This window comes from Enterobacter sp. 04-C-12-SI-ECC, assembly GCF_047530715.1.
GTDB classification, from domain to species: Bacteria; Pseudomonadota; Gammaproteobacteria; order Enterobacterales; family Enterobacteriaceae; genus Enterobacter; species Enterobacter bugandensis.
In genome coordinates this window covers 1-57671 of record NZ_JBLKDI010000007.1, presented here as the reverse complement: position 1 = coordinate 57671, position 57671 = coordinate 1, and the positions used below count along the sequence as shown (strand labels likewise).

Genomic DNA, 57671 nt, shown 5'->3' with positions numbered 1-57671 from the left:
GGGTCCGAAATGAAGATGGAAACATACAGGATTATCGCCTCCTCTGGTCAGGCGATATTTCAGGGCAAACAGCAGAACTATGTCATGCTGACTGGCCTATCCATTAATTTCCATCTCCATTACCTCGATGCGCTGAAAAAGAACCTGATTGCGATTGCCGTCGTGATAAGCCTGTTGATTGTTCTGATCATTCGAATCGCTGTCCGTCAGGGGCACCTGCCCCTTCGTAATGTCAGCAATGCCATTAAAAACATCACCTCCGAGAATCTTGATGCGCGACTGGAACCGACACGCGTTCCCATTGAGCTGGAGCAACTGGTTATCTCGTTCAATCATATGATTGGAAAGATTGAGGATGTCTTTACCCGCCAGGCCAATTTCTCTGCCGATATCGCGCATGAGATCAGAACGCCCATCACCAATCTGGTGACGCAGACTGAAATCGCACTGAGTCAGGATCGAACACAGAGGGAACTTGAGGATGTCCTCTATTCCAGTCTTGAAGAGTATAACCGGATGACCAAAATGGTCAGCGATATGCTGTTCCTGGCACAGGCAGATAATAATCAGCTGATACCTGACAGGGTCATGTTTGACCTCAGAGCGGAAGTCATGAAAGTCTTCGAGTTTTTCGAAGCCTGGGCCGAAGAACGCAATATCACGCTCAAATTTAACGGGATGCCCTGCCTGGTTGAGGGAGATCCACAAATGTTCAGAAGGGCGATCAATAATCTGTTATCCAATGCCCTGCGTTATACCCCGGAGGGACAGGCAATCACCGTCTCAATAAGAGAGCAGGAGAGCTTTTTTGACCTTGTGATTGAAAATCCGGGGAAACCAATCCCTGAAGAGCATTTATCAAGGTTGTTTGACCGTTTTTATCGGGTGGATCCGTCCAGACAACGAAAAGGAGAAGGCAGCGGCATCGGCCTTGCGATTGTGAAGTCAATCGTGGAAGCACATCACGGAAGAGTGCAGGTGGAATCGGACGTACACTCAACGCGTTTTATCTTATCCGTGCCCAGACTGGAGAAAATGATTCCGGACACCCAGTGCTGGGAATAAAGATTTAAATGACAAAGATGTCATTAGCCTGTCATGCAGCAAACAGAAGCCATTCGATATAATTAGTGCAACTTATCAGGAAGGCTGGATTGCTTTATCAATATCCGGCGTCAGTGGACGCCAGGAAATGAATATCCAGTCCCCTCCCGGAGAAATAAACACTTCCGAACCTGTTTCAGTTATGGAACTGAAAACACCGGTTGTACTCCCCCGGACATCACTAATTAAGAAATGGAGAGTTATCATGAAAAATATCGTATTAGCATCCTTGCTGGGCTTTGGCTTAATTTCTTCGGCCTGGGCCACTGAAACCGTGAATATCCATGAGCGGGTCAACAATGCACAGGCACCTGCTCACCAGATGCAGTCTGCTGCGGCTCCTGTCGGGATCCAGGGGACTGCACCTCGTATGGCCGGTATGGACCAGCATGAACAGGCCATTATTGCTCATGAAACCATGACGAACGGGTCGGCGGATGCGCACCAGAAAATGGTGGAAAGTCATCAGAGGATGATGGGAAGTCAGACCGTTTCCCCTACCGGGCCGTCGAAGTCATTAGCGGCAATGAATGAGCATGAAAGAGCTGCAGTTGCCCATGAATTTATGAATAACGGTCAGTCTGGCCCACATCAGGCCATGGCCGAAGCGCATCGTCGCATGCTCAGTGCAGGCTGACGGCGAGGGAAGTATCTGTGCTGTCCTTATTTCCTTGATAGATTTTTCCGTAACCGGATATATGGCAACATCTTTGCCCCCTACAGGGGGCATTTTTATCAGATTCTGCTACAGTTAACGGGCATCAACGCTAAAAGGATATTTTTTATGAAAGCCAGAAACACTTTATTTGCAGTATTAATGTTATCCCTGCCAGCGATTTCAGCAGAACATTCAGAAATGAAAATGACTGATATGTCTACCTCGGCTTCGTCACAGGAATATATGGCTGGCATGAAAGACATGCATGACAAAATGATGGCTGCCGTAAATGAGTCCGATCCCGACAAGGCTTTTGCGAAAGGCATGGTAGCGCACCATGAAGGGGCAATAGCAATGGCTGAGACCGAGCTCAAATACGGAAAAGATCCGAAAATGAGAAAGCTCGCGCAGGACATCATTAAAGCTCAAAAAGGTGAAATTGAGCAGATGAATAAATGGCTTGATAGTCAAAAGTAAACATTGTAGAAATGTCACGACAAGCGTGATTTTACATCGTTCCTGGGCGCGGGAGTCGGTTAATATTTATATAATTCAAACCCGATTAATTTCGGGTTTTTACTACTCTGTACTCCGGTCCTTTGTTGAGGACCGGAATATATGCACCTGAGATGCTTATTTAATACATTATCTCGTCATGGATACAATGTCGCTCAGGATCTCAACCAGCTCGCTTCTCTCCTGCGTTCCGTCATGATAGGTTGATCTTGAGATGATTCTTTCTGATGTCATCTGAGGCCAGAATTTATCTAGTACATTATCGGGTTTCATTCCCACAGCCCGGCCGATTATTTTTTTAGCGTCACAGGTGTCCGTAAACGTGACGGCTACACCAGTAATTTCCTCGATAAGATCCGGGCACAGATAGTTTTCTATCTCACGTTTGCGCGTAGCGAAAAATACCTTACCGGCCTCCTCTACTTCTTTTTTACGCTTCTGGATGGACAGAACCTGTGCAGGGTCTCCCCCAATATCGGAGTCCAGAAATACGCACCAGGGAAGCCCCAGATCTTTGGCCAGATTCAATGTAACCCAGTGTTTGACGCTACCACACCCTCCTATGAGGACTGGCACTATTTTCACGTCCTCCAGAGAGGCTGGCAGCGCACCTGACTGTTTTAATGAACTGGCCGCATGCCTCAGGAAAGTAACATCCGACTTTCCCTCTACCAGAACAATCCCCTGCGCCCTTTCCATACCGGTCTCTGGCAGCACCCCCAGGCTTTCAGTGGCTTCCTTCAGCACTGCGTCATCCGGCATTTTTACTACGGGTTCACCCGCCTCATTTCGGGTAACATAACGTACGCCTTCGACAGGGATTAATCCGGCCAGCGCCGGGACATGGGTGGTGACGATAATCTGACGGTGCGGCTGGCCTGCCAGTGCCAGTAACGCTTTCATCAGCATCATCTGATAGTTCGGATGCTGTGACGTTTCAGGCTCCTCTATGGCATAAATCACATTTCTGGGCGTCCCCGCGACATTCTTTTCAGCCTCAGCCCGAAAAAAATTCAACAGGATAAGCCTCCTTATCCCGCTGCCGCGCTTATTGATGGGGATGCCATTTTCCCCGTCCAGGGTGAAATTGAAGGTCCACTTGGGTTTCTCCTTAAATCGTGGAGTCAGTTCACTGGCGAGTTCGGGGGCCATTTCACGTAATTTATCCAGCGTTCTCTGTGCGACATCCAGGACGCTGTCCTGAATCTCATTTTCCAGCGCTGTAATTTTGTCCTGCAGCGCAGCCTGAGCGTCTTTTACGGCCTGCTGTAAGGGGTTTTTAGCTTCGGAATCCCCGTCGCTGCTTTCCCTGTCGGCTTTGAAAATCGCATACGTGGGCAGCAAATCGAGGATCTTACCCCATAATGATTTTGTGTCGGTTCCGAACTCTTTATCGACATCCAGCATAATTTCCGAACAGGTATAGGGGGCTGCGGCTTCCCTGATGGCCTGACGCCATAACGATGCAGTGCGTTTATCCGCCACATTTTTTTCAACTTCTTTTCCCACCGCCTTGAGCTCAGAAATTTTCATGCCCAGTAAATTTCTCAGGGGCTCCTCATCCGGGTGGATGCAGCGGATGCAGGTCTGCTCCGGTTTTCCTGAGGTCGTTGCTTTAAACGTTTTGACGATTTCAAAATTGCCGTCCTCATTCAGCAGATGTTCTGAGGCGAGCGTGGTCTGCACCCTGTCGTCGATCATGATAAAATCGGGCAGGTCATCAAATTCACAGGCTATTTCAAAACGGCCGTCCCCTTCTCTTAGGCTGAAACAGTTCATGTCATTCTTGTCAGCCTTCATTCCTTCTGTTTCAAAAAAAATAGCCAGCGCTTCCAGAAGCGTTGATTTCCCAAAGTCATTACGACCGACAATACCCGTCATGCTTTCATCAATAATGATTTCAGTAGAGTTTCTGTAGCCTCTGAAGTTTTTCAGTTTTAATTTTCTGAGCCGCATATGAAGTCCTGTGTGTAAGAAAGCGTTTTGCTGCAACCTGAATACAAAATATATTTTCAAATGCCTGCCAACAAGCAGGGATAACCGTTATTCAGAATATCTTAACGACATTTCGGGATTATGATCTGGTCGCGCTTTCAGAACTTTACTGCCCCTCAAAACACCGGAAACTAACTTGTGGTTGGTTACATGGCAAAGTTAAAACTCCAGAATCATGGGTAATGATTTCAATGCTTATTATATTTTTTGGAATTGACTCATGAGCTTTATAATTTAAATGATAATAATAACCATTCTTTTATGCGTAATATTTGCTACTGACACTGATGAATTTAAAAGAAGATAGATTTTCATTTACGGATTATTTCCTAAATTCATCGATAATGTGATCGACATAAAATTTTCACTGAAGAATGAAGAGATAATTTAAGGCCGAGCGAAATAGCTCAAAATGGTGTATTTAACATAACAGAAGAAATGAAAGGCTCTATCGCAACCTGATACTTCAGGCCGCTAAGGGGTTAATCTTGTTGAAGAAAAATTAGACCGGGAAGCGCCAGGCGTCACCATTTCTCCCGCCTGGCTGGAAGTGAAGAATAATTGTGCATAGCTCCGTATTCGGGCTTTGCATCTGACAATGGTTCCCTGGATGAAAGTACGATCTCCACTCCAAGGACGCTGAACACCCTAAACAAACGCTCAAAACCCGCACTTGCAGGGTTGGCCTCTAGTCGGGCATAAGTTTGCTGTGTTATACCCAAACGTTCAGAAACATCTTTTTGCGTCAGTCCATTGGCTTTGCGAAAGCCGATTAAAACAGGACGTAACTGATTCAAAGTCTTCAAAGCGTATTGAGTGTTCATAAGTGACCTTCCGTATCGACGAGTTAACAAGCATAACGCAGGGATTTACAGCATATAGGCTGTAATGCTCATTAACAGACTATAGGCTGTAATACGAATCCTGCCAAGATGCGGCATCTTTCAAATACAAGGCCGTATTGGGTAAGCAGTACACCGTTATATAGCACCCCTTGCCCCTTTGCTGGAGAGGGACCCACGTGATCGCAGGTCTTTTAGACGTTGTTGCTAACCGGCATCATACACAGGTGGTAACCCCCAGGGAAACTCTATGAGTGATAATTTATTCCTGCCCCAGTCAAAATATAAAACCTTATCTAACTAGCTTTCTTAGTATTTTATAAATGAAGTGAAATTAGCGAAGAAGTTTTACATTGTAAAGTGAGCAAAAATATTTACCATTCAACTGGCAAAATTTACAATCTGCAGCCCTTAGCCTGAGAAAATGCACATTAACAGAATAATCATCAAGTCCGATAGAGGCATAACTTACGTCCTCAAAAATATCAGAAATAAATGAGTTGAAATTACAAAAATTAACTTCACTTAACATCTTGAACACCGCAGAAATATATCTATCATGCATTATCTTGACTTCGATAACCTTAGATAAACTTGAATGCGACTTACATTTGAAGAGATCAAAGAGAAAGTAAATCAGCATATTTTTATTGTCCGAAATCCATTTTAAAATTTTATTACGTGCACATGGTAATATATACACTGGATTTTTGAAAGGGTTTGAAACGTCAACCACAAGGGAACAATAACCATGAGGATTTATTCCACTTATAATTAAGTCACTAAGTCCTTTCACTGCATTCAAATAGTTATCAAAACAAACCTCATATAAACTGGTACTATGAACTGCACATTTAGATTCAAACAACCATCTATGACGCAGATAACCAATGCCTTTAGAGTGTATATCTTCAACAATACATTTGTGACAGTAACGAATGTTTGAGATGTTTACCAATGGATATGAATTAGTTATGTGAAAATTTTTCCGACAGGCATCTTCAACAGCGTTAAAATACCCGTAAACACCAGAAGATAACGACACTATATTGGAAGTTAGTATATAACCATTTCTAGTGGCAAGAATGTCATATATATCCTGCAAGCTATGCAATTTGTACATATCAATCAGTTCGAAACGAGGAAAGGCATCGTACCTTAGTGCGCCATGCTTTGATATTATGTTCCTGCAATTGGATAAGTTATACATTATCTGTGAACGCAGAAGAAAACTGTGCCACAATTCATTTTCGTAAACCATATAACTCCCTCTTATTTAATTAGTTCCATTTTTCTGAGAAGTATCATTGTCATTGGTAGTTTATCTCTGTATTTCAAAAGCCAGCCATGCCCTCCCAGTAAAGCATCTAGACTTGTAAGTGACATCGAGTACTGCCCCTGAGATAAAACATCATTTATTAATGATGATGAGATAATATCTCTCTCGCTCCAGTCTACTCTTTTATTTTTATAGCATCGTATTGTTTTAGGAAGACAGGAATTAAGCCAGTCACATTCATGTTTATTTAGCCAATAGAAACTTGCATAACAACTTTCTTTGACTAACTTTCGTGTTATAGAAACGGATTGATTATGTATAAATCTTAATATTTTCTGCTTATGACGCCGTCTTAAAGAATCTTTTTTACATTTTTTACGCCATGAGCATAAACCGTAACAAGATGAAATTACAGAGGATACAGCTCCTTCCGATAATGAGTTTTTCTCAGCTATGGATGCCAGACTAAACCCCCTTACAGCCATAGACTTGATAAGCAATTCAGTGAATATATTAATTTTTGTGTTTCGCTTAAACGCCCTCAGGTATTTTTTATAAATAAGTGTTTTAATGTAACATCTGCTGCGACTAAATTCCTTCCCAAGGTTGCTAACACTAGTATTATTTTCAACTATATGAAAACTGTATTTCTTATGACTTTTAAAGATTTCTTTCTTTTTATTAGTACGACTTCCTGCATACGTTGGCCAGCAAGTATTTAACAAACAATAACAAAGCAAAAGATGCTTTGTGGGATGCTGACAACATTTGTCTTTGAGTATAGGCTCCCAGTAATGATAATCAGTTAGGGATGTTGGTATAAGTCCCGATGAACCCTCCCCAAATAACTGGCACTTAGCATAAACATGTGCGTAGAATACATTTTTCTTTAAATTTCCATCCAATGATAATAAATTCAACTTTTTAAGTACATCCATGTAATTGGGGTGTGTAATATCTTTTCTTCTGATTATATTTAGGGACTCATAACAAAACTTAGCAAAATCGAAGTCTATCTCATTGCTAAGTTGTTCTGTATACGAAACAGGAGGCATCAGTCCAATACGTATGTGCGGTGAAGAAGGGACATGGATGCTTTCAAGCGCTACCGGATGCCGATGGCAGGTTGTAACCCCATGAAGCTGATGCGCCAGATGCCAATAAGTAACACCATAATGAAAAGTATCTTCACGAGCGCAAACCGGGCAAAACTTCAATAGTGTGCGCTGCCCTAGTGAAAAATTACTAAGGCGGCACAATCGATTAAGCCTGGCAGGGGTCGTGTTGAAATCCATAATTTCATTACGACTGATTGGTAGTGCCCAGGCAAAAAGAGGGAGTAAAGTCTGTTCATGCCAGAGCTGATCTGCCCTTTCGGATGTATGAAGAGAAATAGCCTTTAATCCTGAATTGAGAATTGGATGGACGTTCATATCAGGTTTGTTGAAAATGATCGTTAACAGAGAAGATGGGGACATACCGTACACGGTAGTTGTCCGACAAAACCGGCTGAACAAGGATTCATCAGGCAAAACAGGCAACATTCTCATTTCCCACACCTCTCTTTGACCGTTACGAACTGTTACCTCATTACAATTTATTAAGTGGATCTATATTTATAAGCCCGCAACGCTGAAGAGCATCGTAGGTATTTTTCTTTTCAGCTGTTCTGTTGATAACAAGATCGTGGTCAAGAGACAGTATTTTCTCGTCGAAATTGCGCAAAACCTCGTCTATTTTTCCTACGAATTCCTTGTGCTGTGGCCTGTCTATATCCCCAGGGATCAAAGACTTTAGGGACTTCTCTGCCATGATTTTAGCCGAAGCATCACCCTCATTAGATGCAGAGAGCCATTTAGCTTCCTCATCTTCAGTCGCGGCCCCCGGGAGTGGAGTATCCTTATATTCCTCCGTATGACTCACGAGTACCGGTACAGAGGCCGACAAGACTGCGCCAGTGATGATTTCATTGCCGCTACCGATAACCTTTAATTGTGCCCCCCGATAAATCATCTGAGCCAATCCAATATTGCCTTTAGATAAAATGAATAATTTTTCGTTTAACTCATCATTTAATGGAGTTTCAACATTTGTCCATTGTAATGGCCATAAATAATGAATAAACGATTGCCAGTCTTGTGAATCGTATCTAACATTCTTAATTTTCATGTAACCACCAGACTCTGCCCGCCTGGCAATTCTCATTTTCTTTGTCAGCGTCTCGTCAAAAGGATGATTTCCACAAAAAACCATAGATACCCCCATGGAATCTACAATTTCATGTAAAAAATCAATCAACTTACTCTCACCCCCGGTTCTTGAAAATTTAAGCCTCTGCATTTCATCAATAACAAGGATACCCAAAAATGATGATTTAATTCTTTGTGCAATCTGGCGAGCCAGAGCACCATTTCTAATCTCAGGTGTAGTTCGTTCAATACCAATTGCATCATCTAATTTTTGTAAAATCTCTTCACAAAGGTCTCTCACACTTGAATTGTATGGACAATTAATCTTTACCCATACAATTTGCTTACTGAAGCCGGGAAAAACTCCTTTATAGCTGCTGTGTTCTATAATCTGAGGGAAATGATCCATGACTTGCTCAATCATGGTAGTTTTTCCAGAACCACTCATTCCAACTATCGTAATAGTTTCAGCCTGGGATTTAAAATATCCACTTTCTGGCTCAATATCAGGACGCTCATTTCCATAGTAATGAAGATATTGAATTGTTCCGCTTTTTAAAGGATTACGAGCTGCATAGCTTTCCCTAAGTGCCCGTAAGATCATCTTATAAGCCTGGATAAGATTGGTTTGAGGGCAACGGAATTTCTTTATACGTTCGACATACTGCTCTCTAACATTCGCCGGGGCAGTCCAGCGGATTTTTTCGTCAATTTCGGGGAAATAACTCATTTCCAGAAGTACTTCATCTTCCGTAAGCGCTTCAGGAAGTGCTTCAATTAAGGGATTGCCACGATACTCAGGTAACTCCTGTTCTTTATATATCGCTGAAACGCGCCGTATAAGATTCATTATTCTGCGTCCTCAGTCTTCTTCTTACCTTTTAACCATCTTTGTTTCTCCTCCCGGCCAGGCAAAAGCAGAACATTACTGGATGAAGGAAGTAGGGGTTCAGATCTTCCATTAGCAACATGAGTTCGCCCTAATGAATCAAGTTCATTTTTCCTGTTCTTTTTAATATCTTTATCATGTACCCGGCGAGATTCGTATATTTCATTTAATCTTTCGTTACCTTTCCTGTTAAATTCATCTTTATTATTGATATTGCTGAGCGAATCCAGAGTAAATAAATTAATTTCTTTTTGAGTATCTACCCAATCAGCCATTACATCTGTATCAAGATGAGCTTTCCCTTTAAATACATCTCTTTTCTTAAGTAGGTAATGTTTTTTGAAAATGCTATTTTTGTCAAATCTTACATATATATAATCTACGCAATTGTCATCTATTCTTGCTTCACAAGTGGTTCTTCCAAATACTCTGACACCTGATGCAATTTCAGGATCACATTCATAAAAAAGATTATTGTACTGAATCCCACCGGCGGTAATGTTAGCGTTCACAGGGATTAACAATCGTGCGATCACTTCGTCGGCCCCAACGGCTCTTGCGCTGAATCTCCCGTGCTTTAAGCTTATCATCCAACTATTTTTTGGTGATATTACGAGATCATTTTCAATCAGTAAGGGATTGATATAAGCCAGTTCCTCATACGTTCTCTGATTATGTGCAAGTATCTCCCGAATCAGTAAAGACGTGACCTCCTGAATCGTTAAACAAGCCCTGGATTGCGGTGTTGGCTCTCCTTTAACAATCTTTCCCCTTCGTGTTGTTCCAATAAGCCTATGAATAACCTCATCATTCAGAATGCCGAAACAGCGTTCAACAATGCTTTTTCTGTCGCCTCTACCGACTGGCGCAAACTCAAGTTTTGTCAGGGGGGTCATCTCTTCCTGAGGTTTAAGACCAATCATCTCCCCGTTGTCACACATCAATGTTAATGGAATGTGAGAACAAGGCCAATCATCATCAGTAATAGAGATTCCAAATAATCTACAATATTCTTTTTTTGGCATAAAGCAATTTGCTAACGCTTGTCGGGCGGCTCGCCATGAAGCATGATATAAAGAAACATGAAGGCCAACAATCATTCTTGTTGCACGATCCACCACTGTATAAATAGTAGGACGCCCAATGACTTTTCGTCTGTTTAAACTCGAAATAAGATGTACATCAGCGACAGTTGAGTCTATTTCGAAAACATCACCCGGCAAAACAGTTGTATTAGCCACACTACCTAAAAGCGCCCGCATTTTGAGGTCTATTTCTTTTTTCGTGTTCTTCTTATTTATCGAGAAATCTTTAGTGAAGAGTTTTTTATTCCAGTATGAAAATTGTTTTAAAGAAGGAACATATGGAGCTCTATTTTCTAGGTTTGCTGTTTTAATTTCATCCCTAAAATACAAATCAATATGTCTCTCTAATGTTTTCTTTATCGTATCTCCGTTAACTTTATAATGATACGTAATGAGAGATTTTCTAATATTATTTATATCTCTTTCATTAAGAATGAAAACACGTGATCGTTCATTAGGTAATGCTCTGTTTTTTTTGGAATTCCCAAGTTTAATTTCATGTTTGATTCTACTTTTCCCAGCGGCGCCACAGTTCGAGAATGCGGGTAGCAATGCATAAATATCCTGCCCATGTCGCCAATACAACGCCAGAAGCGTTCTGATAGTATATTGTGATATTTTTTTATTTCTTGAGTAATCCATTAAAAGGTGCGACTTTTTATGTAATGCATAGTCGAACAGAAACATTCTGTCATCTACAAGATCTTTAATGATATTGTAATTTTCATCTCGCCTTCCTCTGTCTTTATCTGTTAATTCTTTCTCATCTACTAACATATATGAAGGATATATATAATCTTTACAAGTTATGCTATTTGATTCAATATAATATTTAAACATAGAAAATGAGAAAGGGATTGGCTTACCCGTTCTTTCTGATTTTATTTTAAACAAAATTAACAAATCGACCTTTCTGTCAAAATCCAAAACACGGTAAAGTCCCTCTGCAAGCAAATCAGTGCCTTGAGAGAGCCAGACTGAATTCCTAATAATATCCATTTGCGTTCAGTCCTATATAGTGGTCATTGGAAATTATCTTTATCAGACCGGTTTCGAGTATTGGATATGATAAATCAACATTTATCATTTTTAATCCAATCATTGCCTGCAATAACATCATCGCTTCTTGTGCATCTACCCCAAAGATTGATGAAATCATTGCACGTAGTCCTACTATGGGATAAACATCTGGTTTAAGCTTCCATAGGATTTTATCAAGAGGATATTTATCATAAAATTCAGAACCATCTCTTAATACAGAAGTAGCCCAGCAAATGTTTTTACCGACGACGTTATTGAGTTCCGAGCCAACATAAATTTGAAACTCAACATCAATCAACTGCCAAAACATCCTCTCTATTTCAAGTTTTTGGGCTTCGCGTTCAGGTATGCTCTCGTTATGTTTTACTGCTATAGCTTTGTATCGAAGTCCGCCTTCAGGAGTTCTCAAGGTCAGTAAAAAATCGGTTGTCATAACATTCAGAACTTCGACAGGTACTCCTCTTACTCCCCTCACCATAGGATGTTGAAAATGTAGATGATTTGCTATTTGTTGGGTAAGCCGGAGAGGAAAGAGTGGGAATTGTTCCCGGATATCAATCACCGAGTCATTAAACTCAGCCAGATAGAAAAAGTTACTTTCGACAGAAGAAAGGAGATGATGGTTTCGAAACGTCTTAAGGCCAAAGACTATCGAACGGTTTCCACGGGATTTAACGTCCTGAGCTCTAAGCCAGGGCTGATAACTTTGGCCATAGCCCACTCCTATGCCGTCACCTAGCGCATTTTCATAATCCAAATAGGATTTGAGACGCCTACCCCTAGCCATGATCGTACCCTAAAAACGACATTGATACGTACCTATATGTGCATTTTATAGTCTCCAACCCTATAACCACACATTCAGTAAGTATACAACATTAGCGTCGTTTTTTGAGAATGGTTACAACTTTAGTGCTTTGTGTACAACTTTATTGTCCTCGGACATTTGCAGCGCCTGCGCGCACGCCCAGGCGCTCGACCACGCCCACTGGAAATTATATCCGCCGAGCCAGCCGGTTACGTCCATTACTTCGCCAATAAAGTAGAGCCCCGGCACGTTGCGCGCTTCCATCGTGCGTGAAGAAAGCTCATTCGTGTCGACACCGCCCAGCGTCACTTCCGCCGTGCGATACCCCTCGGTGCCGTTTGGCTGAACGCGCCAGTTCGTTAGCGTCTCTACCAACGCTTCCTGCTCGCGGCTGTTAAGCTGCTTGAGCGACACGTCGGGGATCTGCCCCAGCCCCTGCAAACACTCCACCAGACGCTTCGGCAGCTGCATCGCCAGGGTATTTTTCAGGCTCTGATTCGGGTGCGCGGCGCGCTGTTCGTTGAGGAACGCGTCCAGATCGCAGTCCGGCAGCAGATTCACCGAGACAAATTCCCCCGGCTGCCAGTAGCTGGAGATTTGCAGGACCGCCGGGCCGGAGAGACCGCGGTGGGTAAAGAGCAGGTTTTCGCGGAATATCGTCCCGTCTTCGGCGGTAATGACGGAGGGAACAGAGACGCCGGACAGCGTCTGAAGCTGCTCCAGCAGCGGCTTATGCAGCGTGAACGGCACCAGCCCAGCGCGGGTTGGCAGCACCTTCAGGCCAAACTGCTCGGCAATCTTGTAGCCGAACGGTGACGCGCCCAGCCCGGGCATCGAGAGGCCGCCGCTGGCGATCACCAGGTTATCGGCGCTGACGGTGTCACCGTTCAGCTGCAGCGTGTACCCCTGCTCGTCGCGGGCCACCTCCAACACCTCGGTGCGCAGGCGCGTGACCACGCCGCCCTTCTCGCACTCGGCCACCAGCATATCGACAATCTGCTGCGCGGAGTCGTCGCAGAACAGTTGCCCGAGCGTCTTTTCATGCCACGCGATGCCATGCTTACCCACCAGGTCGATAAAGTCCCACTGGGTGTAACGCGCCAGCGCAGATTTGCAAAAATGGCGGTTCTGGCTCAAATAGGCCGCGGGTTCGACATAAAGATTGGTGAAGTTGCAACGCCCGCCGCCTGACATCAGGATCTTGCGGCCTGGCTTTTTTCCGTTGTCCAGCAACAGCACGCGACGACCCGCCTGTCCGGCCATCGCCGCACAAAACATACCCGCCGCACCGGCGCCAATAACCACGGCATCAAACCTTTCCACGTCAAAACCCTCTTCGTTAACTGCCGCGGATTGTAAAGTTTCCTCTGTGGTCACACCAGCGTAAAAAGATATTACAAAGCCATTCCATTGAAATTTAACGATTATCCTTTCAGGCACTTTTCCCAAATCAGGTGGTATGTCAAAAAAAGTCTATATTTCACTTTGCCCGTTGCGCATTTGTCCTGGATAATGCGCCGCGTTCATGTCCTCAAAATGGCGTAACGTCCTATGCTACATTTGTTTGCCGGCCTGGATTTACATACCGGGCTTTTACTATTGCTTGCTCTGGTTTTTGTACTGTTTTACGAAGCGATCAACGGCTTCCACGACACTGCAAACGCAGTAGCAACGGTTATCTACACTCGCGCAATGCGATCGCAGCTTGCGGTTGTTATGGCGGCGGTATTTAACTTTTTTGGTGTCCTCCTGGGCGGACTGAGCGTTGCGTATGCGATCGTGCATATGCTGCCAACGGATCTGCTGCTTAACGTGAGTTCCGGTCATGGCCTCGCCATGGTGTTCTCAATGCTGCTTGCTGCCATTATCTGGAACCTCGGTACCTGGTATTTTGGCCTGCCTGCATCCAGCTCTCACACCCTCATCGGCGCGATTATCGGTATCGGGTTAACCAACGCCCTGATGACCGGGACATCGGTTGTTGATGCGCTGAATCTGCCTAAAGTACTGGGCATTTTCGCTTCTCTCATCGTCTCCCCTATCGTGGGTCTGGTGGTTGCGGGTGGATTGATTTTCATCCTGCGTCGCTACTGGAGCAACACGAAGAAACGTGCGCGTATACACCTGACGCCAGCAGAGCGTGAGAAGAAAGACGGCAAGAAAAAGCCGCCATTCTGGACGCGTATCGCCCTGATCATTTCCGCTATCGGCGTGGCCTTCTCTCATGGCGCGAACGACGGGCAGAAAGGCATTGGTCTGGTGATGCTGGTTCTGATCGGTGTCGCACCGGCGGGCTTCGTGGTGAATATGAACGCCTCGGGTTACGAAATCACCCGTACCCGTGATGCGGTCAACAACGTTGAAACCTATTTCCAGCAGCACCCTGAGCTGCTGAAAAAAGCGACCGGCGTTGACCAACTGATCCCTTCTCCGGAAGCCGGTGCCACCACCGCGCCTGGCGAATTCCACTGCCATCCGGCTAACGCGATTAACGCGCTGGAACGTGCCAAAGGTATGCTGGGCAACATCGAAAGCTACGATAAACTGGCCGTTGAACAGCGTGGTCAGCTGCGTCGTATCATGCTCTGTATCTCCGACGTGACCGATAAAGTCGCGAAGCTGCCAGAGGTGAATGGTGACGACAAGCGTCTGCTGAAGAAACTGAAAAGCGATATGCTCAATACCATTGAGTACGCGCCAATCTGGATCATCATGGCCGTCGCGCTGGCGCTGGGTATCGGTACGATGATTGGCTGGCGTCGTGTGGCGACCACCATCGGCGAGAAGATCGGTAAGAAAGGCATGACCTATGCGCAGGGTATGTCCGCGCAGATGACGGCGGCAGTGTCTATCGGTCTGGCGAGCTACACCGGTATGCCGGTATCCACCACCCACGTACTCTCCTCGTCCGTGGCAGGTACCATGATTGTTGACGGCGGCGGTCTGCAGCGCAAAACCGTGACCAACATTCTGATGGCCTGGGTGTTTACCCTTCCGGCTTCTATCCTGCTGTCAGGCGGGTTGTACTGGATTTCGCTGAAGCTGATTTAATTGGCTGAAGGCGACAAAAAGCGGGTCAGGAAACTGACCCGCTTTTTTTATGCTCAGTGCCAAATCATCAACGCAATCATACTGACCACGACCAGCCCACACAGGGCGCTGGTTAAAATGAACTGACGACGCAGACGCTCGCAGCGACGGATAAACTCTTCATCGTGATGATCGCGGTAGCGCTGGTAGTAGATATACCCCACCAGACGCATCTGCTTGCTGGGCTGTCCATGCGAGGTGAAGAACCCTCCACCGTCCACATACTGATACAGCAACGGATCGCAACCACGAAGTACCACTAACAGCGCACGTAACGATGAGAAGTAGCGCGCCATATTCACTATGCAAACTACGCATAACGCCCAAAACAATGCGACGGTGCTAATCATACATCCTCCCCGGCGTCCGCCCACGAAGCAAGGCTCCTGAGCTACCGCACCCCAATGCCCTGACAGACAGTTCAGTGAAAGAATGACTAAAAGTCGATCCGGTTCGCGTTTTAATATCCGAACGGCTCATTAAATAGTGTAGGAGATCCGTTAATTTTTTTGCCACAAGGTTAATCGTTATCAACACCAAAGCTTGAAAAATATGTTTAACTGGGCCGTAATGAAAGCATCAGACGACGGCTTTCCCATTTAGTCATCGATAACTTAAGGAAGGAGTAACACTATGGCTTACAAACACATTCTTATCGCGGTAGATCTCTCCCCGGAGAGCAAAGTGCTGGTTGATAAAGCGGTATCTATGGCACGTCCCTACAACGCGAAAGTCTCCCTGATTCACGTTGATGTGAATTACTCCGACCTCTACACCGGTCTGATCGACGTCAATCTGGGCGATATGCAGAAACGCATCTCTGAAGAAACGCATCACGCGCTGAGCGAGCTCTCCACCAACGCGGGCTATCCGATCACCGAAACCCTGAGCGGCAGCGGCGACCTGGGTCAGGTGCTGGTTGATGCGATTAAGAAATACGATATGGATCTGGTGGTATGCGGTCACCATCAGGACTTCTGGAGCAAGCTGATGTCTTCAGCACGCCAGCTGATTAACACCGTTCACGTGGACATGCTGATTGTTCCGCTGCGCGACGAAGAAGACGAGTAAGTGCAAAAAAAGCGGCACTGAAAGTAGGCCGGGTAAGGCGAAGCCGCCACCCGGCTTTTTTTATTCCGGCGTACCCGAATAAATATCAAACCGATGCCCTTTCGTGGTCACCGCGTTGGTCGTAGCAACGTCCGCCAGCGGCGGCGCGTAATCCGGACGCTTCACCACCACCCGCTTCGTCGCGAGCTGACGAGCCGGCTCCAGCAGGCCGTCTGCGTCTAAATCCGGCCCCACCAGCGACTGAAATACCCGCATCTCTTTCTTCACCAGCGCGCTTTTCTGCTTATGCGGGAACATCGGGTCGAGGTAGACAACCTGCGGACGCGGGGTGATGTCCGTCAGCGCCGTCAGGCTTGACGCGTGGATAAGCTGCAAACGCTCCTGCAGCCACGGGCCGATTTCCGGGTCCGCATAGCCTCGCGTCAGCCCGTCGTCGAGCAGCGCGGCGACAACCGGATTACGCTCCAGCATCCGCACATGACAGCCCACCGACGCCAGCACAAACGCATCGCGTCCCAGCCCCGCCGTGGCGTCCACCACGTCCGGGAGATAGCTCCCCTTAATGCCGACCGCTTTGGCCACCGCTTCGCCGCGACCGCCGCCGAACTTACGCCGGTGCGCCATCGCGCCGCCAACGAAGTCGACAAAAATCCCGCCGAGCTTCGGTTCATCGCGCTTGCGTAATTCGAGATGTGCTGACGTCATTACCAGCGCCATCAGGTTCTCTTCATCGTGCTCCAGCCCCCAGCGGGCCGCCAGAACAGATAAGGCGCCGTCTCCGGCGCCCGTTTCATCCACTAAGCAGATCTTCACGTAACAATCAGCCTTTGATCCCGTAATGCTCAAGCATCGCATCCAGCTGCGGCTCGCGGCCACGGAAGCGTTTGAACAGCACCATTGGCTCTTCAGAACCGCCGCGGGTCAGGATGTTGTCAAGGAACGACTGGCCGGTTTCGCGGTTGAAGATCCCCTCTTCCTCGAAGCGAGAGAAGGCATCCGCCGCCAGCACGTCGGCCCACAGGTAGCTGTAGTAGCCCGCCGCGTAGCCGCCCGCGAAGATGTGGCTGAACGCGTGCGGGAATCGGCCCCAGGTTGGCCCTGGAATAACGGCAACCTGCTTTTTAATCTCGGCCAGCGTTTCGAGGATTTTCGCCCCCTGCTCCGGGCTGAACTCGGCGTGCAGGCGGAAATCGAACAGGCCGAACTCCAGCTGACGCAGGATAAACATCGCCGCCTGGTAGTTTTTCGCCGCCAGCATTTTATCCAGCAACTCTTTAGGCAGCGGTTCGCCGGTCTCATAGTGGCCGGAGATAAACGCCAGCGCGTCCGGCTCCCAGCACCAGTTTTCCATAAACTGGCTTGGCAGCTCGACCGCATCCCATGGCACCCCGCTGATACCGGCGACGCCGGCGGTTTCGATGCGGGTCAGCATGTGGTGCAGGCCGTGACCGAACTCGTGGAACAGGGTGATCACTTCGTCGTGGGTGAACAGCGCAGGTTTGCCGCTTACCGGACGGTTGAAGTTACAGGTCAGATAGGCGACCGGTTTTTGCAGGGAACCGTCTGCTTTACGCATCTGGCCCACGCAGTCGTCCATCCACGCCCCGCCGCGCTTGTTCTCACGCGCGTAGAGATCGAGGTAGAAGCTGCCGCGCAGTTCGTTTTTCTCGTCATACAGCTCAAAGAAGCGCACGTCCGGATGCCAGACGTCAATATCAGTACGCTCTTTAGCGGTAATGCCATAAATGCGTTTAACCACTTCAAACAGGCCGTTGACGGCTTTGTTTTCCGGGAAGTACGGGCGCAGCTGCTCGTCGCTGATGCTGTAGAGGTGCTGCTTCTGTTTTTCGCTGTAGTAAGCAATATCCCACGGCTGCAGCTCGTCCACGCCAAACTCCGCTTTCGCGAAGGCGCGCAGCTGGGCCAGCTCTTTCTCACCCTGAGGACGAGCACGTTTGGCCAGATCGGTCAGGAAATCGAGCACCTGCTGCGGGTTCTCGGCCATTTTGGTGGCGAGGGATTTATCCGCGTAGCTGTCGAAGCCCAGCAACTGAGCCAGCTCGTGACGGAGTGCGAGGATTTCCGCCATGACCGGGCTGTTGTCCCACTTACCGGCATTCGGCCCCTGATCGGAGGCGCGGGTGCTGTAGGCGCGGTACATCTCTTCACGCAGGGCCTGGTTGTCGCAGTAGGTCATCACCGGCAGATAGCTCGGGATATCCAGCGTTAACAGGAAGCCTTCCTGCTCTTTCGCTTCGGCCTGGGCTTTCGCCGCCGCCAGGGCGCTTTCCGGCATTCCCGCCAGCTCTGCTTCGTCGGTAATCAGCTTCGTCCAGCCCATGGTGGCGTCAAGGACGTTATTGCTGTACTGGTTACCCAGTTCGGACAGGCGCGCAGCGATTTCACCGTAGCGAACCTGCTTCTCTTTTGGCAGACCGATACCGGACAGTTCGAAATCACGCAGGGCGTTATCAACCGATTTTTTCTGCGCCGTATTCAGTTCGGCATAATGGTCGCCGTCGCGCAGGTCGCGGTAGGCTTTGTAGAGCCCTTCGTGCTGGCCGACCCAGGTGCTGTACTCAGAGAGCAGCGGCAGGGTCTGTTCGTAGGCTTCGCGCAGTTCCGGGCTGTTTTTTACCGAGTTCAGGTGGCTTACCGGAGAGAAGATACGCCCCAGCACGTCGTCCACTTCGGCCAGCGGCTGACACAGATTTTCCCAGGTGTACGGCCCGCCCTGCGCGACCACGCTTTCTACCGCCGCGCGGCAGTTGTCCAGCGATTGCGTAACGGCTGGGACTACATGCTCGGGGAGGATTTTAGAAAACGGCGGCAACGAAAAAGGCGTCAGTAATGGATTGGTCATAAACGCTGTCCTGTTGAAATAGGTGAATGAAGCGCGCATCCGGCGCTGTGCATATTGTTTTCAGTAATGGGGTTAAGTGTAGAGGATTTCAATAGCTGCGCTTACCGGGCCTGCGGGTAATCTGTGCCGTTCTGCTGTAAACTGTGGCAAATCGTCAATTCAGCGGAATACCATTACCCATGCTCAGTTATCGCCACAGCTTCCACGCTGGCAACCATGCCGACGTCCTCAAACACACCGTTCAGAGCCTGATCATTGAATCGCTTAAAGAGAAAGAGAAGCCGTTTCTCTATCTGGACACCCATGCGGGCGCGGGCCGTTATCAGCTGAGCGGCGAGCATGCCGAGCGTACCGGCGAATACCTTGAGGGCATCGCCCGCATCTGGCAGCAGGACGACCTGCCCGCCGAGCTGGAGCCTTACATTGGCGTGGTGAATCACTTCAACCGCAACGGCCAGCTGCGCTACTACCCTGGCTCACCGCTGATTGCCCGCCAGCTGCTGCGCGAGCAGGACAGCCTCCAGCTGACCGAACTGCACCCGAGCGACTTCCCGCTGCTGCGTTCGGAATTTCAGAAAGACAGCCGCGCCCGCGTCGACAAAGCCGACGGCTACCAGCAACTGAAAGCCAAGCTGCCGCCGGTTTCCCGTCGCGGCCTGGTGCTGATCGACCCACCGTACGAAATCAAAACCGACTATCAGGCGGTGGTGACCGGTATCCACGAAGGCTACAAACGCTTCGCCACCGGGACATACGCCCTGTGGTATCCGGTGGTGCTGCGCGCGCAGATCAAGCGCATGATCAAAGACCTTGAGGCGACCGGCATCCGCAAAATTCTGCAGATCGAGCTGGCGGTACGCCCGGACAGCGACCAGCGCGGCATGACCGCTTCGGGCATGATCGTCATTAACCCGCCGTGGAAGCTCGAAGCGCAGATGAACAACGTGCTGCCGTGGCTGCACAAAACGCTGGTGCCAGCCGGAACGGGCCACGCCACCGTCAGCTGGATCGTGCCGGAGTAATTGCAGCCATCGGTGGAAACTATTGATTTCAGGTATACAATCGCGGCAATTCACGATTAAGGACAAAAGCTATGACTAAGCATTATGACTACATCGCAATCGGCGGCGGCAGCGGCGGCATCGCCTCCATCAACCGCGCGGCCATGTACGGCCAGAAATGTGCGCTGATTGAAGCCAAAGCGCTGGGCGGCACCTGCGTGAACGTGGGTTGTGTACCGAAAAAGGTGATGTGGCACGCGGCGCAAATTCGTGAAGCGATCTATATGTACGGTCCGGACTACGGCTTTGACACCACCATCAACAATTTCGACTGGGACAAGCTGATCGCCAGCCGTACCGCCTACATCGACCGCATTCACACCTCGTACGACAACGTGCTGGGCAAAAATAACGTCGACGTGATTCACGGCTTCGCCCGCTTTGTGGACGCGAAAACGATCGAAGTGAACGGCGAGACGATCACCGCCGATCATATCCTGATCGCCACCGGCGGCCGTCCGAGCCACCCGAATATTCCGGGCGCGGAATACGGTATCGACTCCGACGGCTTCTTCGAGCTGCCTGCCTTGCCTGAGCGCGTTGCCGTGGTGGGCGCGGGCTACATCGCGGTTGAGCTGGCTGGCGTGATTAACGGCCTGGGTGCAGAAGCGCACCTGTTCGTGCGTAAACACGCACCGCTGCGCAGCTTTGACCCGCTGATCGTCGATACGCTGGTTGAAGTGATGAACACCGAAGGCCCAACCCTGCACACCAACGCCGTGCCAAAAGCGGTCGTTAAAAACACGGACGGCAGCCTGACCCTTGAGCTGGAAGATGGCCGCAGCCAGACCGTTGATTGCCTGATCTGGGCGATTGGCCGTGAACCGGCGAACGACAGCTTTAACCTGGCGGTGACCGGCGTGAAAACCGACGAAAAAGGCTACATCGTCGTCGATAAGTTCCAGAATACCAGCGTACCGGGCATTTACGCCGTCGGTGATAACACCGGTGCGGTTGAGCTGACGCCGGTGGCCGTTGCGGCAGGCCGTCGTCTCTCCGAGCGTCTGTTCAACAACAAGCCGGACGAGCATCTGGACTACAGCAACATCCCGACCGTGGTCTTTAGTCACCCGCCAATCGGCACCGTCGGCTTAACCGAGCCGCAGGCCCGTGAGCAGTACGGCGACGACCAGGTGAAAGTGTATAAATCCGCATTCACCGCGATGTATACCGCCGTCACCTCTCACCGTCAGCCGTGCCGCATGAAGCTGGTCTGCGTGGGCCCGGAAGAGAAGATTGTCGGTATCCACGGCATCGGCTTCGGCATGGATGAGATCCTGCAGGGCTTTGCGGTGGCGCTGAAGATGGGTGCGACCAAGAAAGACTTCGACAACACCGTGGCGATCCACCCGACGGCGGCGGAAGAGTTTGTCACCATGCGATAATGCAGAAGCCCCTCTCCGGAGGGGCTTTTTTTATTCACATACATAAATCGTTGCAAAACGAATGCTCCGAAAAGAGTGATCTACCGCACATATCCCTCCACATCTACCGAAGCGAATGTCTACGCTTATAGGACGCCCGGAGAAACCTGTCTTCAGAACACACAACCGGAGGTCCCTATCACCATGTTCAACCAGAAACTACAGGCTACCGAGAACATCGAATTCGAGATTGCAGAAGAGCTGCGCTACGAGACCGATCCCTGCGAGTTAAAACTGGATGAGATGATTGAGGCGGAGCCGGAACCCGAAATGATCGAGGGGCTACCCGCCTCAGATGCCCTGACGCCCGCCGATCGCTACCTTGAACTGTTCGAACACGTCCAGTCGACGCGGCTGTTTGCGGACAGCAAAACCTTCCCCGACTGCGCGCCGAAGATGGATCCGCTGGATATTCTGATCCGCTACCGTAAGGTCAGACGGCACCGGGATTTCGACCTGCGCCAGTTCGTTGAGAACCACTTCTGGCTGCCTGAAACCTACAGCACGGAATATGTCTCCGACCCCGGACTGTCGCTGAAAGAGCACATTGATAGCCTGTGGCCCGTCCTGACGCGCGAACCGCAGGACCATATTCCCTGGTCGTCCCTGCTGGCGCTGCCGCAGGCCTATATCGTGCCCGGCGGGCGATTCAGCGAGACCTACTACTGGGATTCGTACTTCTCCATGCTGGGGCTGGCGGAAAGTGGCCGTAACGATCTGCTGAAGTGCATGGCGGATAACTTTGCGTGGCTGATCGAACGCTACGGCCATATCCCTAACGGCAACCGCACCTATTATCTCAGCCGCTCGCAGCCGCCGGTCTTTGCCCTGATGGTGGAGCTGTTTGAAGAGGACGGCGTGCGCGGCGCGAAGCGTTACCTCGACCATCTCAAAATGGAGCATGCCTTCTGGATGGACGGCGCGGAGTCGCTCCTGCTTAATCAGGCCTACCGCAGCGCGGTGCGCATGCCGGACGGTTCATTGCTGAACCGCTACTGGGACGACCGTGACACCCCGCGCGACGAATCGTGGATTGAGGACGTGGAAACCGCCCGCCACTCGGGCCGTCCGCCGAATGAGGTCTATCGCGATCTGCGTGCGGGAGCAGCGTCTGGCTGGGATTACTCCTCCCGCTGGCTGCGCGATCCGGCGCGGCTCGCCAGCATCCGCACGACGCAGTTTATCCCCATCGATTTGAACGCCTTCCTGTTTAAGCTGGAGAGCGCGATTGCCAATATCTCGGCGTCGAAAGGGGATAAAGAGACGGCCGAGCTGTTCCGCCAGAAGGCCACCGATCGCCGCGCGGCGGTGAACCGCTATCTGTGGGACGAGGAGAGTGGCTGTTACCGCGATTACGACTGGCGACGCGAGCAGATGGCGCTGTTTTCTGCCGCCAGCATTGTGCCGCTGTATGTTGGAATGGCGACGCACGAGCAGGCAGAACGTTTATCTGACGCGGTAAAAGCGCGTCTGCTGACGCCGGGTGGGATTCTGGCAACCGAGTACGAAACCGGCGAGCAGTGGGATAAACCCAACGGCTGGGCGCCGCTGCAGTGGATGGCGATCCAGGGGTTCAAGCAGTACGGCAACGACTCGCTGGGGGATGAAATCGCCTGGAGCTGGCTGCATACGGTGAACCACTTCTACAAGACGCACCACAAGCTGATTGAGAAGTACCACATCGCCAGCAGTACGCCGCGCGAAGGGGGCGGCGGGGAGTATCCGCTACAGGATGGCTTCGGCTGGACGAACGGCGTGGTGCGACGGTTGATTGGGTTGTATGGGGAGCCTTGAGAGGGGTGCGTTCTGGCCCCTCTCCCCTCTGGGGAAAGGGGGAAAACTTTAGCGAATCACCTCATAAATGGCGGTCTGAATAGACTGCCATTTTTTCGTGGTGGCATCCGGCTGTGACTGCGCACGTCGCGTTGCCATCTCAAGATCGTGCTTCTGGCGCTTCACCACGGCCGGCACGGTGCAGAACGCTTTCAGATACTCTTTACGTATTGACGTCAGGGACTCGCCGTTTGACATGGCGTGGCTGAGCGTATTGATGAAACGACGACACGGCTTCTCTTCTGCCATGTTCTGCCGATAGCGCAGCATAAGCTCCAGAACGTCGTCATAGCCTGCCGACATCGCCTCTTCGGTCCATGACAGCTTCCAGTCCATCCCCCCCTGCAAAAAGAGCAGCGCCACGCGAGTATCGTTGCGGTTAATCGCCGAACGGAAATTACTCTCGTCCCAGGTCACTCCCATGCGCGTCAGCGTCTCGCGCGAGGAAGGGGTTTCGCGCATCTCCTGCGGCGGAGCCGCCGCTTGCGCCGTATTTTCGGCCGCAGGCTGCGGTTTGCTGCTGGTCACCAGCCAGAAGCCGCCTACCACGATGGCAATCACCATCACGCCGACCGCTCCCCATAGCGCACCGGAGATAAGCTGCTCACGCTGTTCGGGCGTGCGCGGGGCGCGCTGGGTCGGCTTTTCAATCGTGTCGCGGACTTCAAACAGATCCCCACCGGTAACCCGATCCATTTTTTGCGCCCTTTCCCAGAACGCGTGCAGCTCGCTGGCATCCACCGCCATGAATCCGGCCGGGTTGACGCGCGTTCTCCCCTCCTCAAATGCGCGTTGAACCGGACGGGAGATCTGCATGTAGTAGTTATCCAGCAGCTGAATTTGCGCCGAACTTAACGTTTTCTGCACCGTAATGCTGTTGCGGATTTGCCGGATGTCGTCGAGGAAGGTTTGCAGCGTTTTGCGCGGCTCCACCAGGAGCGTCAGCATGGACGGGTCGTTAAACAGCGAGGCGTAATAGCGGCTGAACTCTTTTTTATCCACCAGCATTTGCGCCAGTTCACTGAACATCATGCCGCTCAGGACATCGTTGATTTCGCCATGCTTCAGCCAGCGCCGTACGCGGTCAGCGTTAAATAAGGTTTTAAGATGATTATTGAGCCGCACCTGATCGGGCCAGGCCTGCTGAATGAGGCCTTTAATCATTAACTCAATTGCGCGTACCTGCTTGTGCGCCTGCTGTTGCTGGAGTTCGCTTCCCGGGGCCAGTTCGGTGCTGTAGGTCAGAAGCGGCTGCTGCAGACGAAGATGTTCCAGCGTAGTCACAAACCGCATCGCCGCAATAAGCTGGTTTTCACTGACATCCTGCCCGCTTTCGTACTGCGGGACGCGCTGCTGCAGCAGGCGCAGCTGCAGCGTAAATTCCGACATCTCGGCATCATTCAGGTTAAGCTTCTTCGCAACCGTAGCCCATCCCCCGAGGCCTAAACGCGCGCTGTCCAGCTGTTCCAGAAACCAGCGTGGATCTTTTCCCTCAGAAACATGTACATTCAGAAGAAGCAAGATTTCCACCGACGCCTGGCGAATGACCGCCAGACAGTGTTCAAACTGTTCGCGGATATGATGTGATGTGCTGAGAGTCATTGTTTTCCTTAAGCGACAGCGAAGACATCCGGAATGGGCACTAATGGCCGTTTTTCTTTTTATTTATACGCGCTTAACCATACCTGACTTTCTGTTGAAATAAAGTGACAACCCTAAAATCATTTAAAATGCTTCAGGAGAATCTTAATGCCAGTTTTAATGACCTCACGCCTGAACTGCTCGCCCCTGCAGGAGCAAGACTGGCCCTTTTTTCTGGCGTTGCAGCAACACCCCGAAGTCATGCGCTTTGTAGCGGAGAACCGCCCCGTCGCAGCGATCCGGGAGGCGTTTGATTCGCGCCTGACGCCCTGGACGCCAGGCAGCGCGCACTGGCTGTGCCTCGTCGTACGTGATGCCCTCTCACAGGCCCCGCTGGGCGTTACCGGGTATATTCATCGGGAAGAAGATTGCGCCGAAGTGGGCTTTCTTTTTGCCCCCGAGGCGCAGGGCAAAGGTTACGGCTTCGAATCCCTGCAGGCGCTTTGCGATTACGCCTTTCATCAGGGCGGTATTCGTCGGCTCACCGCCACCGTCACCGCGGGAAACGTCGCCTCCAGGCGCCTGCTGGAAAAAGCTCGCTTCCAGCTGGAAGGCGAGCTACGTGAAAGCTATTACCTTTCCGGTCGCTGGCAAAATGACTGGTTATTTGGGTTATTACGGCAGGAATACCTGAACAATAATTCCTGAACAACAGCCATTTGGCGGATATTGCTCGTACCGCGATTCCTCTACAGTATCGCCATTAAGAGGAAACGAATATGAACGGTCATGCGCTAAATATATCTTCTGCCGCCATAGAATTAATAAAGAAACATCAAGGGCTTTCACTGGAGAAATATCGTGATGAAAAGGGTGTATGGGTTATCGGCTATGGGCATGTGATCCGCGAACGGGAAAATTTTCACGGCCTTATCACGCCTCTTCAGGCGGAATATTTACTCCATGAAGATATTCAGCTGTGTGAAACGCTGCTGCGGGAAAAGTGTATACATCCATTAACCCAGCAGCAGCATGACGCGCTGGTACTGATGATACTGAGTTTCGGCGTGACGTCTTCACTCCCGAAAGCGCTGCTTCAGGCCGTCGCCCGGGTGTAGTACATGGCTGCCTGGGTTCGGTTTTTTACCTCCAGCCTGCGAAAAAGCGCTTCCAGATGCGCTTTTACCGTGGCCGCACTGATGTTGAGATTGCGACCAATTTCTTTGTTTGATTCGCCCGCCGCCAGCAGCTTCAGCACCTCACGCTGACGCTCGCTTAAGGAAAGTAACGCCTGCGCTGACGATTGCTGGCTGACCCACTCAGCGGGAAAGCAGACCATCCCTCTGGACACGGAATCCAGCACGGCGGCAAATCGCTCAGGGTTGGCGTTACGGGGGATAATAGCCATCACGTTTCGCTGCATGAGTTGTTCAACCCATCGGGTCTCTTTTTTTGCCAGAACCATCATCACCCGTACCGACGGGAAGCGATGCATGATTTCATCCAGGAAAGAACTCCCCTCATCCTGAATTAAATTGCCGTCAATCATGACGATAGCAGACGGTGACGCGGATATTTGCGTCCATAAATCGTCTGCCTGACAAGCCCCCGTTATATTTATTTCAGGAATTAATTTCTGCAAACCGTGTATCGCTCCATGAATAAATATCGACTGCCTGTCAAACATGATTACTCGCATCGTATTTCTCCCTCTGAGAATAGCGAAGGGGGATTCTACATAGGCGCTATTTAAGAAAAAACTCAATGAATGGAGAGGTTACAAATCCGCCAGTGGTTTTTATATTTACCCGCATTTTGACACATCCATATTAAGGATTTCCTTAAGGGGTTCCCTCCCCTTAACATCAGACATCACAGGAACATGCCGCCTGATACTTCAATACGTTGCGCGTTCATCCAGCCAAGCTTATCGCTAAGCAGCGCCGCAATGGCATCCCCGATATCGTCCGGCAAACCTACCCGCCCCAGCGCCGTCTGCGACGCCAGCATCTGGTTAAGCTGCGCGTTGTCGCGCACGCGCCCACCGCCAAAGTCGGTTTCGATCGCGCCTGGTGCGATAATATTGACGGAGATACCGCGCGCTCCAAGCTCCTTCGCCTGATAGCGGGTGAGCACTTCCATCGCCCCTTTCATGGCCGCGTAGGTGCCTGAGCCTGGCTGGGTGAAGCGGGCCAGTCCGCTGGAGACATTGAGGATCCTCCCCCCGTCGTTAAGCAGAGGCAGCAGGCGCTGCGTCAGGAAGAAAGGCCCTTTGAAGTGAATGTTCAGCGCCTCATCAAACTGGGCTTCCGTCGTTTCGGTATAGGGTGCGTATAAACCCGTTCCGGCATTGTTCAATAAATAATCAAATGTTTCGCGCTGCCAGACGCTCTTCAGGATCTCCTGAAGCTGATGAGCAAAATTTTCGAAACTGGCGATATCCCCGACATTGAGCTTTAATGCCGCCGCCTTGACGCCTTTTTCCTGAATTTCGCGCACAACTTCCAGCGCTTCCTGCTGGCTACGATTGTAGGTCAGGATAATTCCCGTGCCGTCTGCAGCCAGCTTTAACGCAGCGTTTTTACCTAAGCCGCGGCTACCACCCGTCACTAATGCGATACGTTCAGTCATCATAAACCTCGTTTTGGCTGTTATGGAGATTGAGAAAGAGCTTATTAGGTGATAGAAGATCAATAAAGATGGGTAATAACGCTTCACTGTTTCAGTGCAAACAACAATGAGCTTCATCTATGGATAAAATTCACGCAATGCAGCTGTTTGTTCGCGTCGCGGAGCTGGAGAGTTTTTCCCGCGCGGCAGAGACATTAACGCTGCCGAAAGGCAGCGTTTCCCGGCAAATTCAGGCACTGGAAAACCGGCTTGGCACCCAGCTACTGCACCGTACCACGCGCCGCGTTAGCCTGACGCAGGACGGCATGGTCTATTACGAACGGGCAAAAGATCTGCTGGCGAACCTGGATGAGCTGGACGGTATGTTTCAGCACGATCCCTCCAGCATCAGCGGAAGGCTGCGCGTGGATATGCCCGTTGGCGTTGCTCGAAATGTCGTCATCCCCAAACTGCCTGCTTTTTTACAGCAGTATCCGGGTATCGAACTGGAGCTCAGCAGCAGCGATCGTCTGGTGGATGTGGTCCGCGAAGGGTTTGATTGCGTCGTCCGCGTGGGTTCCCTGAAGGACTCAGGGCTGATAGCCCGTCCGCTGGGCAAGCTGTCGGTGATCAACTGCGCCAGCCCGGATTATCTGGCGCGTTTTGGCTACCCTGACACGCTGGACGATTTAGGCTCGCACGCCGTGATTCATTATGCCGCGATGCTGGGAAGCCGCCCTCAGGGCTTTGAATTTTATAACGGCAGCACGACGCAGTGGATAAAAACGGGCGGGGTGCTAACCGTCAACAGCACGGAAACTTACCAGGCCGCCTGCCTTGCCGGGCTGGGGATCATTCAGGCCCCGCGCGTTGGGGTGCGCGACCTGCTGCGCGCAAAGAAACTGATTGAGATCCTCCCGCAGTATCGTGCGGAACCGATGCCTGTCTCCCTGATTTACCCCCACCGGCGCAACCTCTCTCGCCGGGTTCACCTGTTTATGGAGTGGCTAACCGAACTCACAAAAGCTTACGTGGACTAGTCGCAAGCTATAATTCAGTAACATCCAGCCAAACGAAAAAGGAAAAGACGCGTGACGCCGGAAAATAACCCGCAACGACCCACCCAACAATTAGATTATGAACCCATCAAGAAGATGGAAACCGAGCCGGAAGAGGCTAAAGCCCCTGGTACCGCCAGCAAGGCGCTGGGCACCGTCACCAGCCTGGCGGAGAGAATTCAGCAGTTTCCCATGGTTGCGCATCTAATACGTGCGACCGAGCGCTTTAATGACCGCATGGGGAACCAGTTCGGTGCCGCGATCACCTATTTTTCGTTCCTGTCGATGATCCCCATCCTGATGGTGTCGTTTGCTGCGGCCGGTTTTGTACTCGCGTCGCATCCAACGCTGCTGCAGGATATTTTCAATAAGATCCTGAATAACGTCAGTGACCCCACCCTCGCCACCACGCTGAAAAGCACGATTAACACCGCCGTTCAGCAGCGCACCACCGTCGGGATCGTCGGTTTGCTCATCGCCCTTTACTCCGGCGTTAACTGGATGGGCAACCTCCGCGAAGCTATTCGCGCCCAGTCGCGCGAGGTGTGGGAGCGTAAACCGCAGGATCAGGAGAAAATTTGGGTTAAATATTTCCGCGACTTTATTTCGCTGATTGGCCTGCTTATCGCGCTCGTCGTCACGCTCTCCATTACCTCCGTGGCGGGCTCCGCGCAGCAGATGATTATTTCTGCGCTCTATCTTAATTACATCGAATGGCTGAAGCCCGCCTGGCGCGGCATCGGACTGGCGATTTCCATCTTCGCCAACTACCTGCTGTTCTTCTGGATTTTCTGGCGCTTGCCTCGGCATCGTCCGCGTAAGAAGGCGCTGCTCCGCGGCACATTGATTGCGGCGATCGGCTTTGAAGTGATTAAGATCGTGATGACCTACACCCTGCCGTCGCTGGTGAAATCCCCGTCCGGCGCGGCATTTGGCTCGGTGTTGGGGCTGATGGCGTTCTTCTACTTCTTCGCGCGTTTAACCCTGTTCTGCGCGGCGTGGATTGCCACCGCCGAGTACAAAGGCGACACGCGAATGCCCGGAAAAACACATCGTTAATTCCGCTCTCGGGCTGATATTTCAGCCCGACTCATCATTTCAGCATATAAATCCAGTCCGTAACTTTTATTTAACCGAAAACCAGTTTTATCCACCAATATTTAAAAAACGTGAAGCATTTCATGGAAGCATTTTGGCTGGCCTGAACATTATCCGCTTTTTGTTGATTTTATAATCAGGAAGCGACTTTGTTACAGATTGAAATGTCGCTTTTGCTGTGCGTAATATGGCCTTTCGTTCGACAAAAAATAAGAAAATATTATGCAATCAACAGCCACAACACTCGACTCTGGTGCGGAAAACGTCCCGGTAAACTCGCGCAATAAAGTTGTCGTCGCATCGCTGATTGGCACCGCCATTGAGTTCTTCGACTTTTACATTTACGCCACCGCAGCGGTCATCGTTTTCCCGCATATTTTCTTCCCGCAGGGAGACCCGACGGCGGCGACGCTACAGTCTCTGGCGACCTTTGCTATCGCGTTTGTGGCGCGTCCGATTGGCTCCGCGCTGTTTGGACACTTCGGCGATCGTATTGGGCGTAAAGTCACCCTGGTGGCCTCGCTGCTGACGATGGGCATCTCCACCGTGGCGATCGGCCTGCTGCCGACCTACGAAACCATCGGCATTCTGGCGCCGGTCCTGCTGGCGCTGGCGCGTTTTGGTCAGGGTCTGGGGCTGGGCGGTGAATGGGGTGGCGCGGCGCTGCTGGCGACCGAGAACGCCCCGCCGCGTAAACGCGCGCTGTACGGTTCATTCCCGCAGCTTGGCGCGCCGATTGGCTTCTTCTTTGCCAACGGGACCTTCCTGCTGCTCTCCTGGCTGCTGACGGACGAACAGTTCATGAGCTGGGGCTGGCGTATTCCGTTTGTCTTCTCGGCCGTGCTGGTGCTGATTGGCCTGTATGTGCGTGTTTCCCTGCATGAGACGCCGGTGTTCGCAAAAGTAGCCGCGGCGAAAAAACAGGTAAAAGTGCCGCTGGGCACCCTGCTGACCAAACACGTGCGCGTGACCGTGCTGGGCACGTTTATCATGCTGGCGACCTACACGCTGTTCTACATCATGACGGTGTACTCCATGACCTACAGTACCGCTGCCGCACCGGTTGGGCTGGGCCTGCCGCGTAACGAAGTGCTGTGGATGCTGATGATGGCGGTGATTGGGTTTGGTGTGATGGTACCGATTGCCGGCCTGCTGGCGGATAAGTTTGGTCGTCGTGCGAGCATGATTACGATCACCACGCTGATCATTCTGTTTGCTCTGTTCGTCTTCCCGCCGCTGCTGAGTTCAGGTAGCCCGGCGCTGGTGATGGCGTACCTGCTGATTGGCCTGAGCCTGATGGGGCTGACCTTCGGCCCGATGGGCGCGCTGCTGCCGGAGCTGTTCCCGACGGAAGTGCGTTATACCGGCGCGTCGTTCTCCTATAACGTCTCGTCTATTCTGGGCGCGTCCGTGGCACCGTATATCGCCACCTGGCTGCAGGCAAATTATGGTCTGTTCTACGTGGGTGTTTATCTGGCGGCCATGGCGGCGCTGACGTTGATTGCGCTGCTGCTGACGCATGAGACTAAGCATCAGGCGCTGTAATTCATTGCGGCCTGATGCCCTCACCCCGGCCCTCTCCCACAGGGAGAGGGAGAAAGGCGTTACTTCTTCATCTGCGACAAAATCGTCCGGCATTGATTCGCCTCGCCTTCTGACGGCGAAATCAACGCCAGCAGCGCGGCGGCCGGGGTGACCAACGTCGCGAGGGCTGCGGCCACCGCGCCACGCGCAATCAGCGGCCCGGGCTTGACGCCCGCCTGCGGATTTTTGAAGGTCCCACGCACGTAAAGCGGCGAGCGCAGGGTAATAATACGAATCCCCTTACTTTCCGGATCGATGGTCAAATCCAGCTGCTCGGAGGCCATGCTGGCGGTACCGGTCACGTTAATCACCGCGTTTTCCGTGTCGAAGGCAAAAATCTGCGGACGCGCCACCCCGTTAACCAGATCCACATTCGCCGCCGCGCAGTTCACCCGCACCTCGTCATCGCCAAAGATTTGCCCGATGATAAAGTTACCGACGTTCAGCCCCAGGATCTCCATCAGGTTGCGGCTGACCAGACCGTCGTTCATTAGCAGTTTCAGGTTACCGTTGCCGCTGCCCAGCAGCGCCGCCACGGAATTCCCCACCCCGCGAATGTCCGCATCGCCGTTCATTTCACCGAGGGTTTTCTGCATCAGCTCCACGTTCGGCATCAGCTCTTTCAGCTTCAATCGACGCGCCTGGATCTCCGCCCGCCCCTGCATCGGCTTTTTATCGCCTTCCAGGTGAATGTTAGAGGAAATCGTCCCGCCCGCCATGCCAAACTTCAGCGGCTGCAGGCGCAGGTCGGCATTTTTCAGGATGATATGCGTCGAGAGATCGCTCAGCGGCAGCGTGCTGCCATGCTCAATCTTGCGCCCTTTGAAGCGCACATCCGCATCCATCACGTCCCACTTATCGGTTTCAAAGCGATCGTAAGGCAGCACTTTTCCCGCAGGCTGAACGTCCTTTTTGACCTCTTTTGACTTTGTCCCTTTACCCGAATCCACGCCTATCAGCGGGCCAAGATCGGCCAGACGCAGCTGGCGGGATTCGACATCCCCTTCCAGTTTTGGCCGTGGTTTTCCGGTGGTGTAGGTCAGCGTGCCGTGAATATCGCTGTCGCCGATGCGGCCGTTGAAATCCCGGTAGTCAAAAACGGACGATTTTTCGGTATCAATTTTGGCAACCAAATGCCCGTCCGTTTCGAACGGCGGGGTATCCGGCAGCAGTACGCCGGTCAGTTCATACAGTTCGCCAAGCGAGTCACCGGCGAACTTGAGCTGCAGGTCAACGCCCCCCATGTTCATCGGGTCGTTGACCGTCCCCACAAACGCCACGCGCGTATTCCCCGAGCGGAAATCCGCCTGCACCGGGAATGGCGTGCCTTCGCTCCGGAGCGCCAGCATGCCGCCGATTTTCCCTTTCCCGTTAAGCGGCTGACCGTTGTAGCGCCCTTTTGCCGTCAGGCCGAAGACATAATCACCCGCTTTGGCGCTATCGCCTTTCGCTTTATTGCCCGTGACTTCGCTAAACGGCAGCGGTTTACCCAGCGGATCGACCAGGATCTCCACGTCTGCCTTGCTGACCCTATCGTCGATGGCGATCCGCCCACGATCGAAAAGAATATTGTCCAGACGGAATGACCACGAAGAGGGCTGGGCATTCGGATCTTTTTCGCCGTCGCTGGCAAGGTTAAACGTCCAGTTATTGTTTTTTTCAGAGAGGCGGATCAGGCGCGCATCGGGCTGCTGGAGCTTGATCCACGGTAGATAGACGGTTTTGGTCAGGAGCGCTAGCGGCGCCAGCGTGGCTTCCACGCGCGGCAGATGCACCATGGTCACTTCGGGGATATCCGGCGGGTTGCCGAGAATAATGTCGTCGGCGTGGACGTGCGGCCAGGGGATCCAGCTTCGCCAGCCGGTCTCCTCTTTCTGACGCTCCCATACCACACCCAGATCGCCACGAATGGCGAAGGGACGGTTCAGCTCAGTTGAGACTTTCTGGTTGATGGTCGGCTTAAGGCGGTTCCAGTCAAACGTCGCGATAATGATGACGACGATCGCGATCAACAACAAGAAAATCCCTGTAATCCAGGAAATGACCCTGGTTGTTTTTGTCATTGTTATCCCCTTTCCTGATGACCTGTCCTGTAAAACTATAGTCCAGACAAAGGGAAACGGGGTTATCAGAGGGTCGTTCTGGCGCTTTCGAGGAGATCCATCGGCACGGGGCGAGAGAGGAAATAGCCTTGCGCCGCCGCTGCGGGAGAGTTTTGCACATCACGCCACTCTTCCAGCGTTTCCACGCCTTCAACGATCACCCCCTGGCAATAGCGATTCATCAGCTGCAATAACAGCGTAAACAGATTCCGCCCTTCCGGGGTCTGGCGCAGCATGATGAACAGATCGCGGGCCACCTTGATGTAGTCATAGCGCACTTCGCTGAGGGCCGAGAAGTTCGCCATACCGGTGCCAAAGTCATCCAGCCACAGCGGGCCAAATTCACACATTGACGCAAACGAGGAATCCTGCGGCAGGCGCACGTGCTCCACCAGCTCAAAGCGCAGCCACGGCAGGGTGGCGATCAGCTCCTGCAGCTTCGCGTTCTGACGCAGCGCCAGCAGAGTTGGGCCATCCACGTTCACCGAGGCGAGGATCGTATGCTGCTCGAAAAAGGCCTGTTTCGTCGCCAGCATACGGAGCTGCTCTTCCAGCACGTCCAGACGCTGGCGAACGGCAACTTCGGCAAAATAGCGATCCGGCGCGATGCGCTGAGTAGGGTTTGAGGGATGCGTAACGACGGTCAAAATCTCAATTGCCATCAGCCGACCGTCCGTTCGATAGATAGGCTGCCAGGTGTACGCGCGCTCACATTGCAGCCAGTAGCGATGCTCCTGCAAGTTCTCAATGCTTGCCTCAGGCGTAGTGCTCAGCCGCTGGATAACCTGCTCTGACTTCATTTCAGATGTCCTGTTGTTGGGATAGCCTTTCTGGACTCGTCACAGGATTATCGGCGCGATAATTGAGAACTTTATGTTCAATTCACCGTGGAAATGAAATTAAGATGACAGAAATTTGCCGGAACACGCGCTGGCTCAAATAAAATAATGGAACACCGTTTTAATATAGTTGACCATCTAATTCACTCGGCGCACACTGCTGAAAATTCTTCTGTTCAGGTTCACGACTATGTCCAAAAAAATTGCCGTGATTGGCGAATGCATGATTGAGCTGTCACAAAAAGGCGCGGAAGTCAGCCGCGGATTTGGTGGCGATACGTTAAACACCTCGGTTTACATTGCCCGTCAGGTTGCGCCTGAGGCACTCACCGTGAACTACGTCACCGCCCTCGGCACGGACAGCTTCAGCCAGCAGATGCTGGAAGCCTGGCAGAGTGAACATGTTGACACCTCGCTTATACAGCGTATGGAAAACCGCCTGCCTGGGCTTTACTACATCGAAACTGACAGCACCGGCGAACGCACGTTTTATTACTGGCGTAACGAAGCCGCGGCCAAATTCTGGCTGGAGAGCGATGCCGCCGCGGCCATCTGCGAAGAGCTGGCGACGTTTGACTATCTCTATCTGAGCGGCATTAGCCTGGCGATTTTAAGCCCGACCAGCCGCGAAAAGCTGCTCTCGCTGCTGCGCGAATGCCGCGCCAACGGCGGGAAGGTGATTTTTGATAACAACTACCGCCCGCGCCTGTGGGCCAGCCGCGAAGAGACGCAGCAGGTTTATAAGCAGATGCTGCAGTGCACGGACATCGCCTTCCTGACGCTCGATGATGAAGACGCCCTGTGGGGTGAAAAGCCGGTTGAGGACGTGATTGCACGTACGCACGCAGCAGGCGTGAGCGAAGTGGTGATTAAGCGCGGCGCGGAGTCGTGCCTGGTCGCGATTGCGGGTGAAGCGGTGGTTGAGGTCCCTGCGGTGAAGCTGGCCAAAGAGAAAGTGATTGATACCACCGCGGCGGGGGATTCCTTCAGCGCGGGCTACCTGGCGGTACGCCTGACGGGGGGAACGCCGGAAGCGGCGGCACAGCGTGGGCACCTGACGGCCAGCACCGTGATTCAGTATCGCGGGGCGATTATTCCGCGCGAGGCGATGCCTGTTTAGTTTCCCCTAACCCTCTCCCCAAACGGGAGAGGGTCAGCGTGAGGGGGTTACTGCCCCTGCGGAATATCCGTCGCGTCCTGGTGTAGATCATCAGCCGTTGCAGCCTGCGCCGGCTGCGACGCGGTGGCCATAATGGAATCCCAGGTCTTCTGAAGCTCCTTCATGTCATATTCCGGCTCGCCTTTCGGCTGCAGAAGGATCAACGCCATATCCTGCGACAGCTGCTGACGTAAATCCTGATTCAGCATATTCACAGTCAGACCGTTCAGGAAGTCCTGACGCAGCTTCTGGTACTGCTCAGGCGCAATGTCGACAACCTGATTCTGCAGGGAGCGAATCCGCTGGCTGATCAGAATGTCGGTATCGGCGCGAGCGTAGGTGGCAAAAAGCTTCTGCAGCTCCAGTTTTTTCTGGGCCAGCAGCGCGTTGAACTCCTCTTCAGAGAGCCCCTCTTTACGTACTTTTTCCAGCTCTTTCGCCACCACACCCAGGTTCGCATTCAGTTTATCGCCCGGCGATTCAACGTTAATGGCACATTGCGCACGCTGGAACAGCACGCGGCAGTCAAAGCCAAGGCCAATGTTCTTCACGTTGTTTTTGCTGAGCGTCTGCTGAACGTGCCAGAACAACGCTTCACGCGCCAGATCGGCACGCCAGTAGCGCAGCAGCGCCGCAGACTCGCGAATAGGCTGCCAGGCGTTATCCCACATCACGGAGAGCCTGTCCTGGCGCACGGTGTCCGTCATAATGCTGACAGGCTCGGCGCGCAGCGGAGAGAGCGTCGGGACAGGGGCTGGCGTTTCGCGTTTGCCCTTCAGATCGCCAAACGCTTTGTTGATCTGCTCAACCACCGCGCGGCTATCCACATTGCCGACGACGATCAGCGTCATCGCGTCCGGGGTGTACCATTTCTGGTAGAACGATTTTACCTGTTCGACGTCCACCGGCTGCTTCAGCGGCTCTGCCGGATCGTGCCCCAGCAACGTTGAGCCTTTCAGACGGTAACGCCACCAGCCCTCTTTGGTATCCGCAGGCCAGGTCGCCACCATGTCGCCGTTGCTCAACGCATAGTTCACGGTATCCGGCGTAATCGCCAGGTTGCCAGAGGCATCGGAGAGATAGGTAAGGGCTTCTTTAAGCAGGTCGTTACGGTTATTTGGCAGGCTCAGGTTAAACATGGTGTAGTCATAGGAGACCACAGCCGGAGGAAGGGGACGTTTCGGATCGATGGCCTGTTGCCACAGCGAACGCACCTGTACTGCCTGCAAGCTGCCGCTCTGCGTGAGCGCCAGACGGGGAATAAAATGGCTAAAACCGGTTTGCTGAGTGCTTTCCGTAAGGGAGCCGGTATTTACGGACAGACGGATTTCAATACGATCGCTGGGACGCTGTGGAGTAGATAACACCTGCCACTGAAAACCGTTCGCTAACGTGCCTTGTTGCCAGGCCGGGTCTGGCTGGAGCGCATCTGCCTGCACATAACTGGCTGCTGCCATCATCAGCAAACCGCCGGTTAAGAGTCGAATTTTTGTGCCCTGCATGTGAACCCCTGATCAACATTCCTGGTTAAAAAGAGTGTCTCGCGACGCGCTGCACTCTAAAAGATGACGATGAAAACACGTCGATTAGACCGCGCGTTCGGCAAAACGTCACGGTCCGAAGTGAAATATACCCCAAAAAAATCTTGTCGAATTATGACAGGTATGAACAGTTATTATGCGCAGGAGCCCGCATCCCGACAAGGGAATGCGGGCAATTGTGACAAGATTAGGAGGTTAAACCAGGATTTTTGCTATCAGACGCGCGATTATTCAGCGTATCGTTGAGCTTCTTGTGATCCAGCTCTTTCACCCATTTAGCGACCACCACCGTGGCCACGCCGTTACCCACCAGGTTGGTAAGAGCACGCGCCTCAGACATAAAGCGGTCAATACCAAGAATCAGTGCCAGACCCGCCACCGGCAGATGCCCCACCGCAGAAATGGTGGCCGCCAGCACGATAAAGCCGCTGCCCGTCACGCCCGCCGCCCCTTTAGACGACAGCAAGAGCACCACCAGCAAGGTGATTTGATGGAAAATATCCATATGGCTGTTGGTCGCCTGGGCGATAAACACGGCCGCCATCGTCAGGTATATCGAGGTACCGTCCAGGTTGAAGGAGTACCCCGTCGGGATCACCAGGCCGACCACCGATTTACGGCACCCGAGCTTTTCCATCTTGTCGAGCATACGCGGCAGCGCCGATTCTGAAGAGGAGGTCCCCAGAACAATCAGCAGCTCTTCACGGATGTAGCGGATGAATTTGAAAATGCTGAAGCCTGTCGCACGGGCGATGGAGCCCAGCACCACCACCACGAAAAGAATACAGGTGATGTAGAAGCAGATGATCAGCTGACCCAGCTGCACCAGCGTGCCAACGCCATACTTGCCGATGGTGAAGGCCATCGCACCGAAGGCACCGATCGGCGCCAGGCGCATGATCATATTGATGATGCCGAAGATGACCTGCGAGAAGCTTTCAATCACGTTGAAGATAAGCTGGCCTTTGCTGCCCAGACGGTGCAGGGCGAAGCCAAACATCACGGCAAACAGCAACACCTGCAGAATGTTTCCGCTGGCGAAGGCGCCGATGACGCTGCCAGGGATGACGTCCAGCAGGAAGGCCACCACGCCCTGATCCTTCGCCTGTTCGGCATAGACCGCAACCGCTTTGGCATCCAGCGTAGAGGGATCAACGTTCATACCCGCGCCAGGCTGTACCACGTTGACGATGACCAGACCAATAATCAGCGCAAGGGTACTGACCACTTCAAAGTAGAGAAGCGCCACTGCACCGGTACGGCCCACCGCCTTCATGCTTTCCATGCCAGCGATGCCCGTTACCACCGTACAGAAGATCACCGGGGCGATGACCATTTTAATGAGCTTAACGAACGCGTCGCCAAGCGGTTTCATTTGCGCGCCCAGCTCCGGGTAATAGTGACCCAGCAGAATACCGATGGCGATGGCTGTCAGGACCTGGAAATAAAGACTTTTGAAGAGTGAGGTTTTCATAGGGTGTCCTTGGGAAGAAAAACCACAGGCTTTGTAAGGTTATGGTTAACCTGCGGCTCTAAAATAACACCCGTATAACAGGACAGAAATAAACCCGGTTCAAATTTGAAACACAAATGTTAAGAACTTTGAACTGGCTCGCACAAGCCAGCAACAAAATTACACTTTTGCGTTATGGTCAGCGCCAGAAAGGTATCGCTGCTCGAAGACATCCGGCGGCACTGCGGGGGCAAAAAGGTAGCCCTGGCCGCTCTCGACGCCCGCCTCTGCCAGCCAGACGCGTTGCGCTTCGGTTTCAATCCCCTCGGCAATAAGGTGCACCTTGAGGCTGCGCGCCATCTGGACGATGGCCTGCACCATGCTGCTGTCCTCCGGCAGCCCGTCGACAAACGATTTATCGATTTTGAGCACGTCCACCGGCAGGGCTTTCATGTGCTGAAGCTGGCGCAGCCCGGCGTACCCCATACCAAAATCGTCCAGCGCGATGCGAATGCCGGCATTGCGCAGCGGCTTCAGGATGGCCACCGCGTCGTTAGGATCGTCAATGCGCCGGCTCTCCGTCACTTCCAGCGTCAGTGTATCAGGCTTGATCCGGTAGCGGTGGATCAGCTCCAGCATCTCGGAGACCATCGTCGGATGCATAAGCTGCAGGGCAGACAAGTTGACCGACAGCGGCAACGTTACGCCGCGCTCCTGCCAGGCGGCAAGCTGGCGGCAGGACTCCTCCAGTACCCAATAGCCAACGGTGACCATCAGGCCGCAGGATTCGATGCGCTCAATCAGCCCCTCCGGCAGCTCCCAGGAGCCATCCGGCTGCTGCAGGCGGAGCAGCGCCTCGGCGCTTTTCACTTCCCCCGTCTGTAGATTCACCTGCGGCTGTAGCCAGAGGGCGAACTGACGGTTATCCAGCGCGGTCAGGATATCGCTCTCTTCCGTCAGGCGCTGCTGCGCCTTTTCCATCTGCTCCGGGTCGAAGAACTGGATCTGATTTTTCCCTTTGCGCCGGGCGGTAAACGCCGCCGAGAACGCGCGGCGGTACAGCTGCTCCGCCGTTAAATCACCGTAGTACATGGCGATACCGATACTGGCGCTCGGACGAAGCTGGATGCCCTGCACGGGCAGCCGCTCATTTATGACAGTGAGTACTTGCTGACCTAATGTGATGGCGTGCCACGGCTCTTTCACGCCGTTGGCAATCACCACCAGGTCGTAACCGCTGACCTGGGTCAGCACCATGCGCGGGGCAAGGACAGACTTCACCTTTTCCACCAGCGTCAGCAGCAGCATTTCACGCTGGCTCTCCTTGAGCACGCCCGCCGTGTCCTGCAGGGTTTCACAGGCAATCACCATCAGCGCCGTAGTTTGCTGCCGCGCAACGGTCTGCTCCAGCATTGCCATCAGAAACGCTTTATTAGGTAGCTCCGACACCGGGAAGCGCGTGGCGCTGTTGTTTAGCTCATCCTGATGACGCTGGATGCGCTGCTGGTTGAGGTTGTAGCTGCGCACCAGCATACCGATCTCATCGTCCTGGTGCAGACGCGGCAGCTCAAGCTGGTGCCCCAGTTGATCCTGCGGCGAAAGCCCGTTCAGCTCGCGGGCGATACGGCGCAGCGGGTGAACAATGAGGCGGTTTATACACCACGTCAGCGCTACGCTGATGATCAGGGTCATAAGTAAGCAAGTGGTCACTAACGTAACCACCCAACTCATGACGAATTTATACATCCTGTACGAGTCCGCCTGCAGAACCAGGTAGGCCAATGGCTGCGGATTGGCAGGACGTTCCAGCGAATAGAGAGGCAGAGAAATTTGCACCGGCAGCTCAAACAGGCGCATCACCATCATCGGGACGGGACGCTCCGGGATAAAACTCATCCGCAACGCCTGGAACTGGTTGGGTAAGACGACATCGGCGCGGCTAACGACGCCGGCGGGCTGAATGCGTTTTAAGATGGTTTCCGCTTCGGGAATGTCCCCTTTCAGGATCGAGGCGGAGAGCGGGCCGCGCACCGAGCGGGCGATACTTTCTAACTGCGAAGCCGTGTTATAGCGATTCTGCTGTACGGAATGAAACAGCAAAATTACGCAGAAGAGCAGGACAAACAGCATAGTGACGGCAGAGACCATCGCCATTTGTTTGATCGTTAAGGAACGGCTGACACGCAAAATGACTCTCCACAAAACTCGAAGCGCAGGGCGCGCCAGGGTGTAAACCTGGCGCGCCTGAGTATACCCGATTGCCGCGCTATTAAGAGAGACTTACAAATGGATTAAGGAAAATCCGATTACCAGTCCGCATAAGGAATAAGCGGCTGCGGCGGTAAGTCCATATCGCCCTGCCAGCCTGCAGCAGAGTAGCGCACATAAATTAGCGCATGGCTTGGGGTGTAATCTTTCGCTTCCTGAATATCCACGCCCATACCCACAAACCAGTTGGAGGTGACCCGGCGTTCGATAATTGCCCGCGCGGTATAACCCGTCCCGGAGGAGGAGCTGCCGGTTTCCATCGCGCCACGGTCGGTATAGCGGCCTGGCTCATCGGTAGGGATCAGGCTCTGGATCGGGTAACGCAGCTCGTCTTTGGTTTTGGAGTGGGACCAGGACACCGAGCCACCCAGCTCCCAGGACCAGTTTTCCGTACGCTTACGCCAGGTCACCGGCAGCGCGAAGGAGACATACTCCTGCGGGCTGTAGTAGCCGCCCTGACCGAGGGAATAGCCGCTCAGATCCTTATCGTAGTGCCAGAGCATATTGGAGACGCCGACCGTCAGGCGCTCGTTGTTTTTATTAATGAGCTTGTAGTAATAACCCGTCATCCAGCGGACGCGCCAGTTATCTTCCACATTTTTACCGGTCAGCGTTTCCGCGTTCAGGCTTGACCAGACGCCGTTCGCCTCGCCTTTGTCATAGCTGATGCTTACCCCGCCGCCCGTCGCGCGCACGCCGCCCCAGGTGGTGCCGGTATTGGTATCTTTTTGCCCGGCGAACGCCAGCAGAGAGCTGGAGATAGGCCGACGATGGGCGTTGACGGTATAGCCGATGGGGCCTAAATCGCTGCTGTAGCTGATACCGCCCACCACGTCGACGACGTCAAAGCCCATTGGCGTGGTACCAATATCCATCGCCCAGGTTTTATTCTGCCAGCCAACGGCGACGCTGGCGCCGCTGTCGCTCTGGCTGGTGTTGCCGCTACACGGCGTGTCGTAGCAGGTCCCCCATTTAGGGTCGTAGGTTCCGTTATTGTTATCAAAGGTGCCAGCGTCCATGTTGACCAGATCGCTTCTGAAGAACATGCGCCCGTCAGAGAGCGGGGCGTCCACCTGGAGCATGGTGGTATGCGCTTTCAGGTCGGAATAGCCGCCCGTGCCGCTGGAGCCCCAGTAGTCGTGCTGCAGCGTGACGTTAACATCCTGCTGACGGTACAAATCACCGGCGTCACTGCGCACACCGCGCTTCAGCCAGTCATCTTTTTCATCGTTACGCGTCAGACGGGTGAAACTGTCATTATCCACCGGACGCGTCGTGGTGATGCCGGACGACACCATCGCATCTTTATACGTCTCCAGCGCCTGCTGCGGCTGGCCGTTTTGCGTCTGGAAGCGAGCAGCATCACGCAGCACCAGCGCACTTTCCATGGAGGCGGGCTGCGATTTGGCCTGCGGAATGATTTTGCTGAAGGTCTGTTCTGCGGCAGCGGAATCGCCCAGACCTGCCTGCGCCATCGCGATCCGGCGCTGCATATTGAGCGACAGCGGCTGGCCGTTTTGCGCGGCGGGCAGTTTCGCGAGCTCCGCACGGGCGGCATCTTTGTTACCTTCCGCGCTGTAAATTTCGGTCAGACCGAGGATCGCGTCTTCGTTCTGCGGCTCACGCTGCAGGACGGCGCTGTACGTCGTTTTCGCCGCGTTCAGATCGCCACGCTGCTGCGCCCAGTCCGCCAGCGTCAGGTCGATGCGGGTGGAGGCAGGCTGCTGACGCAGAAGATTTTCCGCCTCCTGCTCTTTGCCGCTGTCGCGCAGGCGGTTGGCGGTTTCCAGCACCTGATTGCTTTGCAGACGGTCGGCAAGCTCCTGAATATTGCCGTTCCACTGGCTGCGCGGCAGGGTATTCAGATGCGCCAGCGCGGCCCGGTCCTGATCGTTTCCGGACAGGTAGAGCCCGTTGGCATACACCTGCTCCGGGTCAGACGGTTTCTGGCTGGCAAGCTGGCGCATCAGGGTATCCGCCTGGCTGCGCTGGCCCGCGCTGTAGAGATCGCGCGAGAGACGATACGTTATCCAGACGTCACCGGGCGAGAGTGCCAGACGGCGACGCTGAATTTCTGCCGCCTGAGCGTATTTCCCCTGACTCTCCAGCTGTTCTGCCTGGGCGGAAAGCTGCTCGTTAGTCAGGCTACGCTCAATATCATCAATACTCCGGCGCTGGCTGGCGGAGAGAGACTGGATAAACTGCGAGGCTTTCTCCGGGGACTGCGCGCGGTAAACATTGGCAAGGCCTCGAACCGCATTGCTGTTGCTGCTGTCCATACGTAACGCCTGGCGGTAATAACGCTCCGCCGCGTCGTTATCTTTACGCGCGGCGGCAGCATCTCCCAGCCCCAGCACCGCATAGCTGTCGGTATTGTCGACGTTGCGCGCCTGCTGATAGTAACGCTCCGCCTGCGCCGGGTTATTCGCCTTCAGCGCCGCATCCCCCTGCTGGATCAGCAGCCAGTAGCGGTTAACCTTCAGCAAGCTGTCCCATTTCCCGCGGTTATCGCTCTGCGGATCGAGGGCAATCGCTTTTTCAAACTGTGCCACCGCGCGGGCGCGGTCGCCTTTCTGGGAATAGGCCTGCCCAAGGGCACCCACCGCTTCACTGTCGGCATGGTTGGCGCTGACGGCTTTTTGCAGCTCCGCCACCGCCTTACTCCCCTGCCCGGCATCCACTGCCGCCAGCCCTTCCGCTTTCGCGCGGAACGCCGGGTCAGCGAGCTGCTTTTGCTGTGCCTCAAGCTGGGCGCGCGCCGCCGCGACGCTATCGCCGTCGCTGAAGACGGTCAGGTATTTTTGCAGCGCGGTGACGCTGGCGCTGCTGGCTGGCTGGTCTTTGATCTGCTCATACCACATGTCAGAGGCCTGGCCGCGGCCGCCGGTGGATTTAGCCATCTCCTGCAGCACCGCAAAGCCTTCATCACGGCGTCCGCTCTGGAACAGAAGCTGGGCCAGCGTCGTCTGGAGCTGCGTATTCCCAGGGCTGCTGCTGTTTATTTTTTTCAGCTGGTTAATGGCCGCATTGCGACGGGCAGGATCTTTCGCCACCACATTCCAGTATTCCGTCGCCACGTCGCCGCCCGGCGGGTTGCCGCCAAAGAGCTTGTCATAGGCGGCAATCGCCTCCTGCGTGTGCCCTGTCGTAGCGAGTAAGCGCGCCTGCTGAAGCTGCTGGCGGCCATCCGGGGTGGAAAGCAGCATGGTATTGCGTGAGGACTGGTACGCGCCGGAGTCAGGGGCGATCCCCTTCAGGCGGTCCAGCTCTTTTTGCGCTCCGGCGTTATCGCCCTGGCGCAGCAGGTAGCGAAAGCGGGCGGCAATGACGTCAGGGTTGTTAGGATCGATCAGCTCAAGACGGTAGAGCGACTGACGAACCAAATCCTCGCGATGGGTCGATTCGCCCAGCCGAACCTGCTCCAGCAGCTGTTTCTGCTGCGGAGAGTTAACGGCCTGCGCCAGCGGCATCAGTGCCAGCCCAAGCGATAGAGTGAGTAGATTTACTGTGAACTTGCGCATTCCTGGCCCCAATCCGGTATTAATTCACCCTTAGCGGTGAAGCGAAAACGATGCTGATCCCATCCCTGACCAAAAAGAGTCAATACATAGCTGTAGTAGGCATTGTTATCGGGAAAATGGTCTGCCACGCGCTGGCGCTGAACCGCCTGGGCATCGCGCTGCTGTAAAAACGGCAGCATCGCGGCAGAGAACCCGACCGGGCCATTGCCGGTGTGTTTCCCCGTCGCCACATCCACTTTCTCCGGCGGCACGCCCTGTTTAATTGTCTTTGCCGCCATCGGCTGGAAGCGCGTCAGCAGCCGGGCTTTTTGAGGATCTTTATCGCTCATCATGCCCACCCAAAGATAGACACGGATGGCGTCATAGCCCCCTTCCAGCGTTTTATCCTGCTGTAGCTGCCAGCCTTTGTTTTTCTGATACTGCACCCAGTTCGGCGAGAATCCCTTCGGCGCGCTTTCCAGCAGCAGCCGCAGATTGGTTTCACGCAGCGTGATCCACGGGGCACCGTAGCGGGTGAAATAGCTCGCTAACTGTGGAGGAAGGTAGCTGGGGTTAAAGCGCCAGGCGTTTTCTTCGGCAAAACCGACTTTACCGGGAAGCAGCATTGAGCCGAGCCCCGGCACTTTCACCACTTCCTCGCTGGCAATGCGTTTTAGCAGTGCCTTGCCCGTTTGGGTATAGTCCGGGTCTTTCCATAACCGGCCCGCTTCGAGCAGCGACCAGGCAATCCAGACATCGGCATCTGAGGCGGAGTTGGTATCAATCACACCCCAGTTTTCTTTGTCTTTCTGTCCCCAGAGCCAGGCGGGCAGACGATCGTTGAGATTGCCGCTGGCGAGGTTATCGCGCGTCCACGTCAGCAACTGGTCAAACGCCTTGCGATCGTTAGCGGCCAGGGCAAAGAACAACGCATAGCTTTGCCCTTCCGACGTTGTAATTTTGCGCGTGTCGCTCGGATCGATGACGCGCCCGCCCTCGCTGATGTAATCCTTTTTAAACTGCTCCCAGGCAGGCCAGGTACAGGCGGCGCGAAGAGGGATCGCCGCCAGCATCAACGCTGCGACTACACACCAGCGAAAGGCTTTCATCACGTCTTACTCATCCGGGTTAAGGCGACGACGGCTGATGATGCGCAGCAGACGCCACAGCACCCATGCCAGCAAGACCACGCTGACCGCAGCCAGGATGGCGAGCAGAACCGGATGGTTCGACAGCGCATACCACAGGCGCTCGAACCACGGCAGATGGCCGACATAATACACATCACCCACGCGCAGGCTGTTGACGCCGGACTCGCGGATCACCGACACAGAACCAAACATCGCGGCACGTTTGCCGCTGTCGTTCATCGCGGTATTCAGCAGTTCATAGCCACGCGGGCTGTCAGCCAGCAGGGCTATCACGCTACGCTGATCGTTGTAAGGAGACTGGAAGCCCACCACCGCAGCCATCGCCCCCTGAGAGGTTACGGCCGTCTGCGCGCTGGCCTTACGGTCGTTCACGTCCGGCATAATGCTTGGGAACTCGGTCTGGCGAAGCGGCGTGTTAACCCACGACTCGGTGGCTTTCACCAGCAGGTCGATACGTTTTTCATCCTTCAGCATGTCCGGGATGGTGCCGATCACCATGATATCCGCATCTTTGTTCTGGATCTGACTGCCATCGTCCGTCAACGTGACGTTAACTGCCGGTAATCCGGTTTGCGCGCCTACGGTTGCCATGGTGTCGAGCAGGGTCGTCACCTGACCTTCGTTTGGCGCTTTAGGCATCACCACAATGGATTCAGAGAGATCGGCCATGCGGCTGAACGGGAAGCCTGCGTTAGCAAAGGCACGCAGATCCGGCATCGCCAGGAAATGGTAGTACTTCGAGAAGTCGATGGTCGACTCATCGCCGATCACAACGTGGTTTTGTACCGGCTGGAAGGTGATGCAGTTATCCACCGAACCGCCAGGCATCGGGTTCATGTACTGGAAATCAAAACGCAGCTGGTTGATCGCGCCAAGCTTCAGCGCCGGAATAGAGACGTCCGTTTTTCCGTCCAGCAGCCCCTGCAGCACCGGCAGGCGGAGCATCAGACGGTTAGTGTCCTGGGTACTTTGCAGGCTGAACGATTGCAGGAACTGGTTGTTCAGGCTGATATCCATGCGCGAGCTGTCTTTCGTCGCTGGCGCGGTATAGCGGTAGTTGAGATTGATATCAATGCCGTTGGTGCGCAGCAGGTACAGATCCGGCGGCAGGTTCAGCGACAGGCTAATCGGCGATGGCTCAAGGCCGGAGGCCTGCAGCTGCTCTTCATAGGTTTTCAGTTCACCAAACGTCACGGCGCGGTCGGTACGCACCCAGTTTGGCGCGTCATAAGGTTTACGCGCCAGCAGCGGCTTAACTTCGTCCACCACCACGCTGTTGCCGCGGAAAAGGACGTTGCCCTGAGCAATCGCCTTCGCGGCCTGGACCAGATCTTTATCATCACGACCAAAGACCACCAGCAGCTTCACGTACGGGTTATCAGGGTGGCTTACCATCTCAATGGTTGGCGCTTTGACTTCCGGGTGGTCGCGCAGGAAGCCCGGACGCTTTGCGTTGGTTGCAAAGACAATCGCGTTCCTGTCCGGCATTTTGTCATACATCACCGGGAAGTTCTGACCGCGCCAGCCGGAGCGGGAGCCAAACCAGGAGGCTACAATGGTCGCCGCCAGCTGCTCGGTCACGTCAGGGGACGATGCAAACACCATCGGCAGCGTGAGCGGACGGTTATCACGCGGGTCGAAGAACGGAACCGGGAACGCCGACAGATCGTTTTTCAGCGCCAGCGGCTGGTAGGTCATCTGCAGCGAGGAGTTACGCCCGACGTCCAGCCACAGCGTGTTGCTGGCGGGGTTTTCGCAGACATCGCGGTAGTGACCAACAAACTCCAGACGGATACGGTTAAAGTCGGTGATGAAGAGCGGGTTAATCGGCACCTGCGCCTGTGTTTTCTTACCCAGCTGCTCTTTGGTCACCGGCAGAACGTCCATCAGTTCATCGTTCAGGTAGACCTTCAGCTGAGACTGCGTCGGCAGCAGGGATGGCGACGGGGTGTATTCAAGGTTCAGTACCGCATTTGAAACAACCTCATCGCTGCGCATACCAAATTCAATGCTGCCGTTAGGGTTGACGCCGCGCAGCACCATGCTGCCCGGCGGCGGCGCGATTTGCGCGAAGGTCAGCTTCACGTCCCGCGACGGCACATTATCCGCGACAACGGGCGCGTTAGCCCCCCGCACGCCCGGCATCACCTGCCCGATGACCGGATTCTCGACCGGCAGGGTGTTCCCCTCCGTTGGCTGGTTCGGAATGATGTTCTCTGTTTGACCGGGTGCCGCCGTAACAACCGGATCGGTTGCCTGCGCGACGACAGGGACCGTCGGCGCAGGCGTCGCCGCTGCGTTACCGGGTGCTGCGTTAGCCATTGTTGCGGGAAGTGCACTCACTCCCATTGCCACTGCACATAACCAGGAAAGTTTTGTTTTCATCGCGTTATCATCATTGTTGAGCCATAACCGGGTCCGCCTGCTTCGTCTCATCCCGCTCGGGACGACGAGGAATGAACGACACGACCCAGGAAACCAGCGAAGTAAGTGACCGGAAAATTAATTTCACCGACGACGGGGCAAATTCTGCAAGGTGACGATAGCCACGGAACCCCAGCTTCAGAATATCCAGCAGGCTTTCCAGTGGTTTATCTTCCGGGAAGCTGTCCTGCCAGAGAGCCCATGTATCCGCACGGGCAAACGTACACTGCACAAAATCAATGTGTTGCTTTTTGGTCAACGGCATCAGCTGCAGACCCACTTCACTGCCTGCCACACGCACAACCTGCGTCGGGAAGACATACTCCTGCTGACCGCGCTTAAGCAGCAGGTTAACCTTCTGCCCTTCCAGCACTTTCGCCTGGCCGTTGATTTTGATCCCCAGGCCACCGTCAGAGAAGTCGTGCACCGTACAGGAGAAGAGGTGACCATCTTCACGGGCGATTGCCGCAGGCATGCAGATTTCAACGCGATGCGCGCGACGAACCTGTTTACTCTCTACCGATACCGCCACCGCGCCGCCGAGGATAATCAGGTTGTAGAACACCCAGGCCATACTGACGAAGACGGTCAGGATTTCGTTTTCCGGGCCGTAGAAGTAGCGCCAGATACCGGCGATCACGCCGACAATATTCAGCAGCACGAGGAAGATATACGGGCGGGAGATCACCCAGTCGACGTACTCTTCTTCCACCAGACCGCCCTTCGCGGTGACGTTGAATTTCCCTTTGTGCGGGTTAATCAGCGCGACCATCGTCGGCGGCGCGATGTACCACGCCAGCACCGTTTCGTAGATTTCACTCCAGAAGGAGTGCCGGTATTTGCCCTGAATCTTCGAGTTCGTCAGGCTCGCGTGGATCATGTGCGGCAGAACGAACAGCGCAATCATCAGCGCGGGGGCGTAAATGATATAGGCGTGAAGGAGCAGGAACGCCAGCGGCGCGGTCAGGAAGATCAGCCGCGGGATGCCGGACAAGAAGTGGAACATGGCGTTGACGTAGCAGAGACGTTGAGCCAGCTTGAGCCCTTTGCCTATCAGCGGGTTATCGAGGCGGAAAATCTGCACCATGCCGCGCGCCCAGCGAATACGCTGACCAATGTGCGCCGAGAGAGATTCCGTCGCCAGACCGGCGGCCTGAGGGATACGCATATAGGCAGAGGTATAGCCGCGGCGGTGCAGGCGCAGCGAGGTATGCGCATCTTCCGTTACCGTTTCAACAGCAATTCCGCCAATTTCATCCAGCGGCTTACGGCGGATAACCGCGCAGGAGCCGCAGAAGAAGGTGGCATCCCACATGTCGTTCCCGTCCTGCACCAGCCCATAGAACAGCGTGCCTTCGTTCGGGGTTTTGCGGAAGCGGCCAAGGTTACGTTCAAACGGGTCCGGCGAGAAGAAGTGGTGCGGCGTCTGCATCATCGCCAGCTCTTTCTCTTTCAGGAACCAGCCCATGGTCATCTGCAGGAACGAGCGCGTCGGCACGTGGTCACAGTCAAAAATCGAGACGAACTCCCCGGAGGCATACTTCAGGGCGTTGTTGATGTTCCCCGCCTTAGCGTGCTCGTGAGTCGGGCGGGCGATGTACTCAACGCCGACCTCTTCCGCAAACTGGCGAAACGCCGGACGGTTGCCGTCATCCAGGATCCAGACTTTGAGCTTATCTTTCGGCCAGTCGATGCCCAGCGCGGCATAGATGGTGTTTTTCACCACGCTCAGGTCTTCGTTGTAGGTCGGGACGAAGAGATCGACGGTCGGCCACTGCGTGGTGTCTTTAGGCAGCGGAACCGGCTGGCGGTTGAGCGGCCAGATCACCTGGAAATAGCCTAGCACCAGCACAATCCACGCGTAGGTCTCAGCAAACAGCAGCACCAGACCGCACACCAGGCTGACCGGGTCGTCCCAGTTCAGCGTTGAGGTGTAACGCCACCAGATGTAGCGGCAGGAAACCGTCAGCGACAGCACAATCAGCATCAGCGCCGAGAAACGGCCCGGAATACGACGAACCAGCAACGCCACGCCCCACAGCAGGATCAGGAAGATGAACTGCGCCAGCGGGTTGAAAGGTTGCGTAATACAGACCAGCGCCAGAATGAGCGAGAACACGACAATCACGCCGAGAATAAAACGCCGCAAGCCTGGGTGGAGATGCCCAAGCTCTTTATGGTTATCCAGATGGCTGGTCTTATCGCTGACGCTAGCGGGCAGTTTATCCAGCCACTGGTGATAGCGTTCACGTAACTGCTGTACGCGGGAATAGCTGCGCCAGTGCGGCGTTATTTTCTCCGTTCGGGATGACGATATTGCCAGCCAGACGGCCTGAATAAGATAGCGCGCCGGGTCCAAAGGCCGTGGTCGGTCGGGGTTAATGTGTGGGTATAATTCGCCGTGACGCGCACGGATGCGCTGCCAGCGCGGGTGCTCGAGTGGAATGAACGTCCAGGCCAGAATCAGCCAGAAACAGCCGAGCGCGGCGCTGAATGCCGGAGCACCATGCCGGCGAAAGTGCCGGTAATGGTCGCTCAAACGCGAACTGACCGGCGGGATGAGAAGCCAGCTGGCGAGTCGACTCATACCGAACTCCCAGCAGGCTCCGCCTTGCTGGCGAAGTTCAGCAGACACCAGTTCGCCAGCGTCAGGATCTCTTCTGCTGCCAGCGAGTCGCTGCGGTATTCGCCCAGCGGCTGCTTGGAGGCGAGGCATTCCGCCATCCCCTCATCCCGATGAATCACAATGGGAAGCAGGCGGCGCTGGCTTTGCAGCCACACCTGATAGAGGTCGTCCTGGATTTGGCTACCGATACGTAAATCGTTAATCAGGAGGTGTGCGTTCTGAGGCAGCCCCTGCTGATGCAGGCGAATATGGCAGTTCGCATCGACGTTCACCACGGAAAGTACATGATCGCACTGGCCGATGAGCTGCCGGGTCAGCGTCCCGGCGCCGTGCGGCAGATCCAGCAGGATCCACTGGTAGTGCCCCTTTTCTTTCAGGCTCTGCAGCGCAAGCGTGAACTGCGAAAACAGACGCTGATAGGCGGCTTCATTCTCGCGTTCTGTGGTGGTCAGTTGGCCAAAAGGCAGTAAATCCAGCTGGGAGGTATAGCGTAGCCCCGCATCCCGCCAGTCTTTGTCATCAAGCAGCGCGCGGGCCCAGCCCTCTTCGCGAGTGAAATCGACGTTGAACGACATACGCAGCAAATTATCGGCGCAGGCGTCAATGACCAGCACCGATTCACCTAAAAGCTGTAATGACCACGCCAGCGCCGCGGTAACAGATGTGGTACCCACACCGCCACGGACGCCCTGTAATCCGAGTATGGCCATCAATGGCTCCCTTAATGTTGATGGGCGAATTCAGCTAATAACGGCCAGCGTTTAATAGCAGCAGCCAACTGTTCCCGCTGGGAAATATCGGTGTAATCTATTTCAGGTAGAGAAAAGGCCTGCGCCAGCGCCAGAAAATCGTTTTGGAATGTGTAACCCAGAGTCGAGTCGACTGGGGTTGCAGGTTCGTTATTGTCCATTCTTATTCCATCCCTTTGAGGAAAATCGCACGCTCGGAAGTTGCGGGGCATCCTGCCCTGACAAATTTCATTTACATGCTAAATCTGATGTTCTTTAATTTCAATGTTAGGTTTATTTCTACGCTTTCGCTAGTAAACTGAGATACAGGCAAATTAGACGAAAAGAGGGACATCGTGGACTCCATATTTTCTATTGGCATCCAGTCATTATGGGACGAATTGAGCCACATGCCAGTCGGTGGAGTCTGGTGGATTAATACGGATCGTAATGAAGACGCTATCAGCCTGGTAAACCAGACAATTGCCGCTCAGGATAAGGATTCCCGCGTGGCCGTCATTAGTATGGGCGAAGAGCCGAAGAAAATAATTTCGCTCGAAAGCGACAGCGGCCCCCAGAAAGTACGTTTGTTTTCCATGTCAGCGGAAGCGGATAGTCTATACTTTTTGTCCCGCGACGTTCAGTGCTCTATTGATCCGGATCACTATTTAGTGATTCTTAAATGTGCAAATAACATACTGCAAAATATTCCTGCTGAAAAACTGCTGTCGTGGCTGGAAAAAATCAATAAATGGGCAAAGTTTCAAAATTGCACGCTATTGGTCGTCAACCCCGGCAGTAATAATGACAAGCTGTTCTCACTTTTGATGGGCGAATATCGCTCCCTGTTCGGACTGGCAAGTCTTCGTGACCAGGCAGGCAGCTATCTCTACGATATTGCCTTCTGGTGCAATGAAAAGGGAGTGAGCGCCAGGCAACAGCTGACTCTTAAACATATTGAGGGGAAATGGCACCTGGCACAGCAGGAAGAAACCGTGGTGCAGCCGCGCAGCGATGAAAAGCGCATCCTGAGCCATATTGCGGTTTTAGAGGGCGCGCCCGCGCTTTCGGAAAACTGGTCACTATTTGAGTCTAACGAAGCGCTTTTTCATGAAGCCCGCACCACCCAGGCAGCCACCCTCGTTTTCTCGTTGATGCAGAATAATCAGATTGAAACGCTGGCGAGACAAATTCACACCCTGCGCCGCCAGCGCGGCAGCGCGTTAAAAATTGTGGTACGCGAAAATAATACCAGCCTGCGCGCTACCGATGAGCGTCTGCTTCTGGGCTGCGGGGCAAATATGGTGATCCCCTGGAATGCGCCACTGTCACGCTGCCTGACGCTTATTGAAAGCGTTCAGGGTCAGCAGTTCAGTCGCCATGTCCCGGAAGATATCTCCACGCTGCTCTCCATGACCCAGCCGATGAAGCTGCGTGGCTACCAGAAATGGGATACGTTCTGCGATGCCGTCGGCAACATGATGAGCAACACGTTACTTCCGGCGGACGGGAAAGGGGTTATGGTTGCCCTGCGGCCGGTCCCGGGCATTCGCGTTGAGCAGGCGCTCACCCTGTGTCGCCCGAACCGTACAGGGGACATCATGACCATTGGCGACAATCGCCTGGTGCTGTTTTTGTCGTTTTGCCGGGTCAACGATCTTGATACTGCGCTTAACCACATCTTCCCCCTGCCTACCGGGGATATTTTCTCGAACCGTATGATTTGGTTCGAAGATAATGCTATCAGCGCAGAGCTGGTGCAAATGCGCGCTCTCCAGCCTGAACAATGGGTTAAACCGCTCGCAATCACGAGCGATGTAAAACCGCTCCTCAATGCCAGACATGACGGACATGTCTGGCGTCGGATTCCGGAACCCCTTCGCTTATTAACTGAGAACGGGGAGAACGCACCATCATGAATATCAGCGATATCATCCAACTGGTCGTATTCTGCGCGCTGATCTTTTTCCCGCTTGGCTACTATGCACGCCATTCCATACGCCGTATCCGTGATACGGCCAGAGTGATGTTTGTAAAACCTCGCTATGTAAAACCAGCCGGAACACTGACACGGGCATCACACGTCAAGGCAGACCGTAAACATGACTAATTCTTCCTATACCGCTTCGTCACCCTCGCCGCTCTGGCAATACTGGCGCGGCCTTTCCGGCTGGAACTTCTACTTTCTGGTGAAGTTTGGCCTGCTTTGGGCAGGTTATCTGAATTTCCATCCCCTGCTTAACCTGGTGTTTATGGCCTTCCTGCTGATGCCTCTGCCGAACATCAGGCTGCATCGTTTACGCCATATGGTGGCCATCCCCATCGGCTTTGCGCTGTTCTGGCACGATACCTGGCTGCCTGGTCCGGAAAGCATAATGAGCCAGGGATCGCAGGTCGCGGGCTTCAGCGCAGACTATATGCTTGACCTGGCTGAGCGTTTCATTAACTGGCAGATGATTGGCGCCGTCTTTGTCCTGCTGGTTGCCTGGCTGTTCCTGTCTCAGTGGATCCGCGTCACGGTGTTTGTCGTCGCCATTATGATCTGGCTTAACGTGCTGACGCTGGCGGGGCCAAGCTTTTCGCTGTGGCCTGCCGGCCAGCCGACGACAACGGTGACCACGACGGGAGGAAGCGCAGCGGCTACCGTTACAACGGCAGGCGATACGCCGGTGGTGGGCGATATTCCAACGCAGACTGCACCGCCAACCTCCACCAATCTTAATGCCTGGCTCTCCAGCTTCTATACCGCTGAAGATAAGCGACAGACGAAATTCCCGGATGCGCTGCCAGCCGATGCACAGCCGTTTGAGCTGCTGGTGATTAACATCTGTTCCCTCTCCTAGGCCGACGTGGATGCCGCCGGTTTGATGTCTCACCCGCTGTGGTCCCACTTTGACATCCAGTTTAAAGATTTTAACTCTGCCACCTCATACAGCGGCCCGGCGGCAATCCGCCTGCTGCGAGCAAGCTGCGGTCAGGCATCGCATAAAAACCTGTATCAGCCCGCTGGCAACCAGTGTTATTTGTTCGATAATCTCGCGAAGCTGGGCTTTACGCAGCACCTGATGCTAGGGCATAACGGTCAGTTCGGTAACTTCCTGAAAGAGGTACGTGAACAGGGTGGCATGCAGGCGCCACTGATGGATCAAACCGGTCTTCCCGTTACGCTGCTGGGCTTCGATGGCTCGCCGGTTTATGACGATACCGCCGTGCTGCAGCGCTGGCTGCAGACCATCGAAAAAGACAGTAATCCGCGCAGTGCAACGTTCTATAACACCCTGCCGCTTCACGACGGTAACCACTTCCCGGGGGTGAGTAAAACGGCGGATTACAAAGTGCGGGCGCAGAAATTCTTCGACGAGCTGGACGCGTTCTTCACGGAGCTGGAAAAATCTGGCCGTAAAGTGATGGTGGTCGTGGTACCTGAGCACGGTGGCGCGCTGAAAGGCGACAGAATGCAGGTATCCGGTCTGCGCGATATCCCAAGCCCATCCATTACCAACGTGCCTGCAGGCATTAAATTCTTTGGTATGAAGGCACCGCACCAGGGCGCACCAATTGAGATTACCCAGCCAAGCAGCTATCTGGCAATTTCAGAACTGGTTGCCCGCGCCGTTGACGGGAAGCTGTTTGTGGAAGATAGCGTGAACTGGGATCAGCTCACCAGCAACCTGCCGCAAACGGCAGAAGTCTCCGAGAACGCCAACGCGGTGGTGATTCAGTATCAGAACAAACCGTACGTTCGCCTGAACGGCGGGGACTGGGTACCGTATCCGCAGTAACTGATTTCCCCCTCTTCCCACAGGGGAGAGGGGATAGTCAGTGCGTCATTATTGCGCTGAAATCCACACCTGCATTTTCAGACTTGCCGAATCGTCGTCTTTAGAGGTGATTTCGGGCTCTACGGAAGGCTGCCCCATCGTTAAATGCCAGGGTAGCGCAGACGGATTTTCGCATCGTTTACTCCATCCGGTTATTCGGCGCTTCGCAGGGAAATCTCACCGCCCACCCAGGGCTTGATCGCGCCATCCTGCTCCAGAAGCAGCGCGCCCTGTGCGTCAATACCGCGGGAAATGCCGTAAATCTCTTTATCACCAATCAGCAGCCTCACCGGACGGTTGATGAAGTTATCCAGCTTTTCCCAACGAGACAGGAACGGTGCCAGGCCTTCCTGTTCAAAAAGCGTGAGTGAACTGCGCAGCTCTTTAATCATGCGCACGGCAAGGGTGTTACGATCGATGACAATCCCCGCCTCCTGAAGATTGGTCCAGGCCTGATTCACCACGTCATCCTGGACAGTACGCATCACCATATTGAGGCCCGCGCCAATAACAATTTGCGCCGCATCACCGGTTTTACCCGTCAGTTCGACCAGAATACCGGCAAGTTTACGATCGTTAAGGTACAGATCGTTTGGCCACTTAACGCGGACCCGATCGGCACCCAGATCGTGCAGCACTTCCGCCATGACGATACCAATGACCAGACTCAGGCCAATGGCTGCGGCAGGCCCCTGCTCCAGACGCCAGTACATGGACAGATAGAGATTGGCGCCAAATGGCGAGAACCATTTGCGACCGCGACGGCCACGACCGGCCTGCTGGTATTCAGCAACACAGGCATCGCCGGACGAGAGTTCGCTCAACCGATCCATAAGGTACTGGTTCGTCGAATCAATCACCGGCAGCACCGCAACATTGCCGTGTCCAAGCTGGCTGCGGATGACGTCTTCATTCAGCAATTGAATTGGCTCCGGCAGGCTGTAGCCTTTTCCCGGCACCGTGAACACATCGACGCCCCAGTCGCGAAGCGTCTGGATATGCTTGTTAATGCCGGCACGGCTCATGCCCAGCTGCTCGCCCAGCTGTTCACCAGAGTGAAACTCCCCGTCAGCAAGGATGCTAATCAGGGTTAACGGAATGGTATTGTCCTTCACGCAATGATCTCCACGGCATTCACTTCACCTGTGCGGCCAATGAAGCGGACTTCTGGCTCCAGCCAGACGTTAAACTTTTCGCCCACACGTTGACGAACATAATGCGCCAGCTGTACAACATCATCGCTGGTCGCATCGCATTGATTAATCAGTACCAGAGCCTGCTGCTGGTGAACGGCAGCGCCACCTACGGACGTGCCTTTTAACTGGCATTGATCGATCAGCCAGCCAGCGGCCAGCTTCACGCTGCCATCTGCCTGAGGATAATGTGGCGCAGTGGGCCATCCTTCAAGAAAGGCTTTTGCATTTTCGCTGCTAATAACCGGATTTTTGAAGAAGCTTCCTGCATTTCCGTTTACTTTCGGATCGGGAAGTTTGGTCATTCGCATATGGCAAACTGAGTCAAATACGTCGCGGGGAGTGACGGTTGCCGGATCGAGACGCGTTAAATCGCCATAGGTCAGCACCGGCTGCCAGTTCTTTGGCAGACGCAGACCCACGGCGACAATCACGTAGCGATCCTGATATTCATGCTTGAAGATACTGTCACGATAGCCAAACCGACACTGTTCTGCCGTTAAGCGCTTAGCCGTTCCGGTCGCCAGTTCGATGCAGTCGACATATTCACAGACATGTTTCAGTTCGATGCCGTAGGCACCGATGTTTTGGATGGGTGACGATCCGGCGCAGCCTGGTATAAGCGCCAGGTTTTCCAGACCCGGCATCCCTTTTTCGAGGGTAAATTGCACTAGCTGATGCCAGTTTTCTCCGGCCCCCACGTGCAGATGCCAGCTATCGGCATGCTCTTCCACACCAATGCCCATGATGCGGTTAACGATCACCGTTCCCGCGAAATCGTCGAGAAACAGGACATTGCTTCCTTCGCCCAGAATCAGTACGGGTTCGTTATTTTCTGTTGCGCTTTGCCATGCATCCAGCAGCTGCTGTGCAGTATCGGCACGTACAATTTGATTAGCATTACGTTGAATGCCAAAGGTATTCCAGGGCTTAAGGGAGTGGTTCATAGACGCTATCCTGATGCAAAAACGCAGGTAGTTTACCGTATAAGCAGGGTGTTGGGGGATCTGTTTGTGCAGCGCAGAAACGCAAAAAGGCCATCCTTTCGGATGGCCTTTTCACTTATTTGATGCCTGGCAGTTCCCTACTCTCACATGGGGAGACCCCACACTACCATCGGCGCTACGGCGTTTCACTTCTGAGTTCGGCATGGGGTCAGGTGGGACCACCGCGCTAAAGCCGCCAGG

General features: G+C 53.4%; 43 protein-coding genes, 1 rRNA gene and 1 pseudogene (1 of these 45 running past the window's edge). 17 read left to right on the top strand and 28 right to left on the bottom strand.

Going from position 1 to position 57671, the window contains the following annotated elements:
- The 3 genes from silS to ACMWL8_RS11910 form a co-directional block, all read left to right on the top strand.
- Positions 1-1065, top strand: partial view of a copper/silver sensor histidine kinase SilS gene (gene silS / locus ACMWL8_RS11920; RefSeq protein WP_000555736.1) — the 3' portion only. 417 nt of this gene lie to the left of the window's left edge; the window shows 1065 of its 1482 coding nt (coding positions 418-1482); its start codon lies off the left edge, out of view; the stop codon is at positions 1063-1065.
- 244 nt (positions 1066-1309) lie between these two features.
- Positions 1310-1741 (top strand): silver-binding protein SilE, encoded by a 432-nt coding sequence (gene silE / locus ACMWL8_RS11915; RefSeq protein WP_000790485.1) that lies wholly within the window; start codon positions 1310-1312, stop codon positions 1739-1741.
- A 147-nt stretch (positions 1742-1888) separates the two neighbouring features.
- Positions 1889-2239 carry a DUF305 domain-containing protein gene (locus tag ACMWL8_RS11910; RefSeq protein WP_000647571.1) on the top strand — a complete coding sequence of 117 codons (351 nt, stop codon included), beginning with the start codon at positions 1889-1891 and terminating at the stop codon, positions 2237-2239.
- A gap of 168 nt (positions 2240-2407) precedes the next feature.
- Here the strand turns inward: ACMWL8_RS11910 and ACMWL8_RS11905 are convergent, their stop codons facing one another.
- The 8 genes from ACMWL8_RS11905 to ACMWL8_RS11870 all read right to left on the bottom strand — a co-directional run bounded on the left by ACMWL8_RS11905 (position 2408) and on the right by ACMWL8_RS11870 (position 13729).
- Positions 2408-4234 (bottom strand): AAA family ATPase, encoded by a 1827-nt coding sequence (locus ACMWL8_RS11905; RefSeq protein ID WP_001239419.1) that lies wholly within the window; start codon positions 4232-4234, stop codon positions 2408-2410.
- 563 nt (positions 4235-4797) lie between these two features.
- Entirely contained in the window at positions 4798-5097 is a 300-nt protein-coding gene (locus ACMWL8_RS11900; protein ID WP_001097216.1) for a helix-turn-helix domain-containing protein, read from the bottom strand.
- 352 nt (positions 5098-5449) lie between these two features.
- Positions 5450-6376, bottom strand: coding sequence for a hypothetical protein (locus ACMWL8_RS11895; RefSeq protein WP_000262423.1), 927 nt, complete (start codon positions 6374-6376; stop codon positions 5450-5452).
- 11 nt (positions 6377-6387) lie between these two features.
- Positions 6388-7944, bottom strand: a complete 1557-nt coding sequence (locus ACMWL8_RS11890; RefSeq protein WP_032245338.1) for a TnsD family Tn7-like transposition protein — start codon at positions 7942-7944, stop codon at positions 6388-6390.
- 40 nt (positions 7945-7984) lie between these two features.
- Positions 7985-9433: an ATP-binding protein gene (locus tag ACMWL8_RS11885; protein WP_001049180.1), complete on the bottom strand. Its 1449-nt coding sequence runs from the start codon at positions 9431-9433 to the stop codon at positions 7985-7987.
- Positions 9433-11556 carry a transposase gene (locus ACMWL8_RS11880; RefSeq protein ID WP_414751589.1) on the bottom strand — a complete coding sequence of 708 codons (2124 nt, stop codon included), beginning with the start codon at positions 11554-11556 and terminating at the stop codon, positions 9433-9435. Before ACMWL8_RS11880 ends, ACMWL8_RS11885 begins: the two co-directional genes overlap by 1 nt.
- Positions 11543-12385, bottom strand: a complete 843-nt coding sequence (locus ACMWL8_RS11875; protein WP_000090707.1) for a TnsA endonuclease N-terminal domain-containing protein — start codon at positions 12383-12385, stop codon at positions 11543-11545. The genes ACMWL8_RS11880 and ACMWL8_RS11875 overlap by 14 nt, the downstream gene beginning before the upstream one ends.
- A 114-nt stretch (positions 12386-12499) precedes the next feature.
- Positions 12500-13729 carry an NAD(P)/FAD-dependent oxidoreductase gene (locus ACMWL8_RS11870; RefSeq protein ID WP_045259417.1) on the bottom strand — a complete coding sequence of 410 codons (1230 nt, stop codon included), beginning with the start codon at positions 13727-13729 and terminating at the stop codon, positions 12500-12502.
- Between the two features lie 228 nt (positions 13730-13957).
- Between ACMWL8_RS11870 and pitA the strand changes: the two genes are divergently transcribed.
- A complete protein-coding gene (gene pitA, locus ACMWL8_RS11865; RefSeq protein WP_028014734.1) occupies positions 13958-15457 on the top strand; it encodes an inorganic phosphate transporter PitA in 1500 nt (499 codons plus the stop codon).
- 53 nt (positions 15458-15510) lie between these two features.
- On the opposite strand, the gene uspB is transcribed toward pitA, so the two are convergent.
- Complete coding sequence (uspB, locus tag ACMWL8_RS11860; protein ID WP_003861224.1) at positions 15511-15846, bottom strand: universal stress protein UspB; 336 nt, start codon at positions 15844-15846, stop codon at positions 15511-15513.
- 283 nt (positions 15847-16129) lie between these two features.
- Here uspB and uspA point away from each other — a divergent pair, with 283 nt between their 5' ends.
- Complete coding sequence (uspA, locus tag ACMWL8_RS11855; RefSeq protein WP_003861223.1) at positions 16130-16567, top strand: universal stress protein UspA; 438 nt, start codon at positions 16130-16132, stop codon at positions 16565-16567.
- Between the two features lie 60 nt (positions 16568-16627).
- On the opposite strand, the gene rsmJ is transcribed toward uspA, so the two are convergent.
- Both rsmJ and prlC read right to left on the bottom strand, forming a co-directional pair.
- Entirely contained in the window at positions 16628-17380 is a 753-nt protein-coding gene (gene rsmJ, locus ACMWL8_RS11850; protein WP_045259400.1) for a 16S rRNA (guanine(1516)-N(2))-methyltransferase RsmJ, read from the bottom strand.
- 7 nt (positions 17381-17387) lie between these two features.
- A complete protein-coding gene (gene prlC, locus ACMWL8_RS11845; RefSeq protein ID WP_028014738.1) occupies positions 17388-19430 on the bottom strand; it encodes an oligopeptidase A in 2043 nt (680 codons plus the stop codon).
- Between the two features lie 179 nt (positions 19431-19609).
- On the opposite strand from prlC, the gene ACMWL8_RS11840 reads away from it, so the two are divergent.
- From ACMWL8_RS11840 to ACMWL8_RS11830, 3 genes are all read left to right on the top strand, one after another.
- Complete coding sequence (locus tag ACMWL8_RS11840; protein ID WP_028014739.1) at positions 19610-20452, top strand: 23S rRNA (adenine(2030)-N(6))-methyltransferase RlmJ; 843 nt, start codon at positions 19610-19612, stop codon at positions 20450-20452.
- A 71-nt stretch (positions 20453-20523) separates the two neighbouring features.
- The gene (gorA, locus tag ACMWL8_RS11835; protein ID WP_028014740.1) at positions 20524-21876 is read left to right on the top strand and encodes a glutathione-disulfide reductase; all 1353 of its coding nucleotides are present in this window, start codon (positions 20524-20526) and stop codon (positions 21874-21876) included.
- Positions 21877-22059: 183 nt separating this feature from the next.
- Positions 22060-23709 (top strand): alpha,alpha-trehalase, encoded by a 1650-nt coding sequence (locus ACMWL8_RS11830; RefSeq protein ID WP_028014741.1) that lies wholly within the window; start codon positions 22060-22062, stop codon positions 23707-23709.
- Positions 23710-23757: 48 nt separating this feature from the next.
- Here ACMWL8_RS11830 and ACMWL8_RS11825 read toward each other — a convergent pair whose 3' ends face one another.
- Positions 23758-25350 carry an STY4199 family HEPN domain-containing protein gene (locus ACMWL8_RS11825; protein WP_028014742.1) on the bottom strand — a complete coding sequence of 531 codons (1593 nt, stop codon included), beginning with the start codon at positions 25348-25350 and terminating at the stop codon, positions 23758-23760.
- Positions 25351-25497: 147 nt separating this feature from the next.
- Here ACMWL8_RS11825 and ACMWL8_RS11820 point away from each other — a divergent pair, with 147 nt between their 5' ends.
- The gene (locus ACMWL8_RS11820; protein ID WP_028014743.1) at positions 25498-26037 is read left to right on the top strand and encodes a GNAT family N-acetyltransferase; all 540 of its coding nucleotides are present in this window, start codon (positions 25498-25500) and stop codon (positions 26035-26037) included.
- A 71-nt stretch (positions 26038-26108) separates the two neighbouring features.
- Positions 26109-26447: a lysozyme gene (locus tag ACMWL8_RS11815; RefSeq protein ID WP_028014744.1), complete on the top strand. Its 339-nt coding sequence runs from the start codon at positions 26109-26111 to the stop codon at positions 26445-26447.
- Here the strand turns inward: ACMWL8_RS11815 and ACMWL8_RS11810 are convergent.
- Together ACMWL8_RS11810 and ACMWL8_RS11805 are read right to left on the bottom strand one after the other, a co-directional pair.
- On the bottom strand, positions 26426-27028 hold the full coding sequence (locus ACMWL8_RS11810; RefSeq protein WP_045259401.1) for a response regulator transcription factor: 603 nt from the start codon (positions 27026-27028) through the stop codon (positions 26426-26428). The genes ACMWL8_RS11815 and ACMWL8_RS11810 overlap by 22 nt on opposite strands.
- 173 nt (positions 27029-27201) lie before the next feature.
- Positions 27202-27960, bottom strand: coding sequence for an SDR family NAD(P)-dependent oxidoreductase (locus ACMWL8_RS11805; protein WP_045259402.1), 759 nt, complete (start codon positions 27958-27960; stop codon positions 27202-27204).
- Between the two features lie 119 nt (positions 27961-28079).
- Between ACMWL8_RS11805 and ACMWL8_RS11800 the strand changes: the two genes are divergently transcribed.
- The 3 genes from ACMWL8_RS11800 to ACMWL8_RS11790 all read left to right on the top strand — a co-directional run bounded on the left by ACMWL8_RS11800 (position 28080) and on the right by ACMWL8_RS11790 (position 31640).
- On the top strand, positions 28080-28979 hold the full coding sequence (locus tag ACMWL8_RS11800; RefSeq protein WP_028014747.1) for a LysR family transcriptional regulator: 900 nt from the start codon (positions 28080-28082) through the stop codon (positions 28977-28979).
- 51 nt (positions 28980-29030) lie between these two features.
- Positions 29031-30056 carry an inner membrane protein YhjD gene (yhjD, locus tag ACMWL8_RS11795; RefSeq protein ID WP_045259403.1) on the top strand — a complete coding sequence of 342 codons (1026 nt, stop codon included), beginning with the start codon at positions 29031-29033 and terminating at the stop codon, positions 30054-30056.
- Between the two features lie 261 nt (positions 30057-30317).
- Positions 30318-31640 carry an MFS transporter gene (locus tag ACMWL8_RS11790; protein ID WP_028014749.1) on the top strand — a complete coding sequence of 441 codons (1323 nt, stop codon included), beginning with the start codon at positions 30318-30320 and terminating at the stop codon, positions 31638-31640.
- 59 nt (positions 31641-31699) lie between these two features.
- On the opposite strand, the gene ACMWL8_RS11785 is transcribed toward ACMWL8_RS11790, so the two are convergent.
- Positions 31700-33742 (bottom strand): AsmA family protein, encoded by a 2043-nt coding sequence (locus ACMWL8_RS11785; RefSeq protein ID WP_045259404.1) that lies wholly within the window; start codon positions 33740-33742, stop codon positions 31700-31702.
- Between the two features lie 65 nt (positions 33743-33807).
- Complete coding sequence (gene pdeH, locus ACMWL8_RS11780) at positions 33808-34581, bottom strand: cyclic-guanylate-specific phosphodiesterase (RefSeq protein ID WP_041911854.1); 774 nt, start codon at positions 34579-34581, stop codon at positions 33808-33810.
- 229 nt (positions 34582-34810) lie between these two features.
- Between pdeH and ACMWL8_RS11775 the strand changes: the two genes are divergently transcribed.
- Positions 34811-35740 carry a sugar kinase gene (locus tag ACMWL8_RS11775; RefSeq protein WP_045259405.1) on the top strand — a complete coding sequence of 310 codons (930 nt, stop codon included), beginning with the start codon at positions 34811-34813 and terminating at the stop codon, positions 35738-35740.
- Positions 35741-35787: 47 nt separating this feature from the next.
- Here the strand turns inward: ACMWL8_RS11775 and ACMWL8_RS11770 are convergent, their stop codons facing one another.
- The 9 genes from ACMWL8_RS11770 to bcsR all read right to left on the bottom strand — a co-directional run bounded on the left by ACMWL8_RS11770 (position 35788) and on the right by bcsR (position 51652).
- Complete coding sequence (locus ACMWL8_RS11770) at positions 35788-37281, bottom strand: M16 family metallopeptidase (RefSeq protein ID WP_045259406.1); 1494 nt, start codon at positions 37279-37281, stop codon at positions 35788-35790.
- Positions 37282-37507: 226 nt separating this feature from the next.
- Positions 37508-38794: a dicarboxylate/amino acid:cation symporter gene (locus ACMWL8_RS11765; RefSeq protein ID WP_028014754.1), complete on the bottom strand. Its 1287-nt coding sequence runs from the start codon at positions 38792-38794 to the stop codon at positions 37508-37510.
- Between the two features lie 159 nt (positions 38795-38953).
- Positions 38954-40960 (bottom strand): biofilm formation regulator HmsP, encoded by a 2007-nt coding sequence (gene hmsP, locus ACMWL8_RS11760; RefSeq protein WP_028014755.1) that lies wholly within the window; start codon positions 40958-40960, stop codon positions 38954-38956.
- 119 nt (positions 40961-41079) lie between these two features.
- Entirely contained in the window at positions 41080-44562 is a 3483-nt protein-coding gene (bcsC, locus tag ACMWL8_RS11755) for a cellulose synthase complex outer membrane protein BcsC (protein WP_045259407.1), read from the bottom strand.
- Positions 44544-45650 (bottom strand): cellulose synthase complex periplasmic endoglucanase BcsZ, encoded by a 1107-nt coding sequence (bcsZ, locus tag ACMWL8_RS11750; RefSeq protein ID WP_045259408.1) that lies wholly within the window; start codon positions 45648-45650, stop codon positions 44544-44546. Before bcsZ ends, bcsC begins: the two co-directional genes overlap by 19 nt.
- A 6-nt stretch (positions 45651-45656) precedes the next feature.
- Positions 45657-48077 (bottom strand): cellulose biosynthesis cyclic di-GMP-binding regulatory protein BcsB, encoded by a 2421-nt coding sequence (gene bcsB / locus ACMWL8_RS11745; RefSeq protein WP_045259409.1) that lies wholly within the window; start codon positions 48075-48077, stop codon positions 45657-45659.
- 10 nt (positions 48078-48087) lie between these two features.
- A complete protein-coding gene (bcsA, locus tag ACMWL8_RS11740; protein WP_028014759.1) occupies positions 48088-50703 on the bottom strand; it encodes a UDP-forming cellulose synthase catalytic subunit in 2616 nt (871 codons plus the stop codon).
- Complete coding sequence (gene bcsQ, locus ACMWL8_RS11735) at positions 50700-51452, bottom strand: cellulose biosynthesis protein BcsQ (RefSeq protein WP_045259410.1); 753 nt, start codon at positions 51450-51452, stop codon at positions 50700-50702. The genes bcsA and bcsQ overlap by 4 nt, the downstream gene beginning before the upstream one ends.
- An 11-nt stretch (positions 51453-51463) precedes the next feature.
- Positions 51464-51652 carry a cellulose biosynthesis protein BcsR gene (gene bcsR, locus ACMWL8_RS11730; protein WP_028014761.1) on the bottom strand — a complete coding sequence of 63 codons (189 nt, stop codon included), beginning with the start codon at positions 51650-51652 and terminating at the stop codon, positions 51464-51466.
- 174 nt (positions 51653-51826) lie between these two features.
- Here bcsR and bcsE point away from each other — a divergent pair, with 174 nt between their 5' ends.
- From bcsE to bcsG, 3 genes and pseudogenes are all read left to right on the top strand, one after another.
- A complete protein-coding gene (bcsE, locus tag ACMWL8_RS11725) occupies positions 51827-53389 on the top strand; it encodes a cellulose biosynthesis c-di-GMP-binding protein BcsE (protein WP_045259411.1) in 1563 nt (520 codons plus the stop codon).
- Positions 53386-53580 carry a cellulose biosynthesis protein BcsF gene (gene bcsF, locus ACMWL8_RS11720; RefSeq protein ID WP_072201618.1) on the top strand — a complete coding sequence of 65 codons (195 nt, stop codon included), beginning with the start codon at positions 53386-53388 and terminating at the stop codon, positions 53578-53580. The genes bcsE and bcsF overlap by 4 nt, the downstream gene beginning before the upstream one ends.
- Positions 53573-55252 (top strand): annotated as a pseudogene (gene bcsG, locus ACMWL8_RS11715) (cellulose biosynthesis protein BcsG). The gene bcsF and the pseudogene bcsG overlap by 8 nt, the downstream one beginning before the upstream one ends.
- Positions 55253-55443: 191 nt before the next feature.
- On the opposite strand, the gene birA reads toward bcsG, so the two are convergent.
- From birA to rrf, 3 genes are all read right to left on the bottom strand, one after another.
- Positions 55444-56406 (bottom strand): bifunctional biotin--[acetyl-CoA-carboxylase] ligase/biotin operon repressor BirA, encoded by a 963-nt coding sequence (gene birA / locus ACMWL8_RS11710; RefSeq protein ID WP_045259413.1) that lies wholly within the window; start codon positions 56404-56406, stop codon positions 55444-55446.
- A complete protein-coding gene (murB, locus tag ACMWL8_RS11705; protein WP_241276929.1) occupies positions 56403-57431 on the bottom strand; it encodes a UDP-N-acetylmuramate dehydrogenase in 1029 nt (342 codons plus the stop codon). The genes birA and murB overlap by 4 nt, the downstream gene beginning before the upstream one ends.
- 124 nt (positions 57432-57555) lie before the next feature.
- Positions 57556-57671 (bottom strand): 5S ribosomal RNA (gene rrf, locus ACMWL8_RS11700).

Bases quoted from the DNA above. Each gene is read 5' to 3' on its own strand.
- silE (WP_000790485.1), top strand. From the start codon at position 1,310: ATGAAAAATATCGTATTAGCATCCTTGCTGGGCTTTGGCTTAATTTCT.
- ACMWL8_RS11910 (WP_000647571.1), top strand. From the start codon at position 1,889: ATGAAAGCCAGAAACACTTTATTTGCAGTATTAATGTTATCCCTGCCA.
- ACMWL8_RS11905 (WP_001239419.1), bottom strand. From the start codon at position 4,234: ATGCGGCTCAGAAAATTAAAACTGAAAAACTTCAGAGGCTACAGAAAC.
- ACMWL8_RS11900 (WP_001097216.1), bottom strand. From the start codon at position 5,097: ATGAACACTCAATACGCTTTGAAGACTTTGAATCAGTTACGTCCTGTT.
- ACMWL8_RS11895 (WP_000262423.1), bottom strand. From the start codon at position 6,376: ATGGTTTACGAAAATGAATTGTGGCACAGTTTTCTTCTGCGTTCACAG.
- ACMWL8_RS11890 (WP_032245338.1), bottom strand. From the start codon at position 7,944: ATGAGAATGTTGCCTGTTTTGCCTGATGAATCCTTGTTCAGCCGGTTT.
- ACMWL8_RS11885 (WP_001049180.1), bottom strand. From the start codon at position 9,433: ATGAATCTTATACGGCGCGTTTCAGCGATATATAAAGAACAGGAGTTA.
- ACMWL8_RS11880 (WP_414751589.1), bottom strand. From the start codon at position 11,556: ATGGATATTATTAGGAATTCAGTCTGGCTCTCTCAAGGCACTGATTTG.
- ACMWL8_RS11875 (WP_000090707.1), bottom strand. From the start codon at position 12,385: ATGGCTAGGGGTAGGCGTCTCAAATCCTATTTGGATTATGAAAATGCG.
- pitA (WP_028014734.1), top strand. From the start codon at position 13,958: ATGCTACATTTGTTTGCCGGCCTGGATTTACATACCGGGCTTTTACTA.
- uspB (WP_003861224.1), bottom strand. From the start codon at position 15,846: ATGATTAGCACCGTCGCATTGTTTTGGGCGTTATGCGTAGTTTGCATA.
- uspA (WP_003861223.1), top strand. From the start codon at position 16,130: ATGGCTTACAAACACATTCTTATCGCGGTAGATCTCTCCCCGGAGAGC.
- prlC (WP_028014738.1), bottom strand. From the start codon at position 19,430: ATGACCAATCCATTACTGACGCCTTTTTCGTTGCCGCCGTTTTCTAAA.
- ACMWL8_RS11840 (WP_028014739.1), top strand. From the start codon at position 19,610: ATGCTCAGTTATCGCCACAGCTTCCACGCTGGCAACCATGCCGACGTC.
- gorA (WP_028014740.1), top strand. From the start codon at position 20,524: ATGACTAAGCATTATGACTACATCGCAATCGGCGGCGGCAGCGGCGGC.
- ACMWL8_RS11830 (WP_028014741.1), top strand. From the start codon at position 22,060: ATGTTCAACCAGAAACTACAGGCTACCGAGAACATCGAATTCGAGATT.
- ACMWL8_RS11825 (WP_028014742.1), bottom strand. From the start codon at position 25,350: ATGACTCTCAGCACATCACATCATATCCGCGAACAGTTTGAACACTGT.
- ACMWL8_RS11820 (WP_028014743.1), top strand. From the start codon at position 25,498: ATGCCAGTTTTAATGACCTCACGCCTGAACTGCTCGCCCCTGCAGGAG.
- ACMWL8_RS11815 (WP_028014744.1), top strand. From the start codon at position 26,109: ATGAACGGTCATGCGCTAAATATATCTTCTGCCGCCATAGAATTAATA.
- ACMWL8_RS11810 (WP_045259401.1), bottom strand. From the start codon at position 27,028: ATGCGAGTAATCATGTTTGACAGGCAGTCGATATTTATTCATGGAGCG.
- ACMWL8_RS11805 (WP_045259402.1), bottom strand. From the start codon at position 27,960: ATGACTGAACGTATCGCATTAGTGACGGGTGGTAGCCGCGGCTTAGGT.
- ACMWL8_RS11800 (WP_028014747.1), top strand. From the start codon at position 28,080: ATGGATAAAATTCACGCAATGCAGCTGTTTGTTCGCGTCGCGGAGCTG.
- ACMWL8_RS11790 (WP_028014749.1), top strand. From the start codon at position 30,318: ATGCAATCAACAGCCACAACACTCGACTCTGGTGCGGAAAACGTCCCG.
- ACMWL8_RS11785 (WP_045259404.1), bottom strand. From the start codon at position 33,742: ATGACAAAAACAACCAGGGTCATTTCCTGGATTACAGGGATTTTCTTG.
- pdeH (WP_041911854.1), bottom strand. From the start codon at position 34,581: ATGAAGTCAGAGCAGGTTATCCAGCGGCTGAGCACTACGCCTGAGGCA.
- ACMWL8_RS11775 (WP_045259405.1), top strand. From the start codon at position 34,811: ATGTCCAAAAAAATTGCCGTGATTGGCGAATGCATGATTGAGCTGTCA.
- ACMWL8_RS11770 (WP_045259406.1), bottom strand. From the start codon at position 37,281: ATGCAGGGCACAAAAATTCGACTCTTAACCGGCGGTTTGCTGATGATG.
- ACMWL8_RS11765 (WP_028014754.1), bottom strand. From the start codon at position 38,794: ATGAAAACCTCACTCTTCAAAAGTCTTTATTTCCAGGTCCTGACAGCC.
- bcsC (WP_045259407.1), bottom strand. From the start codon at position 44,562: ATGCGCAAGTTCACAGTAAATCTACTCACTCTATCGCTTGGGCTGGCA.
- bcsZ (WP_045259408.1), bottom strand. From the start codon at position 45,650: ATGAAAGCCTTTCGCTGGTGTGTAGTCGCAGCGTTGATGCTGGCGGCG.
- bcsB (WP_045259409.1), bottom strand. From the start codon at position 48,077: ATGAAAACAAAACTTTCCTGGTTATGTGCAGTGGCAATGGGAGTGAGT.
- bcsA (WP_028014759.1), bottom strand. From the start codon at position 50,703: ATGAGTCGACTCGCCAGCTGGCTTCTCATCCCGCCGGTCAGTTCGCGT.
- bcsQ (WP_045259410.1), bottom strand. From the start codon at position 51,452: ATGGCCATACTCGGATTACAGGGCGTCCGTGGCGGTGTGGGTACCACA.
- bcsR (WP_028014761.1), bottom strand. From the start codon at position 51,652: ATGGACAATAACGAACCTGCAACCCCAGTCGACTCGACTCTGGGTTAC.
- bcsF (WP_072201618.1), top strand. From the start codon at position 53,386: ATGAATATCAGCGATATCATCCAACTGGTCGTATTCTGCGCGCTGATC.
- murB (WP_241276929.1), bottom strand. From the start codon at position 57,431: ATGAACCACTCCCTTAAGCCCTGGAATACCTTTGGCATTCAACGTAAT.